Annotated in this window: 59 protein-coding genes, 1 tRNA gene, 2 pseudogenes and 1 riboswitch (1 of these 63 only partly in view); of the genes and pseudogenes, 37 read left to right on the top strand and 25 right to left on the bottom strand. The window is 69.8% G+C overall.

Annotated features, from left to right (window positions below; genetic code table 11):
* The first annotated feature begins 118 nt into the window (after positions 1–118).
* Genes hppD through nthA form a run of 4 tightly spaced genes read left to right on the top strand, consistent with a single transcriptional unit; the run spans position 119 to position 2,479 of the window.
* A complete protein-coding gene (hppD, locus tag M2163_RS21250; RefSeq protein WP_280894735.1) occupies positions 119–1,264 on the top strand; it encodes a 4-hydroxyphenylpyruvate dioxygenase in 1,146 nt (381 codons plus the stop codon).
* Positions 1,265–1,322: 58 nt separating this feature from the next.
* Positions 1,323–1,604 carry an SH3-like domain-containing protein gene (locus M2163_RS21245; protein WP_280851217.1) on the top strand — a complete coding sequence of 94 codons (282 nt, stop codon included), beginning with the start codon at positions 1,323–1,325 and terminating at the stop codon, positions 1,602–1,604.
* Positions 1,597–1,905, top strand: coding sequence for an SH3-like domain-containing protein (locus M2163_RS21240; protein WP_280851218.1), 309 nt, complete (start codon positions 1,597–1,599; stop codon positions 1,903–1,905). The genes M2163_RS21245 and M2163_RS21240 overlap by 8 nt, the downstream gene beginning before the upstream one ends.
* The gene (gene nthA, locus M2163_RS21235) at positions 1,895–2,479 is read left to right on the top strand and encodes a nitrile hydratase subunit alpha (RefSeq protein ID WP_280894734.1); all 585 of its coding nucleotides are present in this window, start codon (positions 1,895–1,897) and stop codon (positions 2,477–2,479) included. Before M2163_RS21240 ends, nthA begins: the two co-directional genes overlap by 11 nt.
* Here nthA and M2163_RS21230 read toward each other — a convergent pair.
* Positions 2,457–3,923, bottom strand: a complete 1,467-nt coding sequence (locus M2163_RS21230) for a tetratricopeptide repeat protein (protein WP_280894733.1) — start codon at positions 3,921–3,923, stop codon at positions 2,457–2,459. The genes nthA and M2163_RS21230 overlap by 23 nt on opposite strands.
* Positions 3,924–4,015: 92 nt before the next feature.
* Here M2163_RS21230 and M2163_RS21225 point away from each other — a divergent pair, with 92 nt between their 5' ends.
* A complete protein-coding gene (locus tag M2163_RS21225) occupies positions 4,016–5,431 on the top strand; it encodes an FAD-linked oxidase C-terminal domain-containing protein (protein WP_280894732.1) in 1,416 nt (471 codons plus the stop codon).
* Positions 5,432–5,447: 16 nt separating this feature from the next.
* Here the strand turns inward: M2163_RS21225 and M2163_RS21220 are convergent, their stop codons facing one another.
* Positions 5,448–5,924, bottom strand: a complete 477-nt coding sequence (locus tag M2163_RS21220; RefSeq protein WP_280894731.1) for an SsgA family sporulation/cell division regulator — start codon at positions 5,922–5,924, stop codon at positions 5,448–5,450.
* A 239-nt stretch (positions 5,925–6,163) separates the two neighbouring features.
* Between M2163_RS21220 and M2163_RS21215 the strand changes: the two genes are divergently transcribed.
* The gene (locus tag M2163_RS21215; RefSeq protein WP_280894730.1) at positions 6,164–7,795 is read left to right on the top strand and encodes an RDD family protein; all 1,632 of its coding nucleotides are present in this window, start codon (positions 6,164–6,166) and stop codon (positions 7,793–7,795) included.
* 89 nt (positions 7,796–7,884) lie between these two features.
* Positions 7,885–8,514 carry an RDD family protein gene (locus M2163_RS21210; protein ID WP_280894729.1) on the top strand — a complete coding sequence of 210 codons (630 nt, stop codon included), beginning with the start codon at positions 7,885–7,887 and terminating at the stop codon, positions 8,512–8,514.
* A 1,017-nt stretch (positions 8,515–9,531) separates the two neighbouring features.
* On the opposite strand, the gene M2163_RS21205 is transcribed toward M2163_RS21210, so the two are convergent.
* Positions 9,532–9,792: a hypothetical protein gene (locus M2163_RS21205; RefSeq protein WP_280851225.1), complete on the bottom strand. Its 261-nt coding sequence runs from the start codon at positions 9,790–9,792 to the stop codon at positions 9,532–9,534.
* A 337-nt stretch (positions 9,793–10,129) separates the two neighbouring features.
* On the opposite strand from M2163_RS21205, the gene M2163_RS21200 reads away from it, so the two are divergent.
* Entirely contained in the window at positions 10,130–12,484 is a 2,355-nt protein-coding gene (locus tag M2163_RS21200; protein WP_280894728.1) for an immune inhibitor A domain-containing protein, read from the top strand.
* 116 nt (positions 12,485–12,600) lie between these two features.
* A complete protein-coding gene (locus tag M2163_RS21195; protein ID WP_280851227.1) occupies positions 12,601–12,945 on the top strand; it encodes a hypothetical protein in 345 nt (114 codons plus the stop codon).
* 10 nt (positions 12,946–12,955) lie between these two features.
* On the opposite strand, the gene M2163_RS21190 is transcribed toward M2163_RS21195, so the two are convergent.
* Positions 12,956–13,543, bottom strand: coding sequence for an isochorismatase family protein (locus M2163_RS21190; RefSeq protein ID WP_037710637.1), 588 nt, complete (start codon positions 13,541–13,543; stop codon positions 12,956–12,958).
* A gap of 97 nt (positions 13,544–13,640) precedes the next feature.
* Positions 13,641–14,987, bottom strand: coding sequence for a nicotinate phosphoribosyltransferase (locus M2163_RS21185; protein WP_280851228.1), 1,347 nt, complete (start codon positions 14,985–14,987; stop codon positions 13,641–13,643).
* Between the two features lie 58 nt (positions 14,988–15,045).
* Here M2163_RS21185 and clpS point away from each other — a divergent pair, with 58 nt between their 5' ends.
* The 7 genes from clpS to M2163_RS21155 all read left to right on the top strand — a co-directional run bounded on the left by clpS (position 15,046) and on the right by M2163_RS21155 (position 19,766).
* A complete protein-coding gene (gene clpS / locus M2163_RS21180) occupies positions 15,046–15,363 on the top strand; it encodes an ATP-dependent Clp protease adapter ClpS (RefSeq protein WP_037710635.1) in 318 nt (105 codons plus the stop codon).
* A 41-nt stretch (positions 15,364–15,404) separates the two neighbouring features.
* Entirely contained in the window at positions 15,405–16,007 is a 603-nt protein-coding gene (locus M2163_RS21175) for a DUF2017 domain-containing protein (RefSeq protein WP_280894727.1), read from the top strand.
* Between the two features lie 322 nt (positions 16,008–16,329).
* Positions 16,330–17,775, top strand: a complete 1,446-nt coding sequence (locus tag M2163_RS21170) for an amino acid permease (RefSeq protein WP_280851230.1) — start codon at positions 16,330–16,332, stop codon at positions 17,773–17,775.
* A 69-nt stretch (positions 17,776–17,844) separates the two neighbouring features.
* Complete coding sequence (locus tag M2163_RS21165) at positions 17,845–18,267, top strand: M67 family metallopeptidase (RefSeq protein WP_280851231.1); 423 nt, start codon at positions 17,845–17,847, stop codon at positions 18,265–18,267.
* A gap of 79 nt (positions 18,268–18,346) precedes the next feature.
* Complete coding sequence (locus M2163_RS46645) at positions 18,347–18,442, top strand: putative leader peptide (RefSeq protein ID WP_312023458.1); 96 nt, start codon at positions 18,347–18,349, stop codon at positions 18,440–18,442.
* An 88-nt stretch (positions 18,443–18,530) separates the two neighbouring features.
* The gene (locus tag M2163_RS21160; RefSeq protein ID WP_007382355.1) at positions 18,531–18,809 is read left to right on the top strand and encodes a MoaD/ThiS family protein; all 279 of its coding nucleotides are present in this window, start codon (positions 18,531–18,533) and stop codon (positions 18,807–18,809) included.
* 6 nt (positions 18,810–18,815) lie between these two features.
* The gene (locus tag M2163_RS21155) at positions 18,816–19,766 is read left to right on the top strand and encodes a cysteine synthase (RefSeq protein ID WP_280851232.1); all 951 of its coding nucleotides are present in this window, start codon (positions 18,816–18,818) and stop codon (positions 19,764–19,766) included.
* Positions 19,767–19,773: 7 nt separating this feature from the next.
* On the opposite strand, the gene M2163_RS21150 is transcribed toward M2163_RS21155, so the two are convergent.
* A complete protein-coding gene (locus M2163_RS21150; RefSeq protein ID WP_280851233.1) occupies positions 19,774–20,226 on the bottom strand; it encodes a type II toxin-antitoxin system PemK/MazF family toxin in 453 nt (150 codons plus the stop codon).
* A 234-nt stretch (positions 20,227–20,460) separates the two neighbouring features.
* On the opposite strand from M2163_RS21150, the gene M2163_RS21145 reads away from it, so the two are divergent.
* Positions 20,461–21,213 (top strand): MBL fold metallo-hydrolase, encoded by a 753-nt coding sequence (locus M2163_RS21145; RefSeq protein ID WP_280851234.1) that lies wholly within the window; start codon positions 20,461–20,463, stop codon positions 21,211–21,213.
* 72 nt (positions 21,214–21,285) lie between these two features.
* Here the strand turns inward: M2163_RS21145 and M2163_RS21140 are convergent, their stop codons facing one another.
* Together M2163_RS21140 and M2163_RS21135 are read right to left on the bottom strand one after the other, a co-directional pair.
* Positions 21,286–22,539, bottom strand: coding sequence for a PTS transporter subunit EIIC (locus tag M2163_RS21140; protein WP_280851235.1), 1,254 nt, complete (start codon positions 22,537–22,539; stop codon positions 21,286–21,288).
* A 103-nt stretch (positions 22,540–22,642) separates the two neighbouring features.
* Positions 22,643–23,935 (bottom strand): PTS transporter subunit EIIC, encoded by a 1,293-nt coding sequence (locus tag M2163_RS21135; protein ID WP_280894726.1) that lies wholly within the window; start codon positions 23,933–23,935, stop codon positions 22,643–22,645.
* Between the two features lie 126 nt (positions 23,936–24,061).
* Here M2163_RS21135 and M2163_RS21130 point away from each other — a divergent pair, with 126 nt between their 5' ends.
* The 4 genes from M2163_RS21130 (at position 24,062) to rdgB (ending at position 26,245) form a co-directional block, all read left to right on the top strand.
* On the top strand, positions 24,062–24,295 hold the full coding sequence (locus M2163_RS21130) for a PTS glucose/sucrose transporter subunit IIB (protein ID WP_031056752.1): 234 nt from the start codon (positions 24,062–24,064) through the stop codon (positions 24,293–24,295).
* 47 nt (positions 24,296–24,342) lie between these two features.
* Positions 24,343–25,080: a ribonuclease PH gene (gene rph, locus M2163_RS21125; RefSeq protein WP_280851237.1), complete on the top strand. Its 738-nt coding sequence runs from the start codon at positions 24,343–24,345 to the stop codon at positions 25,078–25,080.
* Between the two features lie 146 nt (positions 25,081–25,226).
* Positions 25,227–25,631 (top strand): hypothetical protein, encoded by a 405-nt coding sequence (locus M2163_RS21120; RefSeq protein WP_280851238.1) that lies wholly within the window; start codon positions 25,227–25,229, stop codon positions 25,629–25,631.
* 11 nt (positions 25,632–25,642) lie between these two features.
* Positions 25,643–26,245, top strand: coding sequence for an RdgB/HAM1 family non-canonical purine NTP pyrophosphatase (gene rdgB, locus M2163_RS21115; RefSeq protein WP_280851239.1), 603 nt, complete (start codon positions 25,643–25,645; stop codon positions 26,243–26,245).
* Between the two features lie 47 nt (positions 26,246–26,292).
* Here the strand turns inward: rdgB and M2163_RS21110 are convergent.
* The 4 genes from M2163_RS21110 to bcp form a co-directional block, all read right to left on the bottom strand.
* Positions 26,293–26,365 (bottom strand) — tRNA-Leu (locus tag M2163_RS21110).
* Positions 26,366–26,387: 22 nt separating this feature from the next.
* A complete protein-coding gene (locus M2163_RS21105; RefSeq protein WP_280894725.1) occupies positions 26,388–27,041 on the bottom strand; it encodes an HNH endonuclease in 654 nt (217 codons plus the stop codon).
* Complete coding sequence (locus tag M2163_RS21100; protein WP_280894724.1) at positions 27,038–27,679, bottom strand: HNH endonuclease signature motif containing protein; 642 nt, start codon at positions 27,677–27,679, stop codon at positions 27,038–27,040. Before M2163_RS21100 ends, M2163_RS21105 begins: the two co-directional genes overlap by 4 nt.
* Positions 27,680–27,819: 140 nt before the next feature.
* Positions 27,820–28,287, bottom strand: coding sequence for a thioredoxin-dependent thiol peroxidase (gene bcp, locus M2163_RS21095; protein WP_280851242.1), 468 nt, complete (start codon positions 28,285–28,287; stop codon positions 27,820–27,822).
* Between the two features lie 93 nt (positions 28,288–28,380).
* Here bcp and M2163_RS21090 point away from each other — a divergent pair, with 93 nt between their 5' ends.
* The 3 genes from M2163_RS21090 (at position 28,381) to M2163_RS21080 (ending at position 29,575) form a co-directional block, all read left to right on the top strand.
* Positions 28,381–28,710, top strand: a complete 330-nt coding sequence (locus M2163_RS21090; RefSeq protein WP_280851243.1) for a DUF3618 domain-containing protein — start codon at positions 28,381–28,383, stop codon at positions 28,708–28,710.
* A 44-nt stretch (positions 28,711–28,754) separates the two neighbouring features.
* Positions 28,755–29,105, top strand: a complete 351-nt coding sequence (locus M2163_RS21085) for a co-chaperone GroES (protein ID WP_280851244.1) — start codon at positions 28,755–28,757, stop codon at positions 29,103–29,105.
* A 47-nt stretch (positions 29,106–29,152) separates the two neighbouring features.
* Positions 29,153–29,222, top strand: a riboswitch (guanidine-III (ykkC-III) riboswitch).
* Between the two features lie 32 nt (positions 29,223–29,254).
* Positions 29,255–29,575, top strand: a complete 321-nt coding sequence (locus M2163_RS21080) for a multidrug efflux SMR transporter (protein ID WP_280851245.1) — start codon at positions 29,255–29,257, stop codon at positions 29,573–29,575.
* A 7-nt stretch (positions 29,576–29,582) separates the two neighbouring features.
* Here M2163_RS21080 and M2163_RS21075 read toward each other — a convergent pair whose 3' ends face one another.
* A complete protein-coding gene (locus M2163_RS21075; RefSeq protein ID WP_280894723.1) occupies positions 29,583–31,973 on the bottom strand; it encodes a transglycosylase domain-containing protein in 2,391 nt (796 codons plus the stop codon).
* A gap of 202 nt (positions 31,974–32,175) precedes the next feature.
* Between M2163_RS21075 and M2163_RS21070 the strand changes: the two genes are divergently transcribed.
* Genes M2163_RS21070 through M2163_RS21055 form a run of 4 tightly spaced genes read left to right on the top strand, consistent with a single transcriptional unit; the run spans position 32,176 to position 35,522 of the window.
* Positions 32,176–32,976 (top strand): ABC-2 family transporter protein, encoded by an 801-nt coding sequence (locus M2163_RS21070; RefSeq protein ID WP_280854193.1) that lies wholly within the window; start codon positions 32,176–32,178, stop codon positions 32,974–32,976.
* Complete coding sequence (locus M2163_RS21065) at positions 32,969–33,790, top strand: ABC transporter permease (RefSeq protein WP_280894722.1); 822 nt, start codon at positions 32,969–32,971, stop codon at positions 33,788–33,790. Before M2163_RS21070 ends, M2163_RS21065 begins: the two co-directional genes overlap by 8 nt.
* A gap of 2 nt (positions 33,791–33,792) precedes the next feature.
* Positions 33,793–34,776, top strand: a complete 984-nt coding sequence (locus M2163_RS21060) for an ATP-binding cassette domain-containing protein (protein WP_280851248.1) — start codon at positions 33,793–33,795, stop codon at positions 34,774–34,776.
* A 32-nt stretch (positions 34,777–34,808) separates the two neighbouring features.
* On the top strand, positions 34,809–35,522 hold the full coding sequence (locus M2163_RS21055; protein ID WP_280894721.1) for a DUF1707 domain-containing protein: 714 nt from the start codon (positions 34,809–34,811) through the stop codon (positions 35,520–35,522).
* Positions 35,523–35,601: 79 nt separating this feature from the next.
* Here the strand turns inward: M2163_RS21055 and M2163_RS21050 are convergent, their stop codons facing one another.
* Positions 35,602–36,936 (bottom strand): SGNH/GDSL hydrolase family protein, encoded by a 1,335-nt coding sequence (locus M2163_RS21050; protein ID WP_280894720.1) that lies wholly within the window; start codon positions 36,934–36,936, stop codon positions 35,602–35,604.
* A gap of 195 nt (positions 36,937–37,131) precedes the next feature.
* Between M2163_RS21050 and M2163_RS21045 the strand changes: the two genes are divergently transcribed.
* The 3 genes from M2163_RS21045 (at position 37,132) to M2163_RS21035 (ending at position 41,032) form a co-directional block, all read left to right on the top strand.
* Complete coding sequence (locus M2163_RS21045) at positions 37,132–38,508, top strand: DUF445 domain-containing protein (RefSeq protein ID WP_280851251.1); 1,377 nt, start codon at positions 37,132–37,134, stop codon at positions 38,506–38,508.
* A gap of 67 nt (positions 38,509–38,575) precedes the next feature.
* Positions 38,576–40,027, top strand: coding sequence for an MFS transporter (locus M2163_RS21040; RefSeq protein WP_280851252.1), 1,452 nt, complete (start codon positions 38,576–38,578; stop codon positions 40,025–40,027).
* A 633-nt stretch (positions 40,028–40,660) separates the two neighbouring features.
* On the top strand, positions 40,661–41,032 hold the full coding sequence (locus tag M2163_RS21035; RefSeq protein ID WP_280851253.1) for a VOC family protein: 372 nt from the start codon (positions 40,661–40,663) through the stop codon (positions 41,030–41,032).
* A 6-nt stretch (positions 41,033–41,038) separates the two neighbouring features.
* On the opposite strand, the gene M2163_RS21030 is transcribed toward M2163_RS21035, so the two are convergent.
* Positions 41,039–41,341 (bottom strand): hypothetical protein, encoded by a 303-nt coding sequence (locus M2163_RS21030; RefSeq protein ID WP_280851254.1) that lies wholly within the window; start codon positions 41,339–41,341, stop codon positions 41,039–41,041.
* 169 nt (positions 41,342–41,510) lie between these two features.
* On the opposite strand from M2163_RS21030, the gene M2163_RS21025 reads away from it, so the two are divergent.
* On the top strand, positions 41,511–41,936 hold the full coding sequence (locus M2163_RS21025; RefSeq protein ID WP_280894719.1) for an Hsp20/alpha crystallin family protein: 426 nt from the start codon (positions 41,511–41,513) through the stop codon (positions 41,934–41,936).
* 89 nt (positions 41,937–42,025) lie between these two features.
* Complete coding sequence (locus M2163_RS21020; protein ID WP_280851256.1) at positions 42,026–42,460, top strand: DUF2267 domain-containing protein; 435 nt, start codon at positions 42,026–42,028, stop codon at positions 42,458–42,460.
* A gap of 37 nt (positions 42,461–42,497) precedes the next feature.
* Here M2163_RS21020 and M2163_RS21015 read toward each other — a convergent pair whose 3' ends face one another.
* The gene (locus M2163_RS21015) at positions 42,498–42,878 is read right to left on the bottom strand and encodes a hypothetical protein (RefSeq protein WP_280851257.1); all 381 of its coding nucleotides are present in this window, start codon (positions 42,876–42,878) and stop codon (positions 42,498–42,500) included.
* 258 nt (positions 42,879–43,136) lie between these two features.
* Between M2163_RS21015 and M2163_RS21010 the strand changes: the two genes are divergently transcribed.
* Positions 43,137–43,691 carry an HAD domain-containing protein gene (locus M2163_RS21010; protein WP_280894718.1) on the top strand — a complete coding sequence of 185 codons (555 nt, stop codon included), beginning with the start codon at positions 43,137–43,139 and terminating at the stop codon, positions 43,689–43,691.
* Positions 43,692–43,706: 15 nt separating this feature from the next.
* Here the strand turns inward: M2163_RS21010 and M2163_RS21005 are convergent, their stop codons facing one another.
* Positions 43,707–44,123, bottom strand: coding sequence for an SsgA family sporulation/cell division regulator (locus M2163_RS21005; RefSeq protein WP_280894717.1), 417 nt, complete (start codon positions 44,121–44,123; stop codon positions 43,707–43,709).
* A gap of 206 nt (positions 44,124–44,329) precedes the next feature.
* Between M2163_RS21005 and M2163_RS21000 the strand changes: the two genes are divergently transcribed.
* Both M2163_RS21000 and M2163_RS20995 read left to right on the top strand, forming a co-directional pair.
* Positions 44,330–45,913, top strand: a complete 1,584-nt coding sequence (locus tag M2163_RS21000) for a sigma-70 family RNA polymerase sigma factor (RefSeq protein ID WP_280894716.1) — start codon at positions 44,330–44,332, stop codon at positions 45,911–45,913.
* 68 nt (positions 45,914–45,981) lie between these two features.
* Positions 45,982–46,779, top strand: coding sequence for an SAM-dependent methyltransferase (locus tag M2163_RS20995; protein ID WP_280894715.1), 798 nt, complete (start codon positions 45,982–45,984; stop codon positions 46,777–46,779).
* A gap of 4 nt (positions 46,780–46,783) precedes the next feature.
* Here the strand turns inward: M2163_RS20995 and M2163_RS20990 are convergent, their stop codons facing one another.
* The 4 genes and pseudogenes from M2163_RS20990 to M2163_RS20975 form a co-directional block, all read right to left on the bottom strand.
* Positions 46,784–47,086, bottom strand: a complete 303-nt coding sequence (locus M2163_RS20990; RefSeq protein ID WP_280851262.1) for a zinc-ribbon domain-containing protein — start codon at positions 47,084–47,086, stop codon at positions 46,784–46,786.
* Positions 47,087–47,155: 69 nt separating this feature from the next.
* Positions 47,156–48,178, bottom strand: a complete 1,023-nt coding sequence (locus M2163_RS20985) for a BtrH N-terminal domain-containing protein (RefSeq protein ID WP_280894714.1) — start codon at positions 48,176–48,178, stop codon at positions 47,156–47,158.
* 75 nt (positions 48,179–48,253) lie between these two features.
* Positions 48,254–48,457: a DUF397 domain-containing protein gene (locus M2163_RS20980; protein ID WP_280851264.1), complete on the bottom strand. Its 204-nt coding sequence runs from the start codon at positions 48,455–48,457 to the stop codon at positions 48,254–48,256.
* A pseudogene (locus M2163_RS20975) lies at positions 48,457–49,303 on the bottom strand (helix-turn-helix transcriptional regulator). Before M2163_RS20975 ends, M2163_RS20980 begins: the two are co-directional and overlap by 1 nt.
* Before the next feature lie 204 nt (positions 49,304–49,507).
* On the opposite strand from M2163_RS20975, the pseudogene M2163_RS20970 reads away from it, so the two are divergent.
* A pseudogene (locus M2163_RS20970) lies at positions 49,508–49,927 on the top strand (ATP-binding protein); the annotation flags it as partial.
* Positions 49,928–50,018: 91 nt separating this feature from the next.
* On the opposite strand, the gene M2163_RS20965 reads toward M2163_RS20970, so the two are convergent.
* The 4 genes from M2163_RS20965 to M2163_RS20950 all read right to left on the bottom strand — a co-directional run.
* Positions 50,019–53,159 (bottom strand): DEAD/DEAH box helicase, encoded by a 3,141-nt coding sequence (locus tag M2163_RS20965; RefSeq protein WP_280894713.1) that lies wholly within the window; start codon positions 53,157–53,159, stop codon positions 50,019–50,021.
* Positions 53,160–53,296: 137 nt separating this feature from the next.
* The gene (locus M2163_RS20960; protein ID WP_280894712.1) at positions 53,297–53,710 is read right to left on the bottom strand and encodes a VOC family protein; all 414 of its coding nucleotides are present in this window, start codon (positions 53,708–53,710) and stop codon (positions 53,297–53,299) included.
* Entirely contained in the window at positions 53,707–54,291 is a 585-nt protein-coding gene (locus tag M2163_RS20955; protein ID WP_280851268.1) for a dihydrofolate reductase family protein, read from the bottom strand. The genes M2163_RS20960 and M2163_RS20955 overlap by 4 nt, the downstream gene beginning before the upstream one ends.
* A gap of 116 nt (positions 54,292–54,407) precedes the next feature.
* On the bottom strand, positions 54,408–54,432 hold the 3' end of the coding sequence (locus tag M2163_RS20950; RefSeq protein ID WP_280851269.1) for an SEC-C metal-binding domain-containing protein. Its footprint extends 986 nt past the window's final position; only the last 25 of its 1,011 coding nucleotides appear in the window; its start codon lies beyond the right edge, outside the window; it ends in the stop codon at positions 54,408–54,410.

Genomic DNA, 54,432 nt, shown 5'->3' with positions numbered 1-54,432 from the left:
TCCCCGGAGATGGTCATCCTGCACAGAAAGGCCGCCCGTACGGCCGTATCGCTGAACATGTTGTCCAGCCGATACGGAAACTATTGCGCACCTTGCAGAGCGGAGCCAGGCTTCGCACATGACGCAGACCACACACCACACTCCCGACACCGCCCGGCAGGCCGACCCCTTCCCGGTCAAGGGAATGGACGCGGTCGTCTTCGCCGTGGGCAACGCCAAGCAGGCGGCCCACTACTACTCGACCGCCTTCGGCATGCGGCTGGTGGCGTACTCCGGACCGGAGAACGGCAGCCGCGAGACCGCGAGCTACGTGCTGGAGAACGGCTCCGCCCGGTTCGTGTTCACCTCGGTCATCAAGCCCGCCACCCCCTGGGGGCACTTCCTGGCCCAGCACGTGGCCGAGCACGGCGACGGCGTGATCGACCTCGCCATCGAGGTCCCGGACGCCCGCCGCGCCTACGAGTACGCCCTCGAGCACGGTGCCCGCTCGGTCGCCGAGCCGTACGAGCTGAAGGACGAGCACGGCACGGTCGTCCTCGCCGCGATCGCCACCTACGGCGAGACCCGCCACACCCTGGTCGAGCGCTCGGGCTACGACGGCCCCTACCTGCCCGGCTTCGCCGCGGCCGCCCCGATCGTCGAGCCGCCCGCCCACCGCACCTTCCAGGCGATCGACCACTGCGTCGGCAACGTCGAGCTCGGCCGGATGAACGAGTGGGTCTGCTTCTACAACAAGGTCATGGGCTTCACGAACATGAAGGAGTTCGTGGGCGACGACATCGCCACCGAGTACAGCGCGCTGATGTCGAAGGTGGTGGCCGACGGCACCCTCAAGGTGAAGTTCCCGATCAACGAGCCCGCCATCGCCAAGAAGAAGTCCCAGATCGACGAGTACCTGGAGTTCTACGGCGGCGCCGGCGTCCAGCACATCGCGCTGAACACCAACGACATCGTGCAGACCGTACGGACCATGCGCGCGGCCGGAGTCCAGTTCCTCGACACCCCGGACTCCTACTACGACACCCTCGGCGAGTGGGTCGGCGACACCCGCGTCCCCGTCGACACGCTCCGCGAGCTGAAGATCCTCGCCGACCGCGACGAGGACGGCTACCTGCTCCAGATCTTCACCAAGCCGGTCCAGGACAAGCCGACCGTGTTCTTCGAACTCATCGAGCGGCACGGCTCCATGGGCTTCGGCAAGGGCAACTTCAAGGCCCTGTTCGAGGCCATCGAGCGGGAGCAGGAGAAGCGCGGAAACCTCTAGCCCATGGCGGCCGTCAGTCCCACGGCGGCCGCCTGCTCGTTGCTCGTAGGCTGACCCCATGGCCAGGATCAACGACGTGGGCGGCACACAGGGGTTCGGCGCGATCGACACCACCGACGACACCGAGCCCTTCCACGCGGACTGGGAGGCCCGGGTCGTCGGCCTCTTCAACACCCTCCGCGCACAAGGGGTCTTCAACACCAACGAGTTCCGGGACGCCATCGAGTCGATGCCGCCGGCGGAGTACCTGGCGGCGTCGTACTACGAGCGCTGGTTCACCGCGATCTGCGCCCTGCTGGAGCGCAAGGGCGTGATCGAGCCGGGTGAGCTCGATGACTGACGCGCACCCGGCGGTCCCCGACCGCTTCCCGCCCGGCACCCGGGTCCGCACCTACCGCCACGACCCGCCGCACCACACCCGCCTGCCGCGGTACGCGCGCGGCAAGCGGGGCGTGGTCGTCGAACCGGAGGGCCCCGACGAACTGGCCGACGTCAGCGCGCAGGGCCGCGGGGACGCACCCGTCGAGCAGATCTACGCGGTCCGCTTCGAGGCCCGGGACCTGTGGGGCGAGGGTGACCACCACGTCGTACTGGACCTGTGGGAGAGCTACCTGGAGGAGGATCACGACGATGAGCGCTGACCACCACACCGACGCGACCGTCGCCCGGCGGGTCCGGCGTCTGGAGACCCTCCTGGAGGAGAAGGGGCTGATCACCGGCGAGCGGCTGGACGAGGCGATCGACGCGTTCCTCGCGGAGTCCTCGCCGGCGAACGGGGCCCGGGTGGTGGCCCGCGCCTGGACCGACGACGCCTACCGGGCCCGCCTGCTCGCGGACGGCACCGCCGCCGTGCGGGAACTCGGCTACATGGACGGCTCGTACCAGCGCCTGCGGGTCGTGGAGAACACCGAGTCCCTGCACAACGTCATCGTCTGCACCCTCTGCTCCTGCTACCCGCTCCGCCTCCTCGGACCGTCCCCCAGCTGGTACAAGTCCGAGGCGTACCGCTCCCGCGTGGTCCGCGAACCACGCGCGGTGCTCCGGGAGTTCGGGCTCGTCCTGCCCGCGACCGTGGACATCACGGTGTGGGACTCCAGCGCGGAGACCCGCTACATGGTGCTGCCCCGCAGGCCGGACGGCACGGAACGGCTCGGCGAGGAGGAGCTGGCCGCGCTCGTGACGAGGAACGCCCTCATCGGTACGGCCGCGGTGTGACCCCCTTCGCGTCCACCACCGGCACGCCCGCGTCCGGCACGTCCCCCAGCGCCGCCAACGCCTCCCGGGCCGCCCGCACCCCGGAGGGCGAGAACCAGGGGTTGATCCGCAGGGCCTCCTGAAGGTGCCGGCGCGCGGGGGCGTCCTGCTCCGACTCCCGCTCGATCATGCCCAGGTGGTACGCGTACAGCGCGCTGCGCACCCCGCCGCCGTGCGCCCTGTCCGTGGCGATCCGCGCGTACTTCAGGGCCTCCCTGTCCTGGCCCGCCCGGTGCAGCGCCCACCCCAGCGCGTCGGCCACCGCGATCCCCGGCTGCCGCACCCACTCGGCCCGCAACCGCCGTACCGCTGACGCCGCGTCGCCGTGGTCCGCCTCGAACTGTCCGAGCACCAGCTCCTCGTCCACGCCGCCCGCCGCCGCGCGCTCCGCCGTCGTCCGCAGCAGGTCGTACTGCACCTGGGCGGCCTGCCCGAGGCCCAGCGACTCGTACAACTCGCCCAGTTCCAGGGCGTACTGCGGCAGCGGCTGCTTGGCGAGGGCCGTCCGGTAGGCGTTCAGGGCCTCCGAGGTACGGCCCAGCGCCGCGAGGACCCGCCCCTGGCCCGCCTGCGCGGCCCGCTGGTCCGGGTCGATCCGCAGCGCCTCCTGGAAGTGCCGCAGGGCGTCCTCGCGGTCACCGCGCTCCCAGGCGAGCTCCCCGGCCCGCTCCAGGTACGCGGCCCGCTCGGCCGGCGTCCGCGCCCCGACCGCCGCGTCGGCGAGCTGGGCCGCCGCGTCCTCCCGCCAGCCCCGGTCCCGGTACACGGCGGCCGCCCGGGCCCGCACCGCCGGCCCCGACCGCAGTTCCGTCAGCCGCTCCAGCGCCGCGCCCGCCGCCTTGTGGTCGCCGAGTCCCGTACAGGCGTCGATCAGCGCCGGGTACGCCGTCCACCGCTTCGGCTCCCGCTTCCGCGCGGCCTCGGCCCAGGTGCGCGCGGACCGGAAGTCCCGGCGCGCGTTCGCGAGGGCGGCCAGACCGGCGAGGGCCTGGGCGCTGCCGCGCAGCCTCAGGGACGTCCGCAGTCCGGCCTCGGCCTTCGCGTAGAACGCCGTGTCGGCCGTCCGGCGGCCCTGTTCGAGGTACGCCGTCCCGAGCACCGCCCATGACTCGGCGTCCTCGGGATGCCGGCGCAGATGGCTCTCCCGCTCACCGATCAGCGCGGCCAGGTCGGGCAGCGCGGCCGGCACGCCGGCGGCGACCGCCGTCAGCGCCTGGGCCCCCGGGGCGGGGGCGGGAGCGCGGGTCGCCGTGCGCTGCGCGGGCACCAGCATCAGCACCGTACCGAGCACCGCGCAGCCGGCGACCGCGGCGATCACCAGGCGACCCCGCAGCCGGGCCCGCCGCCCCTCCCCCCGTCCCTCCAGCCGCTCCTCGGGCCGGTTCTCCGTGGCTTGGTTCTCCATGGCGCTCACTGTGCGTCAGTACGACGAGCCCGTCCCGGCATGCGGCGTCCGGCGCTGGTGGGGTTCACACCGATGGCCCCCGGTGCGACGCTGTGATCATGAGCCGTATCGAAGCCCGTCGCGATGAAGACACAGAAGCCACCGGCAATCTGGTGGACCGCCTGCTCACCGGTCTGCCCGCCGACGTCCTCCTCACCGATCCGGACGTCACGGTCTCCTACGCCAACGACATGGCGAGCTTCTGCCCGGCCGGCACCCCGGCCGTGGTCGTCCTGCCGCGCACGGTCGAACAGGTCCAGCACGTCATGCGCGTCGCCACCGAACTGCGCGTCCCGGTCGTCCCCCAGGGCGCCCGCACCGGCCTGTCGGGAGCGGCCAACGCCTCCGACGGCTGCATCGTGCTGTCCCTGACGAAGATGGACCGGATCCTGGAGATCAACCCGGTCGACCGCATCGCCGTCGTCGAACCCGGCGTCGTCAACGCGACCCTGTCCCGCGCGGTGAACGAACTCGGCCTCTACTACCCGCCGGACCCCTCCAGCTGGGAGATGTGCACGATCGGCGGCAACATCGGCACCGCGTCCGGCGGACTGTGCTGCGTGAAGTACGGGGTCACCGCGGAGTACGTCCTCGGCCTGGACGTCGTCCTCGCCGACGGGCGGCTGATGTCCACCGGCCGCCGTACCGCCAAGGGGGTCGCCGGCTACGACCTGACCCGCCTGTTCGTCGGCTCCGAGGGCTCGCTCGGCATCGTCGTCCGGGCGGTCCTGGGCCTCAGGCCGAAGCCGCCCGAGCAGCTGGTGCTGGCCGCCGAGTTCTCCTCCGGGGCCGCCGCCTGCGACGCGGTGTGCCGGATCATGGAGGGCGGGCACGTGCCGTCCCTCCTCGAACTGATGGACCGTACGACCGTCAAGGCCGTCAACGACCTGGCGCACATGGGACTCCCGGAGACCACCGAGGCCCTGCTCCTCGCGGCCTTCGACACCACCGACCCGGCGGCCGACCTCACGGCGCTCGGCGCGCTGTGCGAGGCGGCGGGCGCCACCCAGGTCGTCCCCGCCGAGGACGCGGCCGAGTCCGAACTGCTGCTCCAGGCACGCCGGTTGTCGCTCACCGCCCTCGAAGCGGTCAAGGGCACCACGATGATCGACGACGTGTGCGTGCCCCGCTCCCGGCTCGCCGAGCTCCTCGAGGGGACCGAGCGGATCGCCGAGAAGCACCGGCTCACCATCGGTGTCGTCGCCCACGCCGGTGACGGCAACACCCACCCCACGGTCTGCTTCGACGCCGCCGACCCGGACGAGTCCCGGCGGGCCCGCGAGTCCTTCGACGAGATCATGGCCCTCGGCCTTGAGCTCGGCGGCACGATCACCGGGGAGCACGGGGTGGGCGTACTGAAGAAGGAGTGGCTGGCCCGCGAGATCGGCCCGGTGGGGGTGGAGATGCAGCGGGCGGTGAAGGGGGTCTTCGACCCGCTGGGGATCCTGAACCCGGGCAAGCTGTTCTGAGACCTCGCGACAGGGCTCACTCCCCGTCCGAGGACTCGTCGCCCGGCCACGGGTCGCGCAGCCACAGGTCGTCCGCCGGGGTGGGGGCCAGCAGCTCGGCGAGGCCGTCGTCGATGCCGAGCTGCTCCGCCTCGGAGCCCGGGGGCACCGCCCGCAGCGTGCGCTCCAGCCAGGCCGAGACCTGTGCGGCCGGGGCCTCCAGGAGGGCGTCCCCGTCGGGCGAGCTCAGGGCCATCAGCACGACACCGCGCCCCGCGACCTTGGTCGGCCACACCCGCACGTCCCCGTGACCGCACGGGCGGAACACCCCCTCCACGAGGAGTTCGCGGGCGAAGGTCCAGTGGACGGGGTGGTCCGAGCCGATGTGGAAGGTGACGTGGACGGCGAAGGGGTCGTCGCTGCGGTAGCCCAGCCGGGCCGGGACCGGGATGCTGCGCTCGGGCGACAGGATGAGCTGGAGCTCCAGTTCGCGCTCCACCACTGTGTGATGCATGTCGTTCGTTCCTCTCTCGGCTCTCGTCCGGGTCCCGCGGTGGGCCCGTACGAGGGGAGAGGGGGCAGGGGGCGGGATCATTACGCGGGTTCGGCGAACTTTTTTCCGGCGATATCACGGCCGGTGTCAGGTCGTGCTCAAAAGGGGTGGGTCCGGTGGGACTGGCGGTGGGTCTTGCGCCGGTCTGATAGATGTGGACCCCCCTCTATTGACCCCCGAGCAGATACGGGACGACGGACATGAGCGCCCCAACCCCGGCACCCGGTGACGACAGGCCCCGCGAGGGCTACTACCCGGACCCGTCCATTCCTGGATATGTCCGTTACTGGAACGGTGCCTCCTGGGTGCCGGGCACCAGCCGTCCCGCCCCGGCGGCCGGCGAACCGCTCGCGCCGCCGGCCGGTGCGGGCTCCGGCTCGGCCCCGTCCCCGGTGGAGGAGACGGGCCCGCACTTCTTCGACGAGGACCCGGCCGAGGAACCCCCGCACCCCGACAGCCAGCACGGCAGCAGGCCCGAGCCCGCGTCCGCGTGGGCCGCCGACCGGGCCCACCAGGCGGGCTTCGGCGGCGACCAGGACCGCCGGGTGTCGTGGGGGTCCCCGCAGGCGGCCGCGCAGGCTCAGCAGGAGGCGCCGCCGCAGGGGATCCCTCAGCAAGGGCCGCAGCAGGGGCCGCAGGGAGACCGGCGCGGCGTACCGCGGACCCCGCAGGGCGCCGACCCCCGGGTGCCCGGTCCGGGGCGGCCCGGCGACGGTTCCGCCCCGGTCCAGCCGGACGGGCAGGTGGGCCGTACCGACGGCACGGCGACGATCCCGCCCGCCGAGCCGGACGAGGACGGCGGCACACGGGTCTTCCGCAGGCCCACGGCCGGGTCCGGGACAGCGGCAGCGGCCCAGCAGTCCGACGACGGCACCATGAAGTTCCGCGCGCTCTCCCCGCGCACGGCGCAGCAGGGCGAGGGTCCCGGGGCGCAGCACGGAAGCACGCCCGGACCCGCGTATTCCGGGCCCACGGCGCAGGGCGGGCCGGCTGCGGCGGGTGCCCCGTCCGCGGCGGCGGCCCCCGGCCCCCAGGCCCCCGGCCCGCAGGGACCCGGCTTCGCTGCCGGCAAGGCCGCCGCGGAGCGGGCCGCGGCCGCCGGTGCCACGGGTCCCCAGGGCGGGCCCCAGCAGGCCGCCGTTCCTCAGTCCGCCGTTCCTCAGTCCGCCGTTCCTCCGGCCCCCGTCGCGGCCCAGGTCGCCGCAACCCCCATGAGCGCGGGCCCCGGGGGCGGTCAGCCCTCCTGGGCGCAGCAGGTGCACCGGCTCGCCGGGCCCGACGAGGAGCAGCCCGCTCCCTGGAAGCCCCCGGTCGAGGACATCTTCCAGGCGGCCGCCCGGCGCCAGGCCGCGGCCAGGCCCGCGGGCCTCGGCAAGCGTCTGGCCGCCCGCCTGCTCGACACCCTCGTCGTGGGCGCGGTGACCGCCGTGGCGGCCGTCCCCCTCGGGGCCAAGGCGGCCGACCACGTCAACGAGAAGATCGACGCGGCCAAGCTCTCCGGCGAGACCGTGACGGTCTGGCTGCTGGACGGCACCACGTCGGTGTACCTCGGCATCGTGGTCGCCGTGCTCCTCGTCGCCGGCGTCCTGTACGAGGCGCTGCCCACCGCCAAGTGGGGCCGCACCCTCGGCAAGAAGCTGCTCGGCCTGGAGGTGCGGGACATCGAGGCCCACGAGCCCCCGCCGTTCGGCGCGGCCCTGCGCCGCTGGCTGGTCTACAGCGTCCCGGGGCTGCTCGGCATCGGCTTGGTGGGCGTCGCCTGGTGCCTGTTCGACCGGCCGTGGCACCAGTGCTGGCACGACAAGGCGGCGCATACGTTCGTGGCGGGCTGAGCGGGTCCGCCGAACGGCGTACGGGATTCGGTACTCCGGACGGCCGCTCGCCGGATGCGGAACTGGGGGGTTCGCGGTCGACTCGGGCCATGAGCAGTGAACCGCCCCCCGGCTCCGGCCAGCAGCCGCCGGATGACGACCCGTTCAGGAAACAGCCCCCGCCTGCCGAGGGCTCGGGATCGCCGTACAGCGCACCGCCGCCGCCCTACGGGGGCGTCCCCGGTGGCGACCCGTACGGCGGCGGCTCCTACCCCACCGATCCGCTGGCCGGCATGCCGCCGCTCGCGCCCAGCGGGAAGCGCACGCTGGCCCGCATCATCGACCTGATCCTGGTGGGCATCGTCGTCTGGCTGCTCACCTGGGGATTCGGGGTGAGCGAGTACGACGTGAACGGCGACGACGTGCAGTACGGCAAGTCGCTCGCCCAGTCCCTCCTCGCCGCGGTGCTCTACATCGCCTACGACACCGTCCTGATCACCCGGTCCGGCCAGACGCTCGGCAAGAAGTGGCTCGGTATGCGGGTGGCGAACCTCGACAACGGCTCCACGCCCTCCACCCAGACCACCCTGATCCGCTCAGCGGTCCTCTGGATCCCGTTCGCCTTCTGCTGCGCCTGCATCTGGACCGCCATCTCGGGCGGCTGGAGCTACTTCGACAAGCCGTACAAACAGGGCCTGCACGACAAGGCAGCCAAAACAGTGGTCGTCACTACGGACTGACCCGACCGAAGAGCGCGTGAACGACGGGCGTCGGCGTGGAGGATCGCGGCCGCCGTCTTCATGCTGCCCGACAAGCCGCTCACGCTGGGCGGATCCGAAGAGCGCGGACCATCGGCAATCGACCGGCGCCGGACGCGCGCAGGGCGCCGCTTGCACTGCTGGGCCGACGGACGGGGCCTCGGGTGAGTGACCGCTGCTCGCGCGCGAGGCGGGGCCTTCGGCAGGCGCCGGATGCGCTCGACGCCCGGCGCCGTGCTGTCGGGCCGGAGCGCGGCTTTGCGTGGCCTGGGGGCCGTGGAGGTGGGCGCCCGGATGGCACTGCGGCCCCTGCTCCTGGCACCGGACGCGCTCGCTGTCCGGGCCTGCTGCTGGGTGCGGGGTGAAGCGGGGCTTTGGGTGTGCCCGGCGCGTGCCTGTGGCGCTGGGCCTTCGGCCGGGGGTGCCGGACGCTGCTCGTTGTCCCGGCCTGCTGCTGGCGCGGTGGAGCGCGGTTTCGGGTGTGTCCGGTGGGTGCTTGTGGCGCCCGGTCTTCGGCCGGGGGCGGCGGACGTGCTCGTTGTCCGGGCCTGCTGCTGGGTGCGGGGTGAAGCGGGGCTTCGGGTGTGCCCGGCGCGTGCCTGTGGCGCTGGGCCTTCGGCCGGGGGTGCCGGACGCTGCTCGTTGTCCCGGCCTGCTGCTGGCGCGGTGGAGCGCGGTTTCGGGTGTGCCCGGTGGGTGCTTGTGGCGCCCGGTCTTCGGCCGGGGGCGGCGGACGGGCTCGTTGTCCCGGCCTGCTGCTGGCGCGGTGAAGCGCGGTTTCGGGTGTGCCCGGTGCGTGCCTGCTGGTGGGGCCCAGTCTTCGGTGAGCGGTGGTGGATGCGCTCGATGTTTCCGGTCTGTCCTGCTGGGCCCCGGGGGCCCGGTGCCGGGCTCGGCTAACGGGTTCGGCGGCCCGGCCGTCCGGCGAGGCTCAGCGATGGTCCCCGGGCTGTCTGAGACATACCCCAGCGCCTCGGCCCGGTTCAGGCAACGCAGTGCTCACGCGGCGGTCTTGGAGCCGGAGGCCACCGCTGGGACCGGCTCTTCCGCCGGGCGTTCGGTGGGCCTGTTCACCGCTACGACGCGCGGCTTGGGCTGGGGGACCGTCATGGCGACCAGCAGGCCGAGGGCGAGCGCCGAGACGGCGATGACCGCGGTCCCCACGGCCGAACTCGTCTGTGACAGCAGCAGCATGGCGAGCGTCGAGAAGATGACGGTGATCGAACCGTAGGCGATCTGTGCGGCGGTCGGACGAGGCATGGCAATCGTGTCCTCGGAATTGGGGGTCCACGGGGGGTGTCGGCCTGGCTTTCCGCCGACATCCGGGCGTTCCGCCAATCGACTCTAATCGCCTGTGTGCCCGAGTGGAACGAACAGTAAGCGTGACCTAACGAACAGTGCCGGAGCACAGGGGGCGCACGGAGTCATGGCGTCCATCAAGTGGACAGCGGTGCGCGCCCGTCGTGTTGCCGTCACGTGTCCGCAATACGAACACCGGCTCCCAATAATGCACTTGTCGGGTCCAAGTCAAGGTCTGTCTTTTCTCCTCAACCTTTAGTCAAATACCGGTCACTTGCCTGATAGGGGAGAGGTACAAGTGACAGACAGATCCTGGACGTTCAGGACGGCAGCGACAGTCGTGGCGCTGGCCGCGGCCTCGGCCACGTTCTCCACGTTCGCCGTGGCACAGGCCGCGGACAGCTCCGCGGGGCCCTCCGCGGTCGACCGGCAGGACCCGCAGCCGGCCAAGGCCAGGGAGCACGACTTCGACGGCCCGCTGACCAAGACCCAGGAGGCGCAGCGAAAGGAGGCGCTCGACCAGGTCATATCCGGGAACGCGACGGTGAAGAACCGGGGCGGCTCCCAGGTGGTCGAGCTCAAGAGCCGCAAGGGCGACAGCAAGTACGTCGAGCTCGGCCGCGAGAAGACCGACAAGATCTTCACCATCCTGGTCGAGTTCGGCGACCAGGTCGACCCCCGCTACGGCGGCACGGCCGGCCCGCTGCACAACCAGATCGCCCAGCCGGACCGCAGCCAGAACAACAGCACGGCCTGGCAGGCGGACTACAACCAGGCCCACTTCCAGGACCTGTACTTCGGCACCGGCAAGAAGACCGAGTCGCTCAAGAAGTACTACGAGAAGCAGTCCTCGGGCCGCTACTCGGTCGAAGGCGAGGTCACCGACTGGGTCAAGGTCCCCTACAACGAGGCCCGTTACGGCTCCAACAAGTGCGACCCCGACAACTGCGCCTGGTACGCGGTCCAGGACGGCGTCAACGCCTGGGTCGCCGAGCGCGAGGCCGCCGGTGACACCGCCGCCGAGATCGCCGCGGAACTGGCGGAGTTCGACCAGTGGGACCGCTACGACTTCGACGGCGACGGCAACTTCAACGAGCCCGACGGCTACATCGACCACTTCCAGATCGTGCACGCCGGCGAGGACGAGTCCGCGGGCGGCGGCGCCCAGGGCGAGGACGCCATCTGGGCCCACCGCTGGTACGCCTTCGGCACCGACGCCGGCTCCACCGGCCCCTCGGGCAACAAGCTCGGCGGCACCCAGATCGGCGACACCGGCATCTGGGTCGGCGACTACACCATCCAGCCGGAGAACGGCGGACTCGGCGTCTTCGCGCACGAGTACGGCCACGACCTCGGCCTGCCCGACGAGTACGACACCTCCGGCGGCGGCGAGAACTCCACCGGCTTCTGGACGCTGATGTCCTCCGGCTCCTGGCTCGGCACCGGCAAGGACTCCATCGGCGACCTGCCCGGCGACATGAACGCCTGGGACAAGCTCCAGCTGGGCTGGCTCGACTACGACACGGCCACGGCCGGCAAGCGCTCCTCCCACAAGCTGGGCGTCGCGGAGTACAACACCAAGAACCCGCAGGCGCTCGTGGTCCAGCTGCCGAGGAAGGCGGTCACCACCCCGGTGGTCACCCCGGCGCAGGGCGCGACCCAGTGGTGGAGCGGCAGCGGCAACGACCTGCGCAACACCCTGACCCGCGCGGTCGACCTGACCGGCAAGTCCTCGGCGGCGCTGACCCTCGACGCCTGGTGGGACACCGAGAAGGACTACGACTACGCCTACGCCGAGGTCTCCACCGACGGCTCCAACTGGACGCCGATCGACGGCACTCTGGCCGACGGCACCGCGATCCCGCGTGACGGCAGCGGCAAGCCCGCCCTCACCGGCACGGTCGAGGCGTACCAGAAGCTGACCTTCCCGCTGAACGCCTACGCGGGCCAGAAGATCCAGCTGCGCTTCCGCTACCAGACCGACGGCGGGGTCGCCCAGAAGGGCTTCGCGGCCGACGAGATCACGGTGACCGCCGACGGCGCGACCCTGTTCTCCGACAACGCCGAGACGGCGGACGCCGCCTGGACCGCCAACGGCTTCTCGCGCATCGGCGCCTCCATCACGGACGACTACGCGCAGTACTACATCGCCGAGAACCGCCAATACGTGTCGTACGACAAGGTGTTGAAGGTCGGCCCGTACAACTACGGCTTCTCGACGACCCGTCCGGACTGGGTGGAGCACTACGCCTACCAGAACGGCCTGTTGATCTGGAAGTGGGACACCTCCCAGGCCGACGACAACACCAGCCAGCACCCGGGCGAGGGCCTGATCCTGCCGGTCGACTCCCACCCGACCGCGTTGAAGTGGTCCGACGGCACGCTGATGCGCAACCGCATCCAGGCCTACGACTCCACCTTCAGCTGGTACCCGACGGACGGCATCACGCTCCACAAGGCCGACGTCGCGACGAAGATCAAGGCCAAGCCGGGCGTCCCGGTCTTCGACGACGGAATGTCGAACTACTACGACGCGTCGAACCCGCTCGCCGGCGTCAACATCACTGACACCGACACCCGGATCAAGATCGTCAAGGAGCCCCTGGACGGCTCGACGATCACGCTCCAGGTCGGACCTTCGGCCAAGAAGTAGTAAAACCGCAGGTCAGAAGCGTATCGGCGGCAACCCCTGGCGGGTTGCCGCCGATCGTGTTTAGGTGCGTCCTGTGGCTTCCTTATTGACACCGACGTACACGGGGGTATGACCGCATGGCCGCAGGAGGTTTCTGCAAGCTGCCCAACGGCAGGGTGGTGGTGGCGCTGAACCTGCCCCGCCCGCCCGCCGACGGCTACGGCAGCGTGCGGGTGCTCGTCCACGCCCAGAACCGGGCGCGCGCCCTGACCAGGCTGCGCAACCTGGGACTGCGGGCGGTGTACCTGCGCGGCAACGGCGCGCCCCCGACCCCCGACGAGATCACGGCCGTACTCCACCATCCGGACGGACTGATATGGCGTACCGCCCCTGACAACGCTGTCTCCGGCGGACCGGAGCTGGTCCAGGAGCTGTGGCATCCCATCCGGTCGCTCCTGAGGAGGCCGGCGGCACCGGCCTGAGCACCGGCGCCTAGACGACCGGCTTCCCGGTCAGCTCCACGCCCGCCTCCCGCAGCTCCTCGATCGCCCGCTCGGTCGTCGCCTCGGCGACCCCGGCGGTGAGGTCGAGGAGCACCTGCGTACGGAAGCCCTCCCGGGCCGCGTCCAGGGCGGTGGCCCGTACGCAGTGGTCCGTGGCGATCCCGACCACGTCCACCTCCGTCACCTCCCGCGCCCGCAGCCAGTCGCCCAGCGGCACGCCGTTCTCGTCGGCGCCCTCGAACCCGCTGTACGCCGCCGCGTACGCCCCCTTGTCGAAGACCGCGTCGATCGCCCCGGAGGCGACGGCCGGGGCGAAGTTCGGGTGGAACCCGACCCCCTCGGTCCCGGCGACGCAGTGCGCGGGCCAGGAGTGCACGAAGTCGGGGTTGTCGGCGAAGTGGCCGCCGGGGGCGATGTGGTGGTCCCGGGTGGCGACCACGTGCTGGTAGCCGGAGCCCGCCGCCTGCCCGATCAGCTCGGTGACGGCGGCGGCCACGTCGGCGCCCCCGGCCACCGCGAGACTGCCTCCCTCGCAGAAGTCGTTCTGCACGTCGACGACGATCAAGGCGCGGCGCATGGTGGGTGTCCTTCGACTAAGAGTGAACTTACGAGCCTAGAGACTTCGGGGAGCGTGCGGGAGGGGGCATGGACGGGCGCGTTCGGTACGACAGCGGCTAGTTACCCGTGCGCCCGTTGACATACTCCGTCGGAATGACGGGCTCCCCGCGTGAGAGCTGGGTCGCCGACAGCGGCAGGTTGGCGCGGGCGGCGGCATGCCGGTCCCGTACGACGTCCAGCGGCTCGCGGGCCACGACCTCGCCGCACTTGACCAGCTCCACCAGCAGCTGCCGGTCCGTGAGCCCCGCAGGCACCGGCCCGGTGCCCACCACCTCGGCCTCCGCGAACCCCTCCGCGTCCAGCCGCCGGGCCGCCCACTTGCGGCCGCCGACCGAGGTCTTGCCCCCGGACGACTTCTTGGCGACCGGGATCAGCGGTGCCTTCGGGTCGTCGGACTCGGCGCGCGCGACCAGCTTGTAGACCATCGAGGCGGTCGGGTGCCCGGACCCGGTCACCAGCTGGGTGCCGACGCCGTAGGCGTCCACGGGGGCCGCGGCCAGCGAGGCGATGGCGTACTCGTCGAGATCGGAGGTGACGATGATCCGCGTCCCCTTCGCGCCCAGCTCGTCCAGCTGCTGCCGCACCCGGTGGGCGACGAGGAGCAGGTCGCCGGAGTCGATGCGCACGGCCCCGAGCTCCGGCCCGGCGACCTCGACGGCCGTACGGACGGCCTCGGTGACGTCGTAGGTGTCCACCAGCAGGGTCGTGCCCCGGCCCAGTGACTCCACCTGGGCCCGGAAGGCGTCCCGCTCCTCGTCGTGCAGCAGGGTGAAGGCGTGCGCGGAGGTGCCGACGGTGGGGATGCCGTAGCGGAAACCGGCCGCGAGGTCGGAGGTGGTGGCGAAGCCGCCGACGTAGGCGGCGCGGGCGGCGGCCACCGCGGACAGCTCGTGGGTGCGGCGGGCGCCCATCTCGATCAGCGGCCGGTCACCCGCGGCCGAGGACATCCGGGAGGCGGCCGCGGCTATCGCGGAGTCGTGGTTGAGGATCGACAGGATCACGGTCTCCAGCAGCACGCACTCGGCGAAGGAGCCCTCCACCCGCATGATCGGCGAGCCCGGGAAGTACACCTCGCCCTCCGGGTAGCCCCAGATGTCGCCGCCGAAGCGGTAGGAGGCGAGCCAGTCCAGGGTGTCCTCGTCGACGATGGAGCGCTCGCGCAGGAAGGCGAGGACGTTCGCGTCGAAGCGGAAGTTCTCCACCGCGTCCAGCACCCGGCCGGTGCCCGCGACGACGCCGTAGCGCCGCCCTTCCGGCAGCCGCCGGGTGAAGACCTCGAACACGCTGCGCCGTTCGGCGGTACCCGCCTTCAGTGCGGCCTGCAGCATGGTCAGCTCGTACTGGTCCGTGAAGAGCGCCGTCGAGGGAACGTCCACCGGCAGCCCAAGGTCCGCTGTGTTCATAACAACGGATGCTACCCCACTTCGCGTCAGTGTGACGATTTATGGGGTGCGTGGCAGCATGGGCCGTGTGACGTCACCCGCTCCCGTAGAGATCGAACGCACCGAGTCGGCGGAAGAGGTCTTCGCCGTACCCGAGCCGGACGTCCCCTGGGTCACGATCGTGCACAACGACCCGGTCAACCTCATGAGCTACGTGACCTACGTCTTCCAGTCGTACTTCGGCTACTCGAAGGACAAGGCCACCAAGCTGATGCTCGACGTCCACCACAAGGGCCGGGCCGTCGTCTCCAGCGGCAGCCGCGAGGAGATGGAGCGCGACGTGCAGGCCATGCACGGCTACGGCCTGTGGGCCACCCTCCAGCAGGACCGGAAATGACCCGCCCCCGCCCGCAGGACCGGAAGTAGCGACAGACCCTGATGCCAGGAACCTTCGAACCGCTCCCCGGCGGCGGCGCGGCCGTCGCCCTCGACGACGTCGAGATCTCCATCATCCGGTCGCTGGCCGTCCAGCTCCTGGAACTCATCGGTCCGGGGCCCGCCGAGGACGCCCCCGACGACCCGCTCGCCGAGCTCTTCGCGGAAGGGCCCAGCGAGCCGCCCTCCGACCCGGTGCTCAAGCGGCTCTTCCCGGACGCCTACAGCGATCCCGAGGGCACTCCGCAGGCGAAGGAGGCCGAGGAGCAGCGGGCCTACTCCGCCGAGTTCCGCCGCTACACCGAGAACGACCTGCGGGCCGGCAAGCGCGAGAACGCCCTCGCGGTGGTCCGCTCCCTCGACGCCCTGCGCTCCGCGGGCGACGGCGGGGCGGTCCTCAAGCTGTCGGCCGGTGAGTCCCAGCAGTGGCTCGGCGCCCTCAACGACCTGCGGCTCGCGATCGGCTCCCGCCTCGACATCACCGCCGAGGAGGACACCGACCTCCTCTACCGGCTCCCGGACGAGGACCCCCGCAAGCCGATGGTGATGGCGTACCTGTGGCTCGGAGGTCTCCAGGAGACCCTCGTGAACACCCTTATGCCATGAGATGTAACGATTCCGTGTTCGCTCAGAGGACGCTCAAATCCGGATAACGATCACGTCACCGTGATGGCCGCCTATGCCCACCATGGGTGCTCTTTGTCCGCTTCTCCCTGTGGCGCGCGCCACATCGCGCCCGGGTGATCAGTATTGCGGTCGTGATAAATCTTCACGACCGCCCGGCGAACACCACCCTTATGTTCGTCCGGGTGCGCCACCGAGCCGGCAACCGCCGGCCAGGCACGACTCCATCAATCCGGGGGGATCGAAAACCGGTCCGAGGCCGACGAGAGGCCCGGTTCGGCATGGAGAAAGGCGCACCACAGACATGACCTCCGCTCAGGTCGACAAAGGCACGGGCCCAGGCCCGGAGAAGACCTCCGAAGAGGGGTACGAGCGCGGACTCGGCAGCCGTCAGGTCCAGATGATCGCGATCGGCGGCGCCATCGGCGTCGGCCTCTTCCTCAACGCCGGGGCGAACATCGCCAAGGCCGGTCCGAGCCTCATCCTGATGTACGCCGTCGCCGGCGTGATCATCTTCTTCATCATGCGGGCCCTCGGCGAGCTGCTGCTCTACCGCCCGGTCTCCGGCTCCTTCGCCGAGTACTCGCGCGAGTTCCTCGGCCCGTTCTTCGGCTACTTCACCGGCTGGACGTACTGGCTGCTGTGGGTCGTCACCGGCATGGCGGAACTCACCGCCGCCGCGATCTACGTCAACTACTGGTTCCCGGCCGTCCCGCAATGGGTCACGGCCCTGGTCTTCCTGGTCGTCCTGTTCGTGGCGAACCTGATCTCGGTGAAGCTGTTCGGCGAGATCGAGTTCTGGTTCTCGATGATCAAGGTCACCGCCCTGATCGGCATGATCGTGATCGGCCTCGGCGTCCTGACCTTCGGCTTCAGCGCCGCAGGCGACACCGCCGCGGTCTCCAACCTCTGGGCCTTCGACGGCTTCTTCCCCAAGGGCGTCGGCTCGTCCCTGATGACCCTCCAGGGCGTGATGTTCGCCTACCTCGCCGTCGAGCTGGTCGGTGTCACCGCCGGTGAGTCCGAGAATCCCGAGAAGACCCTCCCCAAGGCGATCAACACCCTGCCCTGGCGCATCGGCCTCTTCTACGTCGGCGCCCTCACCGTCATCCTGTGCGTGGTGAAGTGGACCGAGTTCGCGGCGGGCGTCAGCCCCTTCGTGAAGGCCTTCGCCGTGATCGGCATCCCGGCCGGCGCCGGCATCGTGAACTTCGTCGTGCTCACCGCGGCCCTGTCCTCCTGCAACTCCGGCATGTACTCCACGGGCCGCATGCTGCGCACCCTGGCCGACAGCGGAGAGGCCCCGCAGGCCTTCAACAAGCTCTCCGTCACCCGCACCCCCGCGCTGGCCATCACGGTCTCCGTGCTCTTCATGGGCATCGGCGTGGTGCTGAACTACGTCGTGCCGGAGAAGGCCTTCGGGTACGTCGTCTCGGTGGCGACCGCCGCGGGCATCTGGACCTGGCTGATGATCCTGATCAGCCATGTGCGCTACCGCCGCGAGGTGGTGGCGGGGCGCCTGCCCGCCTCCTCCTTCCCGGCCCCCGGCGGCTCGGTCGGCAGCTGGATCGCGATCGTGTTCCTGCTCTTCGTGACCGGCCTGATCGCGTACGACGCCGACTCCCGCGTCTGTCTGTACGTGATGGCCGGATGGGCCGCCGCGCTGGGCGTCGGCTGGGCCGTCCTGAAGACCCGGAACCCGGAGATCGCCGACCGGCGCGAGCCGGAGTTCGAGAAGGTCGGCGGCTGAGAAGTCCGGCATGTGGGCCGTCCCGTACCGAACCTCGGTACGGGACGGCCCTCTGCTTATCCTTTCGGCATGCTGACCATCACCCAGGCCCTCGTCGACCAGATCGTCGCGCACGCGCGCAAGGACCACCCCGACGAGGCGTGCGGAGTCGTGGCGGGACCCGCCGGGTCGGACCGCCCCGAGCGCTTCATCCCCATGCTCAACGCCGCCATGTCGCCGACGTTCTACGAGTTCGACTCGGGCGACCTGCTCAAGCTGTACCGCGAGATGGACGACCGCGACGAGGAGCCGGTGGTCATCTACCACTCCCACACCGCGACCGAGGCCTACCCGTCGCGCACCGACATCTCCTACGCCAACGAGCCGGGCGCCCACTACGTCCTCGTCTCCACCGCCGACACCGACGGCCTCGGCGACTTCCAGTTCCGCTCGTACCGGATCGTGGATGGTGAGGTCACGGAGGAGGAGGTCACGGTCGTCACGGCCTACTGATCTCACAGTTCGGTCAGAATTCATCCAGCATGCGAGATCACACTCCGGGACCCCGGCCGGGAATCGATACGATGAGCCCATGGTTCTGTATGACGTGAGCGAGAAAGCGCCGAGCATCCTGCTCGTGGCGCGGCTGCACGTCGACCTGTGCAGGCTGAACAGCGCCATCTGTTGACGTTCCCTGCCGCCGTACGGCCGTGAGCCGCGGCGCGCGTCGTCGTGCGCCCACCGACCAGAACACTTCCCGACAGGAGCCCGCAACCATGGCCATCGAGGTCCGCATCCCGACCATCCTCCGCACCTACACCGACGGCCAGAAGGCGGTGGAGGGCAACGGGAACACCCTCGCCGAGCTCTTCGCCGACCTCGAGACCCGGCATGCGGGCGTCCAGGCCCGCATCGTGGACGGCGGTGAGCTGCGCCGCTTCGTCAACGTCTACCTGAACGACGAGGACGTCCGCTTCCTCGACGGCATCAACACCAAGCTCACCGACGGCGACAACGTCACGATCCTGCCGGCCGTGGCCGGCGGCATGGCCTGATCGTCGATGCGTTACGACTCCCCGCTGGCCGCGGTGGGCAACACCCCTCTGGTGCGCCTGCCGCGGCTCTCGCCGTCCGCCGACGTCCGTGTCTGGGCCAAGCTGGAGGACCGCAATCCGACGGGCTCGGTCAAGGACCGCCCCGCCCTGCACATGATCGAGCAGGCGGAGAAGGACGGCCGGCTGACCCCGGGCTGCACGATCCTCGAACCCACCTCCGGCAACACCGGCATCTCGCTGGCGATGGCAGCGAAGCTCAAGGGCTACCGGATCGTCTGCGTGATGCCCGAGAACACCTCGCAGGAGCGCCGGGACCTGCTGGCGATGTGGGGCGCCGAGATCATCTCCTCGCCCGCCGCGGGCGGCTCCAACACCGCCGTACGGGTCGCCAAGGAGCTCTCCGCCGAGCACCCCGACTGGGTGATGCTCTACCAGTACGGCAACCCCGACAACGCGGGCGCCCACTACACGACCACCGGTCCGGAGATCCTCGCCGACCTCCCCTCGATCACCCACTTCGTCGCGGGCCTCGGCACCACGGGCACCCTGATGGGCGTCGGCCGCTACCTGCGCGAGCACAAGCCCGACGTGAGGATCGTCGCCGCCGAACCGCGCTACGACGACCTGGTCTACGGCCTGCGCAACCTCGACGAGGGCTTCGTACCGGAGCTGTACGACGCCTCCGTCCTCACCACCCGCTTCTCGGTCGGCTCCGCCGAGGCGGTCACCCGCACCCGTGAGCTCCTCCAGCAGGAGGGCATCTTCGCCGGCGTCTCCACGGGCGCGGCCCTGCACGCGGCGATCGGCGTCGGCAACAAGGCGCTCAAGGCGGGGGAGTCCGCCGACATCGTCTTCGTGGTGGCCGACGGCGGCTGGAAGTACCTGTCGACCGGCGTCTACACGGCGGCGACCACGGAGGAAGCGATCGAGACGCTCCAGGGCCAGCTCTGGGCCTGACCTCCCGCTAGGTCGCCAGGTGACGGACCTGGTCCCACAGGACCGGGTCCACCACCCCCGCCCTGCGCCGGAAGTCCCCCACCGGCACCACGCGCAGCTCGTCCGTCTCCAGGAAGCTCGCGCGCCCCTGGGCGTCGCCCACCGAACCCGGCGGCAACGGGATCACCCCGGCCCGCTCGTCGTGGTACTTGCTGGTGATCTTCGCGACGGTGGCCCGCCGCCCGCGCACGGCCAGCACGAGACACGGCCGGTCCTTGGCCCCCGGCCCGTCCTCGTACGGCACCTGCGCCCACCAGATCTCGGCGGGCCGCGGCCGCACCCCCGTCGTACGCCCGGACGGCCCAGTCGTACGGTCCGCGCGACCCCGGGGCCGATGCCCGCGGCCCCACCCGTCCACGAGTGTGGCGACCAGTGCGAGCAGCACCACCGCCGCGAGCGCGAGCCACCAGGACGTGTCCATGAGGACGACGTTACCGGCGCGCGATCTGCCCCGCGCGCCCTCTGCTCAAGCCGTTAGCGCGGTCACACTCCCCACGCGCCCCTGGTCCAGCCGAACCGGTGACACCACAGGTGAGTTCGCCCACAACAGCCCTTGGCGGAGGAGCGACCGGAGGTTTTGCGCCTTACGCTCGACGAACCGCACGACCCCCGTCTCTTTCCCAGAAAAGTTCCCGCCAGCGGAGGTTTCTGCTTTATGAAGCTCACCGTCGTCGGCTGCTCGGGGTCGTTCCCGTCCGCGGAATCGGCCTGCTCGAGCTACCTCGTCGAGGCCGACGGCTTCCGGCTGCTTCTCGACATGGGCAACGGTGCCCTTGGCGAGTTGCAGCGCCACTGCGGTCTCTACGACCTCGACGCGATCTTCCTCAGCCATCTGCACGCCGACCACTGCATCGACATGTGCGCGTACTTCGTCGCGCGCTACTACCGCCACGACGGCGGCCGCTGCGACCCCATCCCGGTCTACGGCCCCGAAGGCACCGAACACCGTCTGACCACGGCCTACGCCGACACCCCCACCGCCTCCTCCATGAGCGAGGTCTTCGACTTCCACACGGTCAAGCCGTCCACCTTCGACATCGGCCCGTTCACCGTCCACACCGAACGCGTGGCGCACCCGGTCGAGGCGTACGGCATCCGGATCGAGCACGGCGGCAGGTCGCTGACCTACTCCGGCGACACGGGGCTCAGCCCCGCCCTGACCGAACTCGCCCGCGACACCGACCTGTTCCTGTGCGAGGCCGCCTTCACGCACGGCAAGGAGAACATCCCCGACCTGCACCTCAACGGCCGCGAGGCGGGTGAGACCGCGACCCGGGCAGGCGCCCGCCGCCTGGTCCTCACCCACATCCCCCCGTGGACCGACCCCCAGGTCAACCTCGCCGACGCGCGCGCGGTCTTCGACGGCCCGGTGTCCCTGGCGACGCCGAGGCAGTCGTACGAGATCTAGCCCCTACGACACGGCGAAGGCCCCCGGAGCGGTTCAGGGCTCCGGGGGCCTTCGCGTGCGGTACGGCTGTTCCTACGCCTTGGTGAGGTCCTCGACCTCTTCCTCGGGCTCGCGGCCCGGGGTGGGGAGGTTGAACTTGACGATGGCGAAGCGGAAGACGGCGTAGTAAATCGCGCCGAAGACCAGGCCGATCGGGATGATCAGCCAGGGCTTGGTGGCCAGGTTCCAGTTCAGTCCGTAGTCGATGACGCCCGCGGAGAAGGTGAAGCCCGCGTGGACGCCGAGAGCCCAGGTCACCGCCATGGAGACGGCGGTCAGGACCGCGTGGATCGCGTAGAGCACCGGTGCGATGAACATGAACGAGAACTCGATCGGCTCGGTCACACCCGTCACGAAGGAGGTCAGCGCGAGCGAGACCATCATGCCCATCACGGCCTTGCGGCGCTCGGGACGGGCGGAGTGCGCGATCGCGATCGCGGCGGCCGGCAGACCGAACATCATGATGGGGAAGAAGCCCGACATGAACTGTCCGGCGGTCGGGTCCCCGGCGAAGAAGCGGTTCAGGTCACCGTGCACGACGGCACCCGTGGCGTCCTTGAAGTCCCCGAGCTGGAACCAGGAGACCGTGTTCACGAACTGGTGCATGCCGATGGGGATCAACGCACGGTTGATCAGGCCGAACAGTCCCGCACCGACGGCGCCGAGTCCGGTCATCCACTCACCGAAGTCGGAGATGACCTCACCGATCGGCTCCCAGACCAGACCGAAGAAGACGCCCATCAGGGTGCCGACGAAGGCCATGATGATCGGCACCAGACGGCGGCCGTTGAAGAATCCGAGCCAGTCCACCAGCTTGGTGCGGTGGAAGCGCTGCCACAGCACGGCCGAGAGCAGCCCCATGAGGATGCCGCCGAGGACGCCGGGGTTGTTGTAGGTCGCGGCTATGTCCGCGCCGGCCTGGACCTTCGCCTCGGTGACCGGGAACGCCTTGAGGACGTTGCTGTACACCAGGAATCCGACCAGGGCCGCCAGTGCGGTCGAGCCGTCGGCCTTCTTGGCGAAGCCGATGGCGACACCGATGCAGAACAGCATCGGCAGGTTGTCGAAGATCGCGCCACCGGCGGTGGCGAACACGGACGCGACCTTGTCCCAGCCGAAGCCGTCCTTGCCGAACACATCGGGCTGGCCGAACCGGAGCAGCAGCCCCGCCGCCGGCAGCACGGCGATCGGCAGCTGAAGGCTGCGGCCTACCTTTTGCAGGCCCTGGAACAGGCCTGATCCCCACTTCTTCGTGGGCGCCGCCGAGGGCGCGGTGGCGGTGCTCATAACGCTTCCTCCATCGGGTGGTGGTCTACACCACTCAGTGGTGTAGACCTGTTGTACACGATGGGGGCGTTATAAGGAACCCGTCAATTCCGCAACCGGAGGACTACAGCTTGGTGACGTCCTCGACCTCCTCCTCGGGCTCCCGGCCCGGGGTCTTGAGGTCGAACCGCGTGATCGCGAAACGGAAGATCACGTAGTAGAGCGCCGCGAAGCACAGGCCGATCGGGATGATCGCCCAGGGTTTCGTCGCCAGGTTCCAGTTGATGATGTAGTCGATGAGACCGGCCGAGAAGCTGAAGCCGTCGTGCACCCCGAGCCCCCACGTCACTGCCATCGACACGCCCGTCAGCACCGCGTGCACCGCGTACAGCAGCGGCGCGACGAACAGGAACGAGTACTCGATCGGCTCGGTGATCCCCGTCACGAACGAGGTGAGCGCGACCGACAGCATCAGACCGCCGACCTCCTTGCGCCGCTCCGGCCGCGCACAGTGCGTGATCGCCAGCGCCGCCGCCGGCAGCGCGAACATCATGATCGGGAAGAACCCCGAGAGGAACTGCCCCGCATCCGGGTCGCCCGCCAGGAACATGTTGATGTCGCCGTGCACCTCGGTGCCGTCCGGCTTGGTGTACGTCCCGAACTGGAACCAGATCGGCACGTTCAGGAACTGGTGCAGCCCGATCACCAGCAACGCCCGGTTCGCCACCCCGAACAGCCCCGAACCCCACGCCCCCGCGTCCTTCAGCCAGTCGCTGAAGTTCTCCAGCCCGTCACCGATCGGCGGCCACACCCACAGACACAGCGCCGCGAACACGATCGCCACGAACGCCATGATGATCGGCACGAGACGGCGGCCGTTGAAGAAGCCCAGCCAGTCCACCAGCTTGGTGCGGTGGTACCGCTGCCAGAAGAACGCCGTCAGCAGCCCCATCACGATGCCGCCGAACACCCCCGGGTTCTGGTAGGTGAACGCCACCACCGTGTGGTCCACCATCGCCTGGCACCCGATGCCCTGCACGGCCTTCGCCCCGCTCGGACAGTCCTCCGGGAACTGCCTCAACACCGTGAAGTAGACGAGGAATCCGGCCACCGCGGCCAGCGCCGTCGACCCGTCCGCCTTCTTCGCCATCCCGATGGCCACCCCCACGCAGAACAACAGCGGCAGCCCCAGCTGACCGTCGAGCAGCGCCCCGCCCGCCCCCGCCATCACCTTGGAGACGTTCGTCCAGCCCAGCCCGTCGGCCCCGAACACGTCCGGCTGGCCGAGCCGGTTGAGGATGCCCGCGGCCGGCAGTACGGCGATGGGCAGCTGAAGACTGCGACCCATCTTCTGGAGCCCCTGGAACGCCGACTGCCAGCGCCGGCGTGCGGGTGAGATCTCGGTTTCCGAACTCATCAGTTGGCGACCGCCTGTCGGGTGGTGTAGACCAGTCACGGACGATTGCTTGCCGTGACGTCATCTTTCGGCACGAACAGCGCAATCGCCCGCGAAGCTGGGCCAACTGTGCATGAGGAGAACGACATGGCCACCAAGGCAGAGAAGATCGTCGCCGGGCTCGGCGGCATCGACAACATCGACGAGATCGAGGGCTGCATCACCCGACTGCGCACCGAGGTCCACGACGCGGCCCTCGTCGACGAAGCCGCCCTCAAGGCCGCCGGCGCCCACGGCGTCGTCAAGATGGGCACCGCGATCCAGGTCGTCATCGGCACCGACGCCGACCCGATCGCCGCCGAGATCGAGGACATGATGTGAACTGAGCGCGCCGAACGCTCACCCGGGAGGCCGATAGGCTCGGCACCATGTCTCGAATCGACGGCCGCACCCCCGAACAACTCCGCCCGGTCACCATCGAACGCGGCTGGAGCAAGCACGCCGAGGGCTCCGTCCTCGTCTCCTTCGGCGACACGAGGGTCCTCTGCACCGCCTCCGTCACCGAAGGCGTCCCTCGCTGGCGCAAGGGCAGCGGCGAGGGCTGGGTGACCGCCGAGTACTCCATGCTGCCCCGCGCCACCAACACCCGAGGCGACCGCGAGTCCGTCCGCGGCAAGATCGGCGGCCGCACGCACGAGATCAGCCGCCTCATCGGCCGCTCCCTGCGCGCGGTCATCGACTACAAGGCACTCGGCGAGAACACGATCGTCCTCGACTGCGACGTCCTCCAGGCCGACGGCGGCACCCGCACCGCCGCCATCACCGGCGCCTACGTCGCCCTCGCCGACGCCGTCGCCTGGGCCCAGTCCAAGAAGCTCGTCAAGGCCGGCCGCAAGCCGCTCACCGGCACCGTCTCCGCCGTCTCCGTCGGCATCGTCGGCGGCGTCCCCCTCCTCGACCTGCGCTACGAGGAGGACGTGAAGGCCGACACCGACATGAACGTCGTCTGCACCGGCGACGGCCGCTTCGTCGAGGTCCAGGGCACCGCCGAGGCCGAACCCTTCGCCCGCGACGAGCTCAACTCCCTCCTCGACCTCGCCGTCCTCGGCTGCTCCGAACTCGCCGCCCTGCAGAGCAAGGCGCTTGATACGGTCCTCGAAAGGTAAAGGGACCGCCAAGGACAGTGGCCGGCGCGCGCAACCCGACCGGCCGCCCCGGCGTCTTCGGGGGTACGGGCGCCCGCTGTGCACAACGGGCGCCCGGCCAGTCGACGGGGGCCTCCCAAGGCCTGCCACAGGGAGGGAACAGATCCATGGCCGCGAGCCGACGCCGCCGTAGTCGCCGTATCACCATCGCCGCCGCGGTGGCCGCCGCAGTACTCACCACCGGCCTCACCACCGGCTGCGACGCCGTCAGCAAGGCCCTGGACTGCGTCCAGACCGCCGAGGCCGTCGCCGACAGCGTCACCGACCTCCAGCAGGCCGTGGAGAACGCGTCGAACGACCCCACCCAGATCGACGAGGCCCTCGCCTCCATCGACCAGAACCTCGACGAGATCGGCGACAAGACCGACAACGCCGACGTCAACAAGGCGGTCGACGACCTGAACACGGCCGTCACCAACGTCCGCACCGCGGTGAAGAACGGCGACGAGACCCCCGACCTCAGCCCCGTCACCGACGCGGCCGGCGAACTGACCAAGGTCTGCACGCCGTAATACTGGTGGGCATGACGCGCCTGATCCTCGCCACCCGCAACGCCGGAAAAGTCACCGAACTCCACGCGATCCTCGCCGACGCAGGTCTGCCGTTCGACCTCGTCGGCGCGGACGCGTACCCCGAGATCCCCGACGTCAAGGAAACAGGCGTCACCTTCGCCGAGAACGCCCTGCTCAAGGCCCACACCCTGGCCCGGGCGACGGGCCTGCCCGCCGTGGCCGACGACTCGGGCCTCTGCGTGGACGTCCTGGGCGGCGCCCCCGGCATCTTCTCGGCCCGCTGGTCGGGCCGGCACGGAGACGACAAGGCCAACCTCGACCTGCTCCTGGCCCAGCTCTCCGACATCGCCGACGAACACCGCGCCGCCCACTTCGCCTGCGCCGCGGCCCTCGCCCTGCCGGACGGCACGGAGAGGGTCGTCGAGGGCCGCCTGAACGGCACCCTCCGCCACACCCCGACCGGCACGAACGGCTTCGGCTACGACCCGATCCTCCAGCCGGACGGCGAGACGAGGACCTGCGCGGAGCTGTCAGCAGAGGAGAAGAACGCGATCAGCCACCGGGGGAGGGCGTTCAGGGCACTGGTGCCGGTGGTACGGGAGCTGTTGGGCTGAGCTTGCGAAGATGCCCTGCACCTTCGCTTGAAGATGCAGGGCACTTGTACGCCCGGTCGGATTCGAACCGACAGACACAACCACCTAAAGATTGCCGCTCAGCCATTGGCGTACGGGCGCCTACGATGACTACTTTACTGGCCTACGCCTTCTGACGACGACCCCCTCTGCACCAGGTGCTCGTGGCAGCGTGACAGTTGGGGCACAACAACCGCAGGTTCTCCCGCCGGTCGTCGCTCCAGTCGCCGTTGATGTGATCGACCTCCAGCGTCATCGGTTTGCCGAGCCACTCCGGGCCCGTCCCGCACTCCGCGCAGACCTCGGGCACGCCCACCTCCGACAGCGCCCGGCGGAGCAGGTAAGTTCTGGTCCGCCTGTTGCCCTGATGCCGGACCAGGATGTCCTCGGCGCGCCTGAGCGGTGTGACGCCCGGCCCGCCCCGTCGATGCGCCTGCCCCAGGAAGTGCGAGGTGTCGAGGCCCTCCTCGGCCACCCACTCCCGCAGCAGCGCGCGTTGCCTGCCGTTGTCCGTCCGCCCCAAGGTGCGCAACGCCTCTGCGAGGGAGAGCGACTCGGAGACCGCCGCCCGCAGTTCCTCGGACGAGGGCCGCGGCTGCCTGCCCCGACGGGCGAAGTGGGAGACGTCGATCCCGAAGTGGTCGAAGCGCCGGAACAGGTGGCGGCGGAGTTGGCCGTACGGTCGTGTGCCGAAGAAGGCGATGACCTCGTCGATGTCGGAACATCGCGCGGCGGCTTCGGCCAGCCGCTCCTGCGTGTACCGCACGCTGCTGCTCATGAAGCCCTGCCCTTGCCGCGCCCCCGGTAACTGTCCGTCGTCGAATGGCAGTTGGGGCACAGGAAGCGAAGATTCTCGATGCGGTTGTCGCGCCAGTTGCCGTCGATGTGGTCGACCTCCAGGGGGAGCGGCTGTCCTCGCCAGACCGCTTCCGTGCCGCACATCGCACACCGCTCCGCCGTGCCCACTGTCGTCATCGCCCACCTGAGCCGATCGCTTGGGATACGTCGAGCCCGGTCGGCCGGCTGCTCGACGAGCAAGCCCTCCGGTGTTCGGGGGCGCCAGGCCTTGCCTCGTTGTGTCGGCACCTGAAAGTGCGAGATGTCGATGCCGTACGCCTTGATCCGGCGGCTGATGTGGGTGTGGTGGCCACCGACGACCTCAAGCCCGAGATGCCGCAGCACTTCGCACATGTTCGTCGAGGTCGAGACCGCTTCCTGGAGGATCTCCCGCGTCCACTTCACCCCTTCCCGCTCGAAGTGGGAGACATCGACCCCAAGCTTCTTCATCCGCGCGAGGACGTACCGCCGCGTCGAACTCCGAGGGTCCACCCCCAGCCTCCCCAACGCCTCCGACAACGTCCGAGCCCCCCGAGCCGCCGCCTCCAGCCGCTCCCTGGTGTACGCACTGGCCCCCACCGGACCCCCTTCGTCCTCGGTCACACGTTCGCGACCTCGTACGGAGTAACGAACCGCTTATCGGACAGTCACGCCCGAAACGGGAAGCGGCCCGCGCCGGTATTCCGGTGCGGGCCGTTCAGCAGGGGAAGCGGGGAGGTTCAGATGCCCAGGTCCTTGATGATCTTCGCCACGTGGCCCGTCGCCCGGACGTTGTACAGGGCGCGCTCGACCTTGCCCTCCTCGTCCACGACGATCGTGGAGCGGATGACGCCCATGTAGGTCTTGCCGTAGTTCTTCTTCTCGCCGTAGGCGCCGTAGGCCTCGGTCACCGTCTTCTCCGGGTCGGCGAGGAGGGTGACCTTCAGGGACTCCTTCTCGCGGAACTTCGCCAGCTTCTCCGGGGCGTCGGGGGAGATGCCGATGACGTCGTAGCCCGCGCCGGCCAGCACCTCCAGGTTGTCGGTGAAGTCGCAGGCCTGCTTCGTGCAGCCGGGGGTCAGGGCGGCCGGGTAGAAGTAGACGATGACCTTGCGGCCCTTGTGGGCGGAGAGGGACACGTCGTTGCCGTCGGCGTCGGGCAGGGTGAAGGCGGGGGCCACGTCCCCGGGCTGGAGTCGCTCGCTCATTGGGTCAGCGTAACCGGGGGTCCTGACAGTGCGGTCGCGGGCGGAACTGACAGACTGTCCAGGACAAGTAGCAGCGACCCCGGAGGCTCTACCGTGGCGGACACGTCGGACATCAGAACCCCGGCGCAGATCGAGGCGGACATCAAGCGCCGCCGCGAGGTGCTGGCAGACACGCTCGACGAGATCGGAGTGCGGGTGCACCCGAAGACGATCGTCGGCGACGCCAAGGCCAAAGTCGTCTCCAACATCGACCACACGCTCGGGCGGGCGTACGTCTCCGTGAACAAGGCCGTGACGGACGTGAAGGCCCAGTTCGTGGACGAGGACGGCGCTCCCCGGCTGGAGCGCGTCCTGCCCGTCGCCCTCGTCGCCGTGGGACTCGTGGGGCTGCTCGCCCTGGGAACCCGGCGCCGCAAGGGCTGACCCGGCCGCGTACACGGGCGTCGAGGACAGGTAGGTTCAGTGGCGTGAGCGCCAAGAGAAACGACACCCCGAACGACAAGCTGCCCATCCGGATGCTGCACGACCGCGTGCTCGTGCGGCAGGAGAGCGGTGAGGGCGAGCGGCGGTCCGGTGGCGGCATCCTCATTCCCGCCACCGCGGCCGTCGGACGCCGGCTGGCCTGGGCCGAGGTCGTCGCCGTGGGTCAGAACGTACGGACGGTGGAGCCGGGCGACCGGGTGCTGTACGACCCCGAGGACCGGGCCGAGGTCGAGGTCCGCGGGACGGGTTACGTCCTGATGCGGGAGCGTGATCTGCACGCCGTGGCGGCCGACCGGTTCGAGGGATCCGAGGACTCGACGGGTCTGTACCTCTAGTTCCACGGCCGAGAAGGGCCGGTGACCATCGTCACCGGCCCTTTTCGTCGTTTCCTTGCTACCTTCGAAGGAGCCCGACGAGACGCGCCGTACCGGGACAGGAAAAGACGACGCACCCCGTTCAGTCGTCTGTCCCGGAGGTGTCCGTCATGGCCTGGGTTCTGCTCGTCGTCGCCGGTCTGCTGGAGGTCGGCTGGTCGATCGGCATGAAGTACACGGACGGTTTCACCCGGCTCGTGCCCAGCGTTCTCACGGGGGCCGGAATCGTCGCCAGCATGGTCCTGCTGTCGTACGCCGCGAAATCCCTTCCCATCGGTACCGCCTACGGCGTCTGGGTGGGGATCGGGGCGGCCGGGGCGGCGGTGCTCGGCATGCTGGTGCTGGGGGAGCCGGTCACCGCCGCTCGGATCTTCTTCGTGTGTCTGCTGCTCGTCGCCGTGGTGGGGCTGAAGGCGACCTCGGGTCACTGAGGCGCGGTCACTCCCGGCGGCTCGTGGACAGCAGGTTCTCGCCGCCCGTCGCCCCGCCGCTGGGTGAGTCCCCGCCGGTGCCTCCGGTCGGGTCGCCGGTGGTGGTGCCGTCGGTCGTGCCTCCGGTGTCCCCACCCGTCGTGGTGCCGCCGTCGGTCGTGCCGCCGGTGTCGCCGCCCGTCGTCGTGCCGCCGTCGGTCGTGGTGCCGCCGTTGTCCTGACCCTGGGTCGGTCCCTGGGACTGGCCCTCGGTCTGCCCTTCGGTCTGGCCCTCGGTGTCCTGGCCACCGGTGGTGTCGCCCGTGCCGCCGTCGTCCTGGCCGCCCGTGGTCGGGTCGACGGGGGCCTGGCTGCTCGGCGCCTGCACCTCGGCGCCCTCCTGGAGCTGGAGGTCGAACTCGCTCACCGGCTTCCCCTTGAGGGCGGCCTTGGTGTACTGCGCCCAGATCTCGGCGGGCGGTCCGCCGCCGTTGACGCGCTCCAGGCCCATCGCGCCGTACAGCGACTTGTGCGCGGCGGTCACCGGGTCCTGGCCCATGACCGAGACGACGGTGGCGAGTTCGGGGGTGTAGCCCGCGAACCAGGCGGCCGTGTCCTCCTCGGCGGTGCCGGTCTTGCCCGCGGCGGGGCGGCCGGCGGCCTGGGCGGCGGTGGCGGTGCCGTTCTCGACGACGCTCTGCAGGATCGAGGTGGTGGTGTCGGCGGCCTCGCGGCTGACGGCCTGCTTGGCGCGCTGCTTGGGCAGCTCGACGGTCGCCTCGCCGTCCTTGGTGATCTTGTCGATCATCGTGTACGCGCCGTGCCGGCCGTGGTTGGCGAGGGTGGCGTAGGCCTCCGCCATGTCGAGGACGCTCGCGGTGTTCACGCCGAGCGCGATGGACGGGGACGCCGTGAGGTCCGGGGTGTCGGAGGGGATGCCCAGGTCGATCGCGGTCTGCTTGACCTTGTCGGAGCCGACGTCGACGGCCATCTGCGCGTACACCGAGTTGACGGACTTGTCGGTGGCCGCGCGGACGGTGATCTCGCCGTAGGAGGCCTGGTCCTCGTTCTCGGGGGCGTAGGACCCGCCGTTCCACCCCACGACCGGGCGCTTGTTGGTGCCGTCGTAGTAGGTGTTGGGGGTGATGAGCTGCCCGTCCTGGGTCTCGGAGCGGTTCTCGACGGCGGCGGCGAACACGAGGGGCTTGAAGATGGAGCCGACCTGGAAGTCGCCGCGGGTCGCGCCGTTCGTGTACTGCTTGACGTAGTCGATGCCGCCGTACATCGCGACGACCCTGCCGGTCTTCGGGTCGACGGAGGCGCCGCCCGCGCGGACGTAGTTGTCGACCTTGTTGTTCTTCTTGTCGAGCTTCTTCATCACCTGGTCGTCGACGGCCTTCACGAAGGCGTTCTGCTTGCCCTTGTCGAGGGTGGTGGTGATGCGGTAGCCGCCGGCCTCCAGCTGCTCCTTGGTGAGGATCTTGTTGTCGATGATGTACTGCTCGACCGCGTCCTTGATGTAGCCGCGCTGCCCCGACAGGCCGGTGGAGACGGTCTGCTCCTTCGGCATCGGGAACGTCAGGCCGGTGCGCGCGGACTGTGCCAGCCAGCCCTTCTTGACCATGCCGTCCAGGACGTAGTTCCAGCGGGCCTCGGCGGCGGCCTTGTTCTCGGGGTGCGCGACGACGTCGTACTCGCTCGGGGCGTTGACCAGCGCGGCGAGGTAGGCGGCGTGGGCGGGGTCGAGGTCGACGGCGTCCTTGCCGTAGTAGGCCTGGGCGGCGGCCTGGATGCCGTAGGCGTTGCGGCCGAAGTAGCTGGTGTTGAGGTAGCCCTCGAGGATCTCGTCCTTGGACTTCTCGCGGTCCAGCTTGATCGAGATGAAGAACTCCTTGGCCTTGCGGGTGACCGTCTGCTCCTGGGCCAGGTAGTAGTTCTTCACGTACTGCTGGGTGATCGTCGAGCCGGACTGCTTGCCCTTGCCGGTGGCGGTGTTCCAGCCGGCGCGCAGCATGGCCTTGGGGTCGATCGCGGACTCGGTGTAGAAGTCGCGGTCCTCGGCGGCCAGCACGGCGTGCTGGGCGTCCTTGGAGACCTGCGAGAGGGAGACGTTCTCGCGGTTGACCTCGCCGTCGCGGGCGAGCTGGCTGCCGTCGGCGTAGAGGTAGACGTTGGACTGCTTGGTAGCGAGGGCGTTGGCCGGCGGGATCTTGACCATGGAGTAGCCGAGGTAGAACAGCCCGGCCAGGAGCAGCAGCCCGAGGACGAAGGTGCCCAGCACCATGCGCCAGGTCGGGATCAGCCGTCGCCAGCCGGTGCGCCTGGGCCGCTTGGCCTTCTTCTTCCCGTCGGGCTCTTCAGCCGCCTGTGGGTTGCTGGGTGCCCAGCCCTCGGTCGGCTGCTGCGGCTGGTCGCTCATCTCGTGCACGGACTCCTGTTTCGCGTCGTACGTTCCCGTACGACCTCGTACGCCTTCTGCGTCCCCTGTTGAAGACTCTCGTACCCTGCGTTCCGTTCCCGGATATGGCGCGCGTCTCGCCCGGAAAATGAGTGGCCCGCCCCGTCACCTGCGCACTAGGCTCCTGCGCTTCGGTGCCGGTGGGCCGAGGAGGGCTGTGAAGGTGGGTTCCTGGCGGTTGTACGCGGCCGTCGCGGCAGGGGGATTCAGACGATACGCGACATATCGCGCGGCCACGTTCGCGGGGGTGTTCACCAACACCGTTTTCGGTGTGATTCTCGTCTACACGTATCTCGCGCTGTGGGACGAGAAGCCCCATCTGGGGGGCTACGACCAGGCGCAGGCGGTCACCTACGTATGGCTGGGCCAGTGTCTCTACTCGACGCTGGCCATCCAGGGCGGCGGCGCCGAGAAGGACGTGATCGAGCGGATCCGCACGGGGGAGATCGCGGTCGACCTGTACCGTCCCGCCGACCTCCAACTGTGGTGGCTGGCGAGCGACTTGGGACGCTCGCTGTTCCAGCTGCTGGGGCGCGGGGTGATCCCCTTCGCCTTCGGGGCGCTGTTCTTCCCGATGGCGCTGCCCACCGACGTCACGTCCTGGGCGGCCCTGTTCGTGGCACTGCTGCTGGCGATGGTCGTCAGCTTCGGGATCCGCTACCTCGCGGCGCTGAGCGTGTTCTGGCTGATGGACGGCATGGGCATCATGCAGGCCGTGATGATCACGGGTGTCTTCTGCTCGGGCATCGTGTTCCCGCTGAACGCCTTCCCCGGGGTGCTGGGCGACATCGTGCGGGCGCTGCCGTGGTCGGCGCAGCTCCAGGTGCCGGCGGACGTGCTGATGGGGGAGACCGATCCGCTCGGCGCGTACGCCTTCCAGGCGACGTGGGCGGTGGTGCTGCTGGGGTCCGGGCGGCTGCTGCAGTCGGCGGCGACCCGTCGGGTGGTGGTGCAGGGTGGCTGAGACGTCCCGCCTGACCGAGGGGGTGCGGGCCTACTGGCTGATCGCCAGGATGTGGGTGCGGTCCGCGATGACCTACCGCACCTCCTTCGTCGTCACGATGTGCGGCAACCTGCTGATGACCGGCCTGGACTTCGTCGGGATCCTGCTGATGTTCTCGCAGGTCGACTCGCTCGGCGGCTGGGGCCTGCCCGAGATCGCCTTCCTCTACGGCCTCTCGGTGACCGCCTTCGGCATCGCGGACCTGGTGCTCGGCTCGATGGACGTGCTGGGTTCCCGGATCCGGGACGGGTCCTTCGACATCCTGCTGGTGCGGCCGGCGCCGGTGCTCGCGCAGATCGGCGCGGACCGTTTCGCGGTGCGCCGGCTGGGCCGGATCACGCAGGGAGCGGTGGTGCTGGTGTGGGCGCTGGCCTCGGTGGACGTCGACTGGAGCGCGGCGAAGGTGCTGCTGGTGCCGGTGATGGTGATCAGCGGCGCGGCGATCTTCTGCGCGGTGTTCGTGGCGGGCGCGGCCTTCCAGATCTTCGCGCAGGACGCCTCCGAGGTGCAGAACGCGTTCACGTACGGCGGTACGACCCTGCTCCAGTACCCGCCGACCGTGTTCGGGAAGGACCTGGTGCGCGGGGTGACGTTCGTGCTGCCGCTGGCCTTCGTGAACTGGGTGCCGGCCTCCTATGTGCTGGGGCGGCCGTACCCGCTGGATCTGCCGCAGTGGGCGGCCTTCGCGCCGCCGCTGGTGGCGGTGGCGTGCGGCGCGCTGGCCGGTCTGGCGTGGCGCGCGGGGCTCGGGTCGTATCGGAGTACGGGGAGTTAGAGGTGGACGTGGCGGTGGACGCCTTCATCGAACTGGACCGCGTCGAGAAGGTCTTCGACGTGCGCAAGAAGACCGGTTTCCTGAAACGGGAGCGGCGTCAGGTGCGGGCGGTCGACTCGATCTCCTTCACCGTGGCGCGCGGCGAGATGGTCGGGTACATCGGCCCGAACGGCGCCGGGAAGTCGACGACGATCAAGATGCTGACGGGCATCCTGACCCCGTCCGGCGGCCGCCTGCGGGTGGCCGGCATCGACCCGTCGCGCGAGCGCACCCGCCTGGCCCACCGCATCGGGGTCGTCTTCGGCCAGCGGACGACCCTGTGGTGGGACCTCCCGCTGATCGACTCCTACAAGCTGATGCACCGCATGTACCGCATCCCGGACGCCCGTTACCGCGAGAACCTCGACCGCTGTGTCGAACTCCTCGAACTGGCCGACCTGTTGGACGTGCCGGTACGCCAGCTGTCCCTGGGGCAGCGCATGCGGGGCGACATCGCGGCGGCCCTGCTGCACGACCCCGAGGTGCTCTACCTCGACGAGCCGACCATCGGGCTCGACGTGATCTCCAAGGCCAAGGTGCGGGGTTTCCTGCGGGAGTTGAATGCCGAGCGCGGCACGACGGTCCTGCTGACCACGCACGACCTCCAGGACATCGAGCAGCTCTGCTCACGTGTGATGGTCATCGACCACGGGCGCCTGATGTACGACGGTCCGCTCGCCGGCCTCCACGAGGTGGGCGAGAGCGAGCGCACGCTGGTGGTGGACCTGGAGCGGGAGTTGCCGCCGATCGAGGCGGCCCCCGCGCGCGTGGTGAAGGTGGAGGGGCCGCGGCAGTGGCTGGCGTTCCCGGCGCACGAGTCGGCGGCGGCCCTGGTGGCAAGGGTCGCGGCAGAGTACCCGCTGGTGGACCTGTCGGTGCGGGAGCCGGACATCGAGGCGGTGATCGCCAAGATGTACGCGGGAGAAGCGGAGAAAGCGGTGTCGTAGCCGTGGAGTGAGGTAACTCGTAGGCTGCTCGTATGACGGAGGAACTCCCGGAGCTGCGTGCTTCCGACGCCGATCGTGAGCGAGTCGCCGAGGTCCTGCGGGACGCCCTCGCGGAGGGGCGGCTCGACATGGAGGAGTTCGAGGAGCGGCTGGACGCCACGTACCGGGCGCGGACGTACGGCGAGCTCGCCCCGATCACCCGGGACCTGCCGGTCGGCCAGGTGGCCGCTCCCAAGGTCGACATGCAGAAGCGGCCCGAACCGGACGGGAGTTGGGCGTCCCGGATCGTCGGCGGTGAGGGCTCCTCGACGTGGGCCGTGGCCGTGATGTCCGGGTTCCAGCGCCGGGGGCGGTGGACCGTGCCCCGGCGTTTCAACTGCTTCGCCTTCTGGGGCGGCGGGGAGATCGATCTGCGGGACGCGAACTTCGCCGCCGGCGAGGTAGAGATCAACTGCGTCGCGATCATGGGCGGGATGCAGGTGATCGTGCCGCCCGGGGTCGAGGTCGTGGTGCGCGGCATCGGGATCATGGGCGGGTTCGACCAGCGCGAGGAGGGGGTTCCGGGAGAGCCCGGGGCGCCTCGCGTGATCGTGACCGGGTTCGCGTTCTGGGGCGGGGTCGGGGTCGAGCGCAAGCTCAGCAAGGCCGACCGGCAGCGGCTGCGGGAGGAGCGGCGGCAGGAGAGGCTGGAGCGCCGGGAGGTCGCGCGCGAGCTGAGGGAGGGGCGCGGGCGGGGGGAGGGCTGAGCGGTTCGCCGGCCGGTGCGGGTGCGTTGTGGTTTGTCGCGCGGTTCCCCGCGCCCCTGAAGCCCTCACCGGCCCGCGCTCACAAGCGTGCCGCCGTCGAACCCTTCAGGTCGTCCAGGTCGAAGGAGTACGCCATCCGCTCGTACCCCCGGTCATTGGGGTGGAGCCGGTCTCCCGAGTCATAGATCGCGCGGAGGCTGCGGGGGTCGTAGGGGTCCCTCAGCGCCCGGTCGAAGTCGATCACCGCGTCGTAGACCCGGCCCGAACGGATCTCCGCGTTGACCCTCTGGCGGACGCCCTCGCGGGCCTCGGTCCAGGTGGTGCGCTCGCCGACCGGCATGAGGGTCGCGCCGACGACCTTGATGCCGCGCGCGTGGGCCTGGCGGACCAGGTCGCGCAGACCGGCGAGGAGCTTGTCGGGGTCGACGGTGCCCGGCGTGCGGAGGATGTCGTTGATGCCGAGGTCGACGACCACGATCCTGACGTTGGGGCGGTCGAGCACGTCCCGCCGGAAGCGCCGGACGCCGGCCTGGTTCTCCCCGGGGCGGCCCCGGGCGTCGGCGAGGACCCGGTTGCCGCCGATGCCCTCGTTGACGACGCTGTAGCGGGGCAGGTCCCGGCCGGCGGCGAGCGCGGTGCGCAGGCGCCGGTTCAGGAAGTCCGGCCAGCGGGTGTTCGCGTCGGCGGTGGAGTTCTTGCCGTCGGTCAGCGAGTCGCCGAAGGCGACCACCGTGCCGTCGGCCTCACCGCTGAGCACGTCCACCGCGGTGAGGTACCGCCAGTGGTCGACCCGCTCCGTGTACCCCGTCCCGGTCTCGTCCTCGGTGAGGTCGCCGGGACCGGCGTACGAGGTCTGGCGGGCGGTCGGGTGGTAGGTGACCGGGCCGGACAGGACGGGGGAGTAGGTGGTGACGAGGAGGTCGCCGCCGGCCGGGACGGCGAGGGCGACGGCGTCGCTGAGCACCTGCGAGCCGGCGGCGATGACGACCGTGGTGTCCCCGGCGAAGGTGAGCCGCCGCGTGCTCCCCGCCTGGGCCGCGGCGGTCCTCGGACCGGCGGCGAGGGCCAGGGAGGCGTGTGTGACGGTCAGCGCGGACCGGCCGTAGAGATTGGACAGCGTGATGCGGGCACTCGTACCGCCGACGGCGGCGTGCACGACGTTGCGGACGGAGCGGCCGGTCATGCCCTCGTTGCCGGTGCCGGGCTCGGCGCCGACCGGGGAGGCGGACCAGGTGCCGACCCAGACCCCGGCGGAGGCGGGCGCGGCGGAAGGGTGTGCGGGACGGGAGCCGGACAGCGAGGTCCGGTTCGCGGTGCCGGGGTCGGCCGCCACCGAGACGTAGACGGCGGTGGACAGGGCCACGATCAGGGCGACGATCGCGGCGAGCAGGGCGTAACCATGACGCCGAGTCATGTGGTGCTGTTCTCCTAGGGCGATGGGAGCCCGAGGCTCCGATCTGATGAACCCATGATGCGGCATGAACCTGAGGAGTGGCGACGAGACCCCCTGCGGTTCCCCCGTCCGGACCGGCACCGGGAACTCCTGTTCTGTTCCGGGAGTCGGTCAGGAAGGGACAATGTGTGAGGGATCACCGAACGGGTGGAGCGGATGGAACGCACGAAACCTGAGGAAGCGGGACCGTCTGACGCGGAGCGGCAGGCCCCGAGGCGCGGGGCCGTGACCTCCGCGAGCCGGGCCGCCCCCGCGTCGCCCGTGCGCGCGATGAACACCTTCAGCGAGGCGGACCTGGAGAAGCAGCGCGGGGTGCGGCGCATGAAGCTCACCGCGACCGGGCTGCTGCTGTTCGTGGCCGTCGTGTACGTCCTCGCCACCTGGGCGCACAACTCCTGGGCGGGCCCGTGGGCCGGCTATGTCGCCGCGGCCGCCGAGGCCGGCATGGTCGGCGCGCTCGCCGACTGGTTCGCGGTCACCGCGCTCTTCCGCCGCCCCCTCGGCCTGCCCATCCCGCACACCGCGATCATCCCCACCAAGAAGGACCAGCTGGGGGTCTCACTGGGCGAGTTCGTCGGCGAGAACTTCCTCTCCGAGGACGTCGTACGACAGCGGCTGCGTGCCGTCGGGATCGGCAGCCGGCTGGGTGCCTGGCTGGCCGAGCCCGAGCACGCCGACCGGGTCACGGCGGAGCTGTCGGCGGCGCTGCGGGGCGCCCTGACCGTGCTGCGGGACTCCGACGTGCAGGCCGTGGTCGGCGAGGCGATCACCCGGCGGGCCGACGCCCAGGAGATCGCGCCCGGCATCGGCAAGATGCTGGACAAGGTCGTCGCCGACGGCGGGCACCGGCGGGTCGTCGACCTGGTGGTGGCCCGGGCCCACGACTGGCTCGTGCTCCACGACGAGCAGGTCATGGACGCGGTGCAGGGGGGCGCGCCCGGCTGGACCCCGCGGTTCGTCGACAAGAAGGTCGGCGAGCGCGTCTACAAGGAGCTGCTGCGGTTCGTGACCGAGATGCGGGACATGCCCTCCCATCCGGCGCGCGGGGCGCTGGACCGGTTCCTGACGGACTTCGCCTCCGACCTCCAGTCCGACACGGACACGCGTGCGCGGGTCGAGCGGCTCAAGGGCGAGGTGCTGGGGCGCGGCGAGGTGCAGGACCTGATCGCCTCCGCCTGGACCGCCGTACGGTCGATGATCGTCTCCGCCGCCGAGGACGAGCGCAGTGAACTGCGGCTGCGGGTGCGGGCGTCACTGCTGTCGCTGGGGGCGCGGATGGCCGTCGACCCCAAGGTGCAGGCGAAGGTCGACGGCTGGGTGGAGGGGGCCGCGGTGTACGTGGTCACCACCTACCGGCGGGAGATCACCTCCCTGATCACCGACACCGTGGCCGGGTGGGACGCCGAGCACACCACGCGGAAGATCGAGGCGCACATCGGCCGCGACCTGCAGTTCATCCGGATCAACGGCACGGTGGTGGGATCGCTCGCGGGACTGTTGATCTACACGGTGTCGCGGGCGCTGGGGGCGTAGCCGGGCAGGTCGGGGGCACCCGGGTGGGGTTCGTTCGAGGATCGCTCGACGAGGAGGGAGCCCGTCCGTGACCACCGCCCAGGCCGATACCGGCCGCACCGTGACGACCAACATCCCCGCCAGACTCGACCGGCTTCCCTGGTCACGCTGGCACTGGACCATCGTCATCGGACTCGGCACCGTGTGGATCCTCGACGGCCTGGAGGTCACGGTCGTCGGCAACATCGCGAGCCGGCTCTCCGAGCCGGGAAGCGGGCTGTCCATCAGCTCCGGGCAGGTCACCGGGATCGCGGCGGCGCTGTACGTGGCCGGGGCGTGCCTGGGGGCGCTGTTCTGGGGGCGGCTGACGGACAAATGGGGCCGCAAGAAGCTGTTCATGATCACGCTGGCGGTGTATCTGGCGGCCACGGCGCTGACGGCGGTGTCCTTCGAATCCTGGTGGTTCTTTTTGTTCCGGTTCCTGACCGGGTTCGGCATCGGCGGGGAGTACGCGGCGATCAACTCCGCGATCGACGAGCTGATCCCGGCGAAGTACCGGGGCCGCGTCGACCTCATGATCAACGGCAGCTTCTGGCTGGGAGCGGTGGGGGGCTCCCTGCTGTCGATCGTCGCGCTGAACACGGACGTCTTCGCCAAGGACGTGGGCTGGCGGCTGACGTTCGCCCTGGGAGCGGTGCTGGCCCTGGTGATCCTTCTCGTACGGCGCCATGTGCCCGAGAGCCCGCGGTGGCTGCTGATCCACGGGCGGGACGGAGAGGCGGAGCGGATCGTCTCGTCGATCGAGGAGAAGGTGGAGGCGGAGCGGGGATCCGAACTGCCGCGGCCCGAGGGCGAGCTCACGATCCGTCAGCGCCGCAGTGTGACCTTCCTGGAGATCGCGCGGACGGTGTTCTCGGACTACCGGCGCCGCTCGGTGCTGGGGTTCTCGCTGTTCATCGGCCAGGCCTTCCTCTACAACGCGATCACGTTCGGGTTCGGGGCGATCCTCACGACCTTCTTCGACGTGCCGACGGGGGACACCGGGTACTACTTCGCGGTCATCGCGATCGGCAACTTCTGCGGGCCGCTGCTGCTGGGGAAGCTGTTCGACACGGTGGGGCGGCGGGTGATGATCTCGTCGACGTACCTGCTGTCGGGGCTGCTGCTGTTCGGTACGGCTTGGCTGTTCGACCAGGGCTCCCTGAGCGCGGCCACGCTGACGGCGTGCTGGTGCGCGGTGCTGTTCTTCGCGTCGGCGGGGGCGTCGAGCGCCTATCTCACGGTGTCCGAGGTGTTCCCGATGGAGACCCGGGCGATGTCGATCGCCTTCTTCTACGCGCTGGGCACGGCCGCGGGCGGCATCAGCGGACCGCTCCTGTTCGCCGACCTGACGAGCACGGGCAAGGTCGGCGACACGGTCCTGGCCTTCCAGATCGGCGCGGCACTGATGTGCGCGGCGGGCCTGGTGGCGGCGTTCCTGGCGGTACGGGCGGAGCGGCGCTCCCTGGAGGACATCGCGAAGCCGCTCACCGCTACGTGAGCCTCCGGCGGTTGAGCGGGTGCGGGTGCGGGTTCGGTGGGGGCAGGCGTTTTTGCGCAGTTCCCCGCGCCCCTGAAATGCCTGCGGCGGCCCGTTGCTGCCCGGTGGGGGCTCGTGTAGCGCATACGGTCCGGTGGGTGGGTCGGTGCCGGGGTGGGGGGTATCCGTCCTCGGTCCGGCGGCTCGGCCCCTTGATCTGTCCTCTGTGCCGGACGCCGGCCGCTGCGGGCGGACACCCCCCACCCCGTCCCCTGCCCGCCGTACGCGACTGACGGCCCATCGTGGCGCGGGCAACTGCACCCACCCAGGGGCGCGGGGAACTGCGCGACCGGCCCCCACCGGCCCGCAGCCGCCCTACGACCTTCCGTGGCGCGCGGTCCGTCGTGGCGCGGGCGACTGTGCCCACCCAGGGGCGCGGGGAACTGCGCGACCGGCCCCCACCGGCCCGCAGCCGCCCTACGACCTTCCGCGGCGCACGGTCCGTCATGGCGCTGGTGACTGTGCCTACCCAGGGGCGCGGGGAACTGCGCGACCGGCCCCCACCGGCCCGCAGCCGCCTACGACATTCCGCGGCACCCTCATCCGTGCAAGGCTGGCGTCGAAGTCGGGGCCGTGGGAGAAGGAGCCGTGTTCGTGAGCATCCGCAGGATCATGCCCGACGTCCACGTCGAGTCCGGGGACGCCCTGACCGCCAACCGTGACTTCTACGGCCTGCTCGGCTTCGAGGAGGTCATGGACATGGGGTGGGTCGTCACGATGGCGTCGCCCGCGAACCCGACCGCCCAGATCAGCTTCCTCACCGAGGAGCGCACCGCGCCCGTCGTCCCCGACCTGAGCGTGGAGGTCGAGGACGTCGACGCCGTGTACGCGCAGGTCGTGGCGTCGGGCGCGGAGATCGTACGGGAGCTGCGGGACGAGGAGTGGGGCGTACGGCGCTTCTTCGTCCGGGACCCGAACGGCCGGGTGGTGAACGTACTGACGCATCGACCCGGCGGCGACCACTGAGGCCTCTCAGGCGTTGCGGTCCGCCACCGCCCAGGACGCCAGCGCCACCGCGCCCGCCGCACTGAATACTGCGGGCCAGGCGCCCACCTTCTTGGCCAGCGGATGGGACCCGGCGAAGGCGGCCACATACGCGGCGGACAGCGCCCCGGCCGCCTTCCCCCCGGCCCGCTCCCGCCACTGCTGGGCCGCCGCGGCCCCGGCGACGGCCAGCACCGCCCCGCCCAGCTGCCGCTTCCTGGTCCAGCGGGCCACGCCGTAGCCGCCGACGAGCCCGCCCGCCGCCACCAGTGCGCTGGGAACCTTCACCATGTCTGCCTCCTGACGCTCACGACCGGCCTCGCCGATGGCCCGAGGCTAACTCCGGGCGGGATGCGGCCCACGAACCTGAGTCGGGGCTTGTCAAGTTTCCTCGCTCCGAGCTATATAAGAAGGCGTAGGGCATCGCACCGCGGAGTCTGTGGAAAGGAGATGGACTGTGATGCTCATGCGTACCGACCCCTTCCGTGAGTTCGACCGGCTCACGCAGCAGGTTTTCGGTTCCAACGCCCGTCCCGCCGCGATGGCGATGGACGCGTACCGTTCGGGGGACGACTTTGTCGTCCACTTCGACCTCCCCGGTGTCGACCCCGAGTCGATCGACCTGGACGTCGAACGCAACGTCCTGAACATCCGCGCCGAGCGCCGCGTCCCCGCCCCCGAGGGCGCGGAGATGATCGTCGCCGAGCGCCCCACGGGCTCGTTCACCCGGCAGCTCTTCCTCGGCGACACCCTCGACACGGAACGCATCGACGCCTCGTACGACGCCGGTGTCCTCACCCTGCGCATCCCCGTGGCCGAGCAGGCCAAGCCGCGCCGCATCCAGATCACGGGCGGCGACAGCGGACGCAAGCAGATCAGCCGCTGACCGCGGCGGCCGAGCAACGTACAACAGTCGCGCCCCCGTGGGCCGGCACGTCCGCCCGCGGGGCGCAACGACCCCCAGGAGACCCGTACATGAGCGCACTCAGCGCGGATCGAGCGACCAGAACGGCACGGTGGAGCGACCTCGTCGACGCCGTGCGGGATGCCGGACAGTACGCGAGCACGGCCGAGGCCGAACAGGTCGTGCGTGTCGTCCTGTCCGCCCTCGGCGGCCATGTCACCGGCGACGAACGTGTCGACCTCGCCCGGGCCCTGCCCGAGGAGGCCGCCAGGCTTGTCGCCTCCCGGATCCCGGTCAACACACCGCTGACGGCACCGGAGTTCGTGGACGCGGTGGCCGGCCGCATCGAGGGTGCGACCCCGGCGACGGCCCGCTGGGACGTCAGCTCGGTCCTGAGCGTGCTGCCGAAGCTGGTGGGCGACGAGCTCGTCGATCGTCTGCTGTCCCGACTCCCCTCCGGCTACGCCCTGCTGTTCGGCAAGGCGGAGCTGGTCCCCGCGGCCTGAGCCGCTCACCCTCCCCGGGGCCCCAGAGCCCCGGGACCTAGCGGGCCCCGCCCTCGCGAGCCTCGGCGCGCAGCCGCAGTTCCGCCGCCCAGGCGGAGGCGATGGCGCAGCCGGCGGCGGCGAGGGCGGAGCCCAGGGCGACGGGATTGACGTACCCGGGGATCGCCCCGGCCGAGTAGCTTCCGCCGCCGTTCATCTCGCAGTCGAAGGAGAGGGGGAGGTAGCTCACCGAGTAGTCCATGACGTGGACGGCCTGATCGTTCCCACGGCACGGAGGCAGCGGCGCGGAGTTCGTGCCGCCGTCCTCCGCCTCCAGGACCGCGCCGGCCAGATGCAGCAGCCCCCAGGCGTACACGGCGAGCGCCACGAACCCCGCCAGCGTGGCGAGGCCCCGCAGACGCCGAATCAGCGCGGACATCCCGGCCCCCCTCACCGCTCGTTCCCGGGTCCGCCGAGTTCAGCAGCACGGCGCGCGAACGGCTGTGGTGGAGCCCACAGTTCCGGCAACTGGCCTGTCACAGCCCACGCCGGAGAAGGGCCGGCCGGCGCGGAAAACGGCTGGCGCGGACCGCACGTGCGGGCCAGCCTTCCCTCAGACACACAACCGAGTCGAGGGGGCCAAGGTGACGTACGAACGCACACGGGCCGGCCGGGAACGCCTCCGACCAGAGCACTCATGACCGGCGCCGACGGCACCGGCCGCCCCCTCCTCTACCTCGACGTCGACGGCCCCCTCAACCCCTACGCCGCCAAGCCCCAGCGCCGCCCCGAGGGGTACACCACCCACCGCATGAAGCCCGAGGGCTGGATCGCCCAGCACCCCGGCCTGCCCCCGTCCGCCGTCCGACCCCTCCGCGTCTGGCTCAACCCCGGCCACGGGCCCGCGCTGCTGGCCCTGACGGACCGCTACGACCTCGTCTGGGCGACCACGTGGCGCCAGGAGGCGAACACCTTCATCGCCCCGGTCCTCGGCCTCCCGGCCCTCCCCGTCGTCGACTGGCCCACGACCCTCGCCCCCGGCCCGAACGGCACCTTCTGGAAGACCCGCCACCTCGTCACCCACGCCGACGGCCGCCCTTTCGCCTGGCTCGACGACGAACTCGACGACGCTGACCGCCAGTTCGTGGCCGCCCACCATGCCGGGCCGGCCCTGCTGCACCGGGTCGACCCCCGAATCGGCCTCCGGGAGGCGGACTTCACCGAACTCGCGGCTTTCGCCGACCGTCTGTGACAGCGGGCAGCCGCATCACACCTCGTCGAGCAGTGCCGCGAGGCCGTGGTCGAGGTCCGGGCCCAGGTCCTCGGTGCCGGGCTCGACGACGTCGTAGGAGCGCAGCAGGAAGCGGCGGAGGGCGGCCGTGCCGAAGCGGATCACGGCGAGGCCGAGCGGCGAGTGGAACTCGATGACGGTCCGGGCCCATCCGCACGGCCGTATCCGCACGTCCCCCTCGCCGGCGGGGGCCTGAAGGCCCTCCTCCAGCAGCGCCCGCCCGAACACCCAGGTCACGCCCTCGCCGTCGGCCGAGATGTGCGCGGGGAAGTCGATGTGGACGGCGAACGGCTCGTCACAGTGGTAGCGCAGCGTGGGGCGCACGGGGAGTTCGGGGTGGTCGGGGGTGATCAGACGGGCGCGGACGGTCTGGCGCAGCTGGGTGAGGCGCATGGGTGACGGTCTCCGTCTCGGGCGGGGCGTGGGGCTCGGTGCTGTCGGGTCCATTGCCTTCTCGAGTGGCCGGAGTACGGCTTGATTACGCCCCTACAGGAGCCTGTGATCTGAATCACGGCCGGAACTGAATGATTGAAAGTTCTGTCATCTACGCTGACCGACCCGTCCGCACCCCCACCCGCCGGGAACTGGAGCGTTCCTGCATGACCGACCGACCGGCCAGAGTGCCCGCCCGGACGTCCTCCGCCGCGACCGCCGCCACCGCCGCGTACGTGCGGGTCTACGAGGAGGAGCAGCCGCGCCTCGTCGCGTACGCCCGCTCGCTCACCCGCAACAGCTGGGCGGCCGAAGACCTCGTCGCCGAGGCGCACTTCCGCGTGTGGCGGCGGCTGTCCGCGGGGCACGAGATCGACAACGTCCCGGCGTACCTGAGGACGACCGTCCGCCACCTCGCCTCCTCCGTCGCGAGCGCCACGCACGAGACCCCGCGCGACCCGCAGGTCCCGGAGCAGGCGACGGCCGGACACGTGGCCGACCCGGCCGAACAGGTCTCCGCCACCGACCTGTTGGTGCGTGTCCTCGGCGAACTCCCCGAACGCTGGGTGCGGGCCCTGTGGCTCGCCGACGCCGAGGGCCAGCCGCTGGAGACCGTGGGCCGGCAGATCGGCGCCAAGCAGGGCGCGACGGCCGTCCTCCTGCACCGGGCGCGCGAGGGCATGCGCCAGGCGTTCCTGCGCTCGCAGACCGAGCCGCCCGAGGATCCCGCGTGCGAGGTCCACTGGGTCCGGATGCCGGCCTACGTCCGTGGCAACGCCACCCCGCGCCAGTCCGAGCGCCTCCTTGCCCACGTCGACACCTGCGACGGGTGCCGCGGGCGCCTCGCTGTCCTGATCCGCGCCAACGACCGGCTGCCCGCACTCGTCGGCCCCGCGCTGCTGGTCTTCGCGGTGGGCGGTGGAACGGGGAAGTTCCTGGCATCGCTCACGGCGTCTTCCGTGGGCTCCGCTTCCGTGACCGGCCAGGGCCTTCTTCGTACGGTCCGTGCGGCGGGCCCCAGGACTAAGGCCGCCCTCGCCTCCGGTACGGCGGCCGCGACGGCGGCGGTGGTGGCCGTACTGGCCCTCGGCATGAACGATTCCCCCGCGACGCTGACTTCGCCGGGCAGGACACCGGTGGCGCAGGCGCCGGTGGCGGGGCCGTCGGCGGGGGCGGTGGGGGAGGGAGAGGGGCCGGGGGGTGCCCTGCCGGTCGAGGTCGACCGAGGGAGGGACCGGGAGCGGGATCGGGAGCGGAATCGGGATCGGACTCGGGGTGACGCGGTCGGGGTGGTGGTCACCGGGGAGTTCGGGGGCGGTTCGGGCAGCGTCGAGGAGGGCGGTGTCGTCGGAGCTCCGGAAGCGCCGGATCCGGGCCCCGGCCCGGTGCAGCCTGAGCCGGCTGTGCCTGAGCCGGTTGTGCCCGACCCCGAGCCCGGTCCAGCGGACCCCGCGCCGGGGGGCGAGGAGCCGGAGCCGCCCGCCGAGCCGACGCCGGCCCCGCCCAAGGAACATCAGCCCGAGCCCAAGCCCGGCCCCGAGAAGCCGGAGCCCGGTACGCCGGGGGACGGGACGCCCGTACCGCAACCGCCGGGGCCACCGCAGCCGCCGGAGACGCCGGACCCGCAACCCGATCCCACCCCTCCCCCCACAGGCGACGACTGCGGACGAGGCCCCTCCCCCGAGCACCCGGCCCATGGCCACGGCCACGGCCACGGACCCCGGAACTTCCGCCACCTGCAAGGGAGTTGAACCGGCGTATATAGAGCCGACGTGCGCCCCGCCGGTCAGGCGCCCGGGGCCGTCCGAGAGGAGTGCCCGTGCGAGAGAACGGCTCCCGCGCCGAGGGGATCGACACCAGCAGGCCACACCCCGCACGGATCTACGACTACCTGCTCGGCGGCAAGGACCACTACGAGGTCGACCGCCGCGCCGGCGAACAACTCGTCGCGGCGGCCCCGGAGGCGCGGATCGGCGTACGGGCCAACCGGGCCTTCCTGCTCCGGGCCGTCCGACACGTCGTCGGTACCGGCGTCCGCCAGATCCTGGACATCGGCACCGGCCTGCCCACCTCGCCGAACGTCCACGAGACGGCCCTGGAGGCGGCGCCGGACATCCGTATCGCCTACGTCGACAACGACCCGATCGTGCACACCCACGCGGCCGCCCTGCTCGCCGATGACGACACGACGGGCATCGTCCTGGCCGACCTGCGCGACCCGCGGGCGATCCTGGACGCCCCCGGCGTACGAGCCGTCATCGACTTCGACGAACCGGTGGCCCTGCTCCTGGTCGCCGTCCTCCACTTCCTCACCGACGCCGACAAGCCGCGGGAGATCATCGCCACCCTGCGGGACGCCCTGGCCCCCGGCAGCCACCTGATCCTCTCCCACGCCACCGGCGACTTCGCCGACCGCAGCGGGGCGGCGGCCGTCTACAGCGAGGCCACGGCCTCCATGAACCTGCGCACCCGCACCGAGATCGAGGGCTTCTTCGACGGCTTCGAGCTGATCGATCCCGGCGTGGCGCAGGTCCCGTACTGGCGCCCGGACGCACCCCCGCCGCCCCGCTCGCACGAGATCGGCTTCTACGGCGGGGTGGCCCGCAAGCCCGGCTGAGACCTCAGTTCTGGTACGGCTGCTGCGGGGCCTGACCGCCGTACACCTGACCGCTCTGCCCGCCACCGGCGGCGGCCTGCGCCTGCAACTGCTCCGCCTCGTCCGCGCTCACCTTGTTCTCCGCGCCGCAGAAGGTGCACTGCGTCGCGTACTTGGTGGAGATCGGGAACAGCGGCACGAAGAACAACGTGAACTTCGTGACCCGCTTGCGCAGGGTGTGCGCGGCCGGGTTCCCGCACCGCCCGCACACCAGGGTGAGTATCGCGAGCTGGTACAGGTACCCCTTGGTGCCGAAGAGGATGAGCATGGTGCCGCCTTCCGGGATCGGTGCTTGAGAGGCAGTATCCCCGCACCGGGTGCCCGCACCGAGCGGCGATCACCTTTCGCCGGGCCGGCTCAGGGACTCCAGGCGGCTCAGCGACTCCATGGCCTCGCGTTCGATGCGCGCCAGCTCGTGCAGAGCCCCGCCCGCCGCTACGAGGAACCGGTCCTCCCCAGACTCGCCGGCACTCGTGATCAGCGCCGCGACCTCGGTCCACAGGGTGGCGGCCTCGGCGTACAACCGGTGGCCGGTCCGCAGATGATCACTGTCGACGAATCCGGCGCATTCCGCGAGAAAATCGCGATAGAGGTTACGGAACAGGGCACCGCCCGTACCGCCCCTCTCCATCAGCAGCGCGGCCTGCGGCAGATCCCGCCCCGGGTCGGCACTCCGCCGGAGCCACGTGCGTACGGCCTTGCCGGCCTTGTCGATGCCGCGGTGCCCCAGGTTGGCGATGGGCGGGGTGAGGAAGGCGTGCGCGCAGGCGGTGATGGCGGGGACGACGGTCTGCGCGGGATTCCGCTCAGGAGTGGGCAGGTCGGGGGCCGCGGTGAGGGTGAAGGACCGATGCCTGGCGGTCATGGGCCCCCGCGCGGCCCGAGCCTCGGCCAGACTGCCCAGACTGGTCGTCACGGCACCGCCCTGCTGCTCGGTGTCCACGAGAAGGGCGGCTTCGTCGTCGTAGCCGTACAGGGCGACGACATGCCCCCCGAAGTGCACCTTCGCCGTGAAGTACTCCAGGTGGAAACTGTCCAGCTGCAACCCCACGGGCCGACCGGCCTCGATGTCCTCCACGACATGCGCCCACGCCTTACGAGGCGAGGCCGTCTCCCGCACCCGCAGGTCGAGCCCGAGCACATCAGCCAGATTCCTGCTCAACTCGAACGGCTTCACCCGCCCCCCGAGGAACGGAAACCCCATGCTCCTGCTGTCCCAGTAGATGAAGGACAGCCCCTGCCCCAGTCCGAACAGCATGGGCTCGGAGAGATCGATCCCTTCATGACGCAGGAGCACACCGAGGGCGGTGGTCTCGCAGTGCTGCATGCCGCGGGGGTCGATGCCTTTCAGGGTGGTCACGCGGGGTTCTCCTGGTGGGCTGGGCGGCCTGGTACGGGGTTCGTTCGCGTACGGCTCCCTCACGGCCGTCTCTTCCTAGAACCCCTCGGGAGGGGTGCGACGCACTCCCGCCAGGAAATTGCGCCAGGCCCCCACTGATATGACCAGGTAGGGGTCTTCAGGGGCTTTCGAATCTCGTACGAGGATCTCCGGCTGCACGATGGCGGCCTCCACACACTCGGTTCCGCTGCCTCCGCTGTAGGAGGACTTGAACCACGCGTGCTTCGGTGCCTTCGTCATCAAAGCTCCTTGCTTATACGGCGGATGACCGCCGCCGAGGACTCAAGGTCGAGCGCCTGTGCACTGAGGTACTCGAACGCCAACCTATAACGCTCCAGTTCCCGTTGCTTCTCCATGAAGAGGCCGCCACCGAGCAAGTCGACGTAGACCACGTCCAGTTCGGGTGCTGGCCCGCGCAGGACGGCGAAGCTGCCCACGGAGGCGGCGTGCGCTCCCGAGGAAAAGGGGAGTACCTGGACAGTGACGTGTGGTCGTTGCGCCATCGTGAGTAGGTGCTGAAGCTGGTCATGCATGACCTCGTGGCCGCCTACCCTGCGCCGCAGCGCCGCCTCATCGACCACACACCAGAGCAGCGGGGGCTCTTCTCGTTCGAGGAGTTCCTGCCTCTTCATGCGGATGTCGACCATGTGCTGCACTTCGCGCTCGGGGCACTGGACTTCCGAAGCCCGGTGGACGGCTTCCGCGTAGGCACGGGTCTGCAGGAGACCGGGCACGTACATGCAGGCGTAGTGGTCCTCGCGTACGACTTCGTCCTCGAGCGTGAGCATGAGGTTCATCGACTCGGGGATGGGGTCGTCGAGGGAACGCCACCAGCCTTGGATCTTGGCGCCCTTCGCGAGCTCTACGAGGGCGAGACGTTCCTCATCCGAAGCGCCGTACTCACGGCAGAGAGCGTCAACCGCTGGCCACTTGACGCTCCCTTCCTTCGTTTCGTAGCGGCTCAGGGTCGCCTTCGAGATGCCGACGCTGGTGCCTGCCTCTTCGAGGGTCAACCCCCTTTCGCTCTCGGAGGCGGCGGAGGTCGGCGCCGAGTTGGCGCCTTCGGGTCGTGGGTCCAACTGCCATTACTGCGGCCCTTCGTGTCGATCCGACAGATCGTCCTGGTTGTCCCGAGGGGACGGCAAGGTGGCGCGCGCCGGGGGCGCTCGTCGTCTACCTACACCACCAGTGATGCGAAATGAGAGTTCCATTTTGAGAGTTGCAGTGCAACTCTCTGTGTGCGGGTGGTCGCACCCGGCAACTTCGCTCGACGCAATGAGGTGTTGATGGATGGACTGCATCGCTGGTGTCCCAAGGAAGCCCTGGAGCCTTCCGTTCACCGCGGAAGCGCGGGAGATTGCGGCGCTTCGGCGGATCATGCGGCTGCACCTGGGGCTGTGGGGCCTCCACGGTGTCATCGCCGACGCTCAGCTGTGTGTCACCGAGCTCGTGTCGAACGTCATCAGCCACGTGGGCGTCGGTACTCCCGCCACCCTCGTCGTGTCCATGAGTGGCCCCCGCCTACGGATCGAGGTCCACGACTCCGACACCCGCGCCCTGCCAGTACTGCTCGATGCCAGTCTGGATGCTGAGTCCGGCAGGGGAATGGCCCTGGTCACCGCTGTCACGGACCGTTGGGGTGTTCAGTTGCGGGCCGATCAGAAGGTCACTTGGTGTGAGCTGCCCACAGGGTTGCCTTCAGTCGAGAGGCATACCGGTGGCTCAGGTGAAGCGCGCGGAAGCTGAATAGTGGCGGAGGACTATCGGTGCCTCGACGGGTAGTCCTCCAGCGCCGTGACTTCTAACCCGCAGCAATAGCCGAGTACGACCAGACGTCCGCAGGCAACTCATGATGCAGTTGCCAGGTGATGGCCATGGGTTTGCTGCCCTCGTGCCGGACATAGGTTGCAGGGCCGAGCAGCATCCACGGCTGGGCTTTGCCGATGTCCGTGTCCTTGTAGCGGCGCATGAACAACAGCACATGGCTACCGCGTTGGACGTGCTCTTGGTAGCGCAGGCCCGTGGGCGAGGTCTCTGCCGTGGTGCTCTGTGACTCCCAGTGGAAGAAAGAGGGGCTCAGCGCGTAGTCCTTGTACCTGACCGTGGGGGAGAAGTCCTTCTCGTTCTTCTCAAGAGTGATCAGCAGGGCGTCGGTCTGGTTGGGCTGGTCCCACAGGACGCCCTGGGCAAACGAGCCGGGCATCTGCCCGTTGAGGCGAGCGACTCCGAGTGCGGCCAGGATCTCCGAGCGGTTGTAGGCACTGTGGATCTTCAAGGGGATGTGCGCGTGGGGGCCGTCGAGCGGGAGGGGGAAGTGGTCGGCCTGGCCCATCACGTAGTCGAGTACCTGCCGCAGTTCGCTTCGAAGAGCTCGCTGCTCACGGAGGGATTCAAGGCCTTGTGTGTAGGAGTCGAAGCCGCCGGCCTTGTCCCAAAGATTGAAGAAGAGCATGCGGGCGTACGTCTTGTCTCTCGGATCCAGGTCCTCGTACGTCGGGGTGTCATCCCTGAGCAGGCGGGTGTATGCCTCAGCGCGCTCTAGGTCATCGACATGCAGAAAAGCATGCACGCGCTTCAAGAGGTCTTCCTCGCCAGCCTGTTCAGGAAGCTCGGCCAAGCCGGCACGGCGCAGGATGGACGTCCATGAGTTGCTCGACTTGTACAGCTCCTTGATCTCGCGTCGGCTCTCCCTGAGGTAGTCAGCCAGCAACGGTGTACTGAAAGCCCTGACTTCCTTGGCTAGGGTCTGCACGGTCGCCTTGATCTGAGCACGGATGTTGTCCAGCACGATGTCCTTGGACTTACCTTCAAGGATGATCTGGCAGCCGGACGGCAGGAGGGGAAAGTCATGCTCAGCGTGTTCAAGAAGTCGGTTGCGTGACAGGTTTGTCATCGCACGAAACTGCTCCTCAAAGCGGAACTCTGCACGATGTTGACCGATGAAATCGAGCACCGTGAGCACCGGCTTGTCCGGCGTGCGGCGCAGGCCCCGACCGAGTTGCTGGAGGAAGATGGTGGCGCTGTTCGTGGGCCGGAGGAGTAGCAGGGTATCGACATCGGGGATGTCCAAGCCTTCGTTGAACAAGTCGACGGAGAAGATCACTTGGATCTCTCCGGCCTTGAGTTCGGCGAGGATCCGCTCGCGAATCTCGGGCTTGGACTCACTGTCCAAGGCCGCAGCCTTGATTCCGGCTTCTTGGAAGCACTTCGCCATGAAGTGAGCGTGCTTGCGTGTGACGCAGAACCCCAGGGCCCGCATGCTCGTCGGGTCGGACACCTTGTCTCGCAGCTGCTTGATGACGATACGAGCCCGGGCATGGTCCGCGGAGAACAGGTCGCCGAGTTGGCTCTGGTCGTATGTGCCCGAACGCCAGTTGAGGCGGGTGAGGTCCGTACCGTCTGGGACGCCGAAGTAGTGGAACGGGCACAAGAGGTCGTTATCGAGGGCCTCCCAGAGCCGCATCTCGGCGGCGATCCTGCCCTGGAAGAACTCATCCTGCACATTGAGCCCGTCGGCCCGTTCGGGAGTGGCCGTCAGTCCGAGAAGCTGCTTCGGTTTGAAATGGTGAAGAACACGGCGATATGTCGCCGCCGTGGCGTGATGGAACTCGTCGACGACGATGATGTCGAAGTGGTCCGGAGCGAACTGATCGAGGCGCTGGCCGGTAAGCGATTGGACGCTGGCGAAGACGTGCTGCCAATCGCGCGGTAGCTCACCGCTGAAGAGCGGCTCACCGAAGGATGCGTCATCGAGCACCTCGCGGTACATCCGCAGTGACTGCTTCAGGATCTCCTTGCGGTGTGCCACAAAGAGCAACCGCGGGTACTTCTTGCCGCCCCATTGCTTGTGCAGATTGCGGTAGTCGAGGGCCGCCATGACGGTCTTGCCCGTCCCGGTGGCAGCAACCAGGAGGTTGTGAGAATGACCGCGGACCTCTCGTTCGACCCGAAGGCGCTCCAGCATGTCGGCCTGGTGCGGATAGGGCCGGACCTCAAGACCTGAGAGGCTGATCTTTGAGTCCTGGGGAGACGTTGAGCTACCGGCCACGCCCAGGGCTTCGTCCAACTTCAGGGCATCGCGTGCTGGATCGTAGGACTCAAAAGCGATGTCGTTCCAGTAGGAGTCGAAGCTGGCCTCGAACTTGTGCAGCACAGCGGGTGTTGCCACGGATGACAGGCGTACGTTCCACTCCAGGCCGTCAAGAAGAGCAGCCTTGGAGAGGTTGGAGCTGCCTACATAAGCGGTATCGAAGCCACTGTTGCGGCGAAACAGCCAGGCCTTGGCGTGGAGACGAGTGGAGCGCGTCTCGTAGTTGACCTTTACCTCGGCACCGAAATCTTGGACGAGACGGTCCAGGGCGTGCCGGTCGGTGGCGCCCATATACGTGGTGGTGATGACCCGGATGGGCACGCCACGATGTGCAGCTTCACGCAGCGAGCTCTCCAGTACGCGGATGCCGTACCACTTGACGAACGCGCACAGCAGATCGATGCGGTCGGCCGTGGCCAGCTCTGCACGGAGCTCGGCGCCGAGGTTGGGATCGTCCGGGGCGTTGGTGATCAACGCGGTTTCGGAAAGGGGCGTCAACGGGCGGATCGCGTAGACGCCAGGAGCCTCCTGCTCCGCGAGCGCGAGTAGTTGTCGAGGGCCGTCGACGATGGTGCTGTCATGCGCACTGACCTTCAGTTCGGGTGCGCTGCTGGTCAGCGTCTGCATGATCTGGTTGGCGAGGACCACTTGCTCCTGCTGCGGCAGCTGAGCCAACCGGCGGCCGATGGTTTCGCCAATGTGCCTAGCCAGCACATGTGGGGTGGACTCTGGACTGACTTCTGCGTCGATGGCTTTCCAGCCCGCAGCCTCGAGTCCCTGTATCTGGTCGTGCAACTCACGAGTGACAAGCCGTTCGTGGACGCCAGCCTTGAGGTCACCCGATTCCGTCACGACCGCTCCCTCGTTCCCTCGCGCCGATGTGGATCTGTTCTAACAGCACTCACTGACAATCGAAGGGGGTGTGCCGAAAAGTGATCGTTTTCAGCCGTCATTCCTGGCCGGCGCATCGAGGTCTGAACCCCGACCGCTCAAGAGAAGTCCGCCGCCGTGATGCCGTCAGCGTGTCCGCGTGGCCACTCCACCAGCTCGATCCGGTAGCCGTCCGGGTCCGTGAGCCAGGATGTTTTCGGGCCGTCGGGGCCGCCCGGGTGCTGGAGCGGGCCCGGGTTCAGGCCCGCGGCGGTCAAGTGGTCCAGTGTGGTGGTCAGGCTGTCCACCTGGATCGCCAGGTGGTCGAAGCCGGTGCCCACCTCGACCGGGCCGTCTGCGGGGCGGTGGACCAGTTCGAGTGAGGCCGCCGGTTCGGCGGGGAACTTGAGGATCACGAGGTGACCCGCGTCGCCGGCCTGGATCCGGCCCAGCTCGGCGTAGCCCAGGGCGGTGTAGAAGACGAGCGAGCGGTGCAGGTCGGTGACCCGGTAGGAGACGAAGAGCGTCTTCACGCGGCCTCCCCGGGCCGACGCACCCGGTAGCGCAGGTGCGTGACGTCTCGGTCGTCGAGCCGCCGGACCAGGTCGAGTTCGATGTGATCGCTGCCGAGGTGGTCGAACAGGCGCCGGCCGTTGCCGAGGAGGACCTGGACCAGGTGGATTTCCATCTCGTCCATCTGTCCGGCGCGCAGGAGCGCCTGGGCCGCGGCCGCCCCGTGGACCATGACCGGCCGGTCCCCGGCGGCCGCGCGGGCCTGACGGGCACAGTCGTCGACGTCGGTGACGAAGCGGGCATGGCCCGGGGGTACGTCCCCGTCGTCCACCCGGTGGGTGAGGACGAAGATCGGCACACCGTCGTGATGGTCGCCCTGCCAGCGCCCGGCGAGTTCGAAGGTCCGACGGCCGGAGATCACCGCGCCGGTCGCCAGCGCCTCGCGGTACACCTGTCCGCTGGGACCGTCGGACTCCCGGTCGTCGAGCCAGTTGAACAGTCGGCCACCGTCGCGCCCGAGCTCCTGGCCGGGCCGGTCGTCCGGGCCGGCGATGCAGCCGTCGAGCGACATCGACATGTACAGCCGAATCGGATTCCTCATCCTGGGCCCCTCTCTCCTCAGTGACACCGGGTTCCGCCGGGTCACAGGGCAGACCCCGGACCGCAGGAGAACTCATCGGTCCGGGATGCGAGGGGCCGCCCCGGTCACACCGGCGTTCACTCCCCGTGGCACTCCCCGTAG

The sequence above is a fragment of the Streptomyces sp. SAI-135 genome, assembly GCF_029893805.1.
Classification (GTDB): domain Bacteria; phylum Actinomycetota; class Actinomycetes; order Streptomycetales; family Streptomycetaceae; genus Streptomyces.
The sequence above is the reverse complement of the archived record's forward strand: the minus strand, read 5'-3'. Positions and strand labels throughout refer to the sequence as shown.

Coding starts and splice junctions, on each gene's coding strand:
- hppD (WP_280894735.1), top strand. CDS start 119: ATGACGCAGACCACACACCACACTCCCGACACCGCCCGGCAGGCCGAC.
- M2163_RS21245 (WP_280851217.1), top strand. CDS start 1,323: ATGGCCAGGATCAACGACGTGGGCGGCACACAGGGGTTCGGCGCGATC.
- M2163_RS21240 (WP_280851218.1), top strand. CDS start 1,597: ATGACTGACGCGCACCCGGCGGTCCCCGACCGCTTCCCGCCCGGCACC.
- nthA (WP_280894734.1), top strand. CDS start 1,895: ATGAGCGCTGACCACCACACCGACGCGACCGTCGCCCGGCGGGTCCGG.
- M2163_RS21230 (WP_280894733.1), bottom strand. CDS start 3,923: ATGGAGAACCAAGCCACGGAGAACCGGCCCGAGGAGCGGCTGGAGGGA.
- M2163_RS21220 (WP_280894731.1), bottom strand. CDS start 5,924: ATGCATCACACAGTGGTGGAGCGCGAACTGGAGCTCCAGCTCATCCTG.
- M2163_RS21215 (WP_280894730.1), top strand. CDS start 6,164: ATGAGCGCCCCAACCCCGGCACCCGGTGACGACAGGCCCCGCGAGGGC.
- M2163_RS21210 (WP_280894729.1), top strand. CDS start 7,885: ATGAGCAGTGAACCGCCCCCCGGCTCCGGCCAGCAGCCGCCGGATGAC.
- M2163_RS21205 (WP_280851225.1), bottom strand. CDS start 9,792: ATGCCTCGTCCGACCGCCGCACAGATCGCCTACGGTTCGATCACCGTC.
- M2163_RS21195 (WP_280851227.1), top strand. CDS start 12,601: ATGGCCGCAGGAGGTTTCTGCAAGCTGCCCAACGGCAGGGTGGTGGTG.
- M2163_RS21190 (WP_037710637.1), bottom strand. CDS start 13,543: ATGCGCCGCGCCTTGATCGTCGTCGACGTGCAGAACGACTTCTGCGAG.
- M2163_RS21185 (WP_280851228.1), bottom strand. CDS start 14,987: ATGAACACAGCGGACCTTGGGCTGCCGGTGGACGTTCCCTCGACGGCG.
- clpS (WP_037710635.1), top strand. CDS start 15,046: ATGGGCCGTGTGACGTCACCCGCTCCCGTAGAGATCGAACGCACCGAG.
- M2163_RS21175 (WP_280894727.1), top strand. CDS start 15,405: ATGCCAGGAACCTTCGAACCGCTCCCCGGCGGCGGCGCGGCCGTCGCC.
- M2163_RS21170 (WP_280851230.1), top strand. CDS start 16,330: ATGACCTCCGCTCAGGTCGACAAAGGCACGGGCCCAGGCCCGGAGAAG.
- M2163_RS21165 (WP_280851231.1), top strand. CDS start 17,845: ATGCTGACCATCACCCAGGCCCTCGTCGACCAGATCGTCGCGCACGCG.
- M2163_RS46645 (WP_312023458.1), top strand. CDS start 18,347: ATGGTTCTGTATGACGTGAGCGAGAAAGCGCCGAGCATCCTGCTCGTG.
- M2163_RS21160 (WP_007382355.1), top strand. CDS start 18,531: ATGGCCATCGAGGTCCGCATCCCGACCATCCTCCGCACCTACACCGAC.
- M2163_RS21155 (WP_280851232.1), top strand. CDS start 18,816: ATGCGTTACGACTCCCCGCTGGCCGCGGTGGGCAACACCCCTCTGGTG.
- M2163_RS21150 (WP_280851233.1), bottom strand. CDS start 20,226: ATGGACACGTCCTGGTGGCTCGCGCTCGCGGCGGTGGTGCTGCTCGCA.
- M2163_RS21145 (WP_280851234.1), top strand. CDS start 20,461: ATGAAGCTCACCGTCGTCGGCTGCTCGGGGTCGTTCCCGTCCGCGGAA.
- M2163_RS21140 (WP_280851235.1), bottom strand. CDS start 22,539: ATGAGCACCGCCACCGCGCCCTCGGCGGCGCCCACGAAGAAGTGGGGA.
- M2163_RS21135 (WP_280894726.1), bottom strand. CDS start 23,935: ATGAGTTCGGAAACCGAGATCTCACCCGCACGCCGGCGCTGGCAGTCG.
- M2163_RS21130 (WP_031056752.1), top strand. CDS start 24,062: ATGGCCACCAAGGCAGAGAAGATCGTCGCCGGGCTCGGCGGCATCGAC.
- rph (WP_280851237.1), top strand. CDS start 24,343: ATGTCTCGAATCGACGGCCGCACCCCCGAACAACTCCGCCCGGTCACC.
- M2163_RS21120 (WP_280851238.1), top strand. CDS start 25,227: ATGGCCGCGAGCCGACGCCGCCGTAGTCGCCGTATCACCATCGCCGCC.
- rdgB (WP_280851239.1), top strand. CDS start 25,643: ATGACGCGCCTGATCCTCGCCACCCGCAACGCCGGAAAAGTCACCGAA.
- M2163_RS21105 (WP_280894725.1), bottom strand. CDS start 27,041: ATGAGCAGCAGCGTGCGGTACACGCAGGAGCGGCTGGCCGAAGCCGCC.
- bcp (WP_280851242.1), bottom strand. CDS start 28,287: ATGAGCGAGCGACTCCAGCCCGGGGACGTGGCCCCCGCCTTCACCCTG.
- M2163_RS21080 (WP_280851245.1), top strand. CDS start 29,255: ATGGCCTGGGTTCTGCTCGTCGTCGCCGGTCTGCTGGAGGTCGGCTGG.
- M2163_RS21075 (WP_280894723.1), bottom strand. CDS start 31,973: ATGAGCGACCAGCCGCAGCAGCCGACCGAGGGCTGGGCACCCAGCAAC.
- M2163_RS21055 (WP_280894721.1), top strand. CDS start 34,809: ATGACGGAGGAACTCCCGGAGCTGCGTGCTTCCGACGCCGATCGTGAG.
- M2163_RS21050 (WP_280894720.1), bottom strand. CDS start 36,936: ATGACTCGGCGTCATGGTTACGCCCTGCTCGCCGCGATCGTCGCCCTG.
- M2163_RS21045 (WP_280851251.1), top strand. CDS start 37,132: ATGGAACGCACGAAACCTGAGGAAGCGGGACCGTCTGACGCGGAGCGG.
- M2163_RS21030 (WP_280851254.1), bottom strand. CDS start 41,341: ATGGTGAAGGTTCCCAGCGCACTGGTGGCGGCGGGCGGGCTCGTCGGC.
- M2163_RS21025 (WP_280894719.1), top strand. CDS start 41,511: ATGCTCATGCGTACCGACCCCTTCCGTGAGTTCGACCGGCTCACGCAG.
- M2163_RS21020 (WP_280851256.1), top strand. CDS start 42,026: ATGAGCGCACTCAGCGCGGATCGAGCGACCAGAACGGCACGGTGGAGC.
- M2163_RS21015 (WP_280851257.1), bottom strand. CDS start 42,878: ATGTCCGCGCTGATTCGGCGTCTGCGGGGCCTCGCCACGCTGGCGGGG.
- M2163_RS21010 (WP_280894718.1), top strand. CDS start 43,137: ATGACCGGCGCCGACGGCACCGGCCGCCCCCTCCTCTACCTCGACGTC.
- M2163_RS21005 (WP_280894717.1), bottom strand. CDS start 44,123: ATGCGCCTCACCCAGCTGCGCCAGACCGTCCGCGCCCGTCTGATCACC.
- M2163_RS21000 (WP_280894716.1), top strand. CDS start 44,330: ATGACCGACCGACCGGCCAGAGTGCCCGCCCGGACGTCCTCCGCCGCG.
- M2163_RS20990 (WP_280851262.1), bottom strand. CDS start 47,086: ATGCTCATCCTCTTCGGCACCAAGGGGTACCTGTACCAGCTCGCGATA.
- M2163_RS20980 (WP_280851264.1), bottom strand. CDS start 48,457: ATGACGAAGGCACCGAAGCACGCGTGGTTCAAGTCCTCCTACAGCGGA.
- M2163_RS20955 (WP_280851268.1), bottom strand. CDS start 54,291: ATGAGGAATCCGATTCGGCTGTACATGTCGATGTCGCTCGACGGCTGC.